56 protein-coding genes, 1 tRNA gene and 1 pseudogene (1 of these 58 running past the window's edge) are annotated in these 55250 nt (G+C 66.3%); 21 read left to right on the forward strand and 37 right to left on the reverse strand.

Features of this window, described 5'->3' with window-relative positions; genetic code table 11:
- Positions 1-508: 508 nt before the first annotated feature.
- From AC1RQF_RS22945 to AC1RQF_RS22960, 4 genes are all read left to right on the forward strand, one after another.
- Positions 509-1726, forward strand: a complete 1218-nt coding sequence (locus AC1RQF_RS22945) for a DUF2863 family protein (protein WP_274004095.1) — start codon at positions 509-511, stop codon at positions 1724-1726.
- Positions 1727-1911: 185 nt separating this feature from the next.
- Entirely contained in the window at positions 1912-2742 is an 831-nt protein-coding gene (locus AC1RQF_RS22950) for a response regulator transcription factor (RefSeq protein ID WP_274004098.1), read from the forward strand.
- A 77-nt stretch (positions 2743-2819) separates the two neighbouring features.
- Positions 2820-3494 carry an energy-coupling factor ABC transporter permease gene (locus AC1RQF_RS22955; protein ID WP_274004101.1) on the forward strand — a complete coding sequence of 225 codons (675 nt, stop codon included), beginning with the start codon at positions 2820-2822 and terminating at the stop codon, positions 3492-3494.
- Positions 3495-3634: 140 nt separating this feature from the next.
- Entirely contained in the window at positions 3635-4267 is a 633-nt protein-coding gene (locus AC1RQF_RS22960) for a BspC domain-containing protein (RefSeq protein WP_492873041.1), read from the forward strand.
- Between the two features lie 87 nt (positions 4268-4354).
- Here the strand turns inward: AC1RQF_RS22960 and AC1RQF_RS22965 are convergent, their stop codons facing one another.
- Both AC1RQF_RS22965 and yaaA read right to left on the reverse strand, forming a co-directional pair.
- Positions 4355-5509 (reverse strand): M14 family metallopeptidase, encoded by a 1155-nt coding sequence (locus tag AC1RQF_RS22965; RefSeq protein WP_274004105.1) that lies wholly within the window; start codon positions 5507-5509, stop codon positions 4355-4357.
- Positions 5510-5552: 43 nt separating this feature from the next.
- Positions 5553-6335, reverse strand: a complete 783-nt coding sequence (gene yaaA / locus AC1RQF_RS22970) for a peroxide stress protein YaaA (RefSeq protein WP_492873042.1) — start codon at positions 6333-6335, stop codon at positions 5553-5555.
- A gap of 57 nt (positions 6336-6392) precedes the next feature.
- Here yaaA and AC1RQF_RS22975 point away from each other — a divergent pair, with 57 nt between their 5' ends.
- Complete coding sequence (locus tag AC1RQF_RS22975) at positions 6393-6881, forward strand: putative toxin-antitoxin system toxin component, PIN family (RefSeq protein ID WP_492873043.1); 489 nt, start codon at positions 6393-6395, stop codon at positions 6879-6881.
- Positions 6882-6941: 60 nt separating this feature from the next.
- Positions 6942-8114: a pyridoxal phosphate-dependent aminotransferase gene (locus tag AC1RQF_RS22980; RefSeq protein WP_274004109.1), complete on the forward strand. Its 1173-nt coding sequence runs from the start codon at positions 6942-6944 to the stop codon at positions 8112-8114.
- Positions 8115-8157: 43 nt separating this feature from the next.
- Here the strand turns inward: AC1RQF_RS22980 and AC1RQF_RS22985 are convergent, their stop codons facing one another.
- Positions 8158-8802 carry a glutathione S-transferase family protein gene (locus tag AC1RQF_RS22985; protein ID WP_492873044.1) on the reverse strand — a complete coding sequence of 215 codons (645 nt, stop codon included), beginning with the start codon at positions 8800-8802 and terminating at the stop codon, positions 8158-8160.
- Positions 8803-8979: 177 nt separating this feature from the next.
- Here AC1RQF_RS22985 and AC1RQF_RS22990 point away from each other — a divergent pair, with 177 nt between their 5' ends.
- The 4 genes and pseudogenes from AC1RQF_RS22990 to AC1RQF_RS23005 all read left to right on the forward strand — a co-directional run bounded on the left by AC1RQF_RS22990 (position 8980) and on the right by AC1RQF_RS23005 (position 11955).
- The gene (locus AC1RQF_RS22990; RefSeq protein ID WP_492873045.1) at positions 8980-9771 is read left to right on the forward strand and encodes an oxepin-CoA hydrolase, alternative type; all 792 of its coding nucleotides are present in this window, start codon (positions 8980-8982) and stop codon (positions 9769-9771) included.
- A gap of 8 nt (positions 9772-9779) precedes the next feature.
- Complete coding sequence (locus AC1RQF_RS22995) at positions 9780-10496, forward strand: histidine phosphatase family protein (RefSeq protein WP_274004114.1); 717 nt, start codon at positions 9780-9782, stop codon at positions 10494-10496.
- A gap of 25 nt (positions 10497-10521) precedes the next feature.
- A pseudogene (locus AC1RQF_RS23000) lies at positions 10522-10984 on the forward strand (phosphotransferase); the annotation flags it as partial.
- A 278-nt stretch (positions 10985-11262) separates the two neighbouring features.
- Positions 11263-11955 (forward strand): glutathione binding-like protein, encoded by a 693-nt coding sequence (locus AC1RQF_RS23005; protein ID WP_492873046.1) that lies wholly within the window; start codon positions 11263-11265, stop codon positions 11953-11955.
- Between the two features lie 68 nt (positions 11956-12023).
- Here the strand turns inward: AC1RQF_RS23005 and AC1RQF_RS23010 are convergent, their stop codons facing one another.
- From AC1RQF_RS23010 to AC1RQF_RS23145, 28 genes are all read right to left on the reverse strand, one after another.
- Positions 12024-12509 carry a MaoC family dehydratase gene (locus tag AC1RQF_RS23010; protein WP_274004118.1) on the reverse strand — a complete coding sequence of 162 codons (486 nt, stop codon included), beginning with the start codon at positions 12507-12509 and terminating at the stop codon, positions 12024-12026.
- Positions 12506-12964: a MaoC family dehydratase gene (locus tag AC1RQF_RS23015; protein ID WP_274004120.1), complete on the reverse strand. Its 459-nt coding sequence runs from the start codon at positions 12962-12964 to the stop codon at positions 12506-12508. Before AC1RQF_RS23015 ends, AC1RQF_RS23010 begins: the two co-directional genes overlap by 4 nt.
- A 49-nt stretch (positions 12965-13013) precedes the next feature.
- On the reverse strand, positions 13014-14147 hold the full coding sequence (locus tag AC1RQF_RS23020; protein WP_492873047.1) for an acyl-CoA dehydrogenase family protein: 1134 nt from the start codon (positions 14145-14147) through the stop codon (positions 13014-13016).
- A 10-nt stretch (positions 14148-14157) separates the two neighbouring features.
- The gene (locus AC1RQF_RS23025; RefSeq protein WP_274004124.1) at positions 14158-15354 is read right to left on the reverse strand and encodes an acyl-CoA dehydrogenase family protein; all 1197 of its coding nucleotides are present in this window, start codon (positions 15352-15354) and stop codon (positions 14158-14160) included.
- A gap of 152 nt (positions 15355-15506) precedes the next feature.
- Complete coding sequence (locus tag AC1RQF_RS23030) at positions 15507-15929, reverse strand: DUF1178 family protein (RefSeq protein ID WP_274004126.1); 423 nt, start codon at positions 15927-15929, stop codon at positions 15507-15509.
- Positions 15930-16146: 217 nt separating this feature from the next.
- Positions 16147-16737 (reverse strand): NUDIX domain-containing protein, encoded by a 591-nt coding sequence (locus AC1RQF_RS23035; RefSeq protein WP_492873048.1) that lies wholly within the window; start codon positions 16735-16737, stop codon positions 16147-16149.
- A gap of 37 nt (positions 16738-16774) precedes the next feature.
- Positions 16775-17071: a DUF2818 family protein gene (locus tag AC1RQF_RS23040; RefSeq protein WP_252983711.1), complete on the reverse strand. Its 297-nt coding sequence runs from the start codon at positions 17069-17071 to the stop codon at positions 16775-16777.
- The gene (gene nuoN, locus AC1RQF_RS23045) at positions 17071-18528 is read right to left on the reverse strand and encodes an NADH-quinone oxidoreductase subunit NuoN (RefSeq protein ID WP_274004336.1); all 1458 of its coding nucleotides are present in this window, start codon (positions 18526-18528) and stop codon (positions 17071-17073) included. The genes AC1RQF_RS23040 and nuoN overlap by 1 nt, the downstream gene beginning before the upstream one ends.
- A gap of 39 nt (positions 18529-18567) precedes the next feature.
- Positions 18568-20058 (reverse strand): NADH-quinone oxidoreductase subunit M, encoded by a 1491-nt coding sequence (locus AC1RQF_RS23050; protein WP_274004129.1) that lies wholly within the window; start codon positions 20056-20058, stop codon positions 18568-18570.
- A 15-nt stretch (positions 20059-20073) separates the two neighbouring features.
- Positions 20074-22122 carry an NADH-quinone oxidoreductase subunit L gene (nuoL, locus tag AC1RQF_RS23055; protein ID WP_274004130.1) on the reverse strand — a complete coding sequence of 683 codons (2049 nt, stop codon included), beginning with the start codon at positions 22120-22122 and terminating at the stop codon, positions 20074-20076.
- A gap of 17 nt (positions 22123-22139) precedes the next feature.
- Entirely contained in the window at positions 22140-22445 is a 306-nt protein-coding gene (gene nuoK, locus AC1RQF_RS23060; RefSeq protein ID WP_252983714.1) for an NADH-quinone oxidoreductase subunit NuoK, read from the reverse strand.
- A 17-nt stretch (positions 22446-22462) separates the two neighbouring features.
- The gene (locus tag AC1RQF_RS23065; protein ID WP_274004131.1) at positions 22463-23119 is read right to left on the reverse strand and encodes an NADH-quinone oxidoreductase subunit J; all 657 of its coding nucleotides are present in this window, start codon (positions 23117-23119) and stop codon (positions 22463-22465) included.
- 117 nt (positions 23120-23236) lie between these two features.
- Positions 23237-23725: an NADH-quinone oxidoreductase subunit NuoI gene (gene nuoI / locus AC1RQF_RS23070; RefSeq protein WP_252983716.1), complete on the reverse strand. Its 489-nt coding sequence runs from the start codon at positions 23723-23725 to the stop codon at positions 23237-23239.
- Between the two features lie 15 nt (positions 23726-23740).
- The gene (nuoH, locus tag AC1RQF_RS23075) at positions 23741-24805 is read right to left on the reverse strand and encodes an NADH-quinone oxidoreductase subunit NuoH (protein ID WP_274004132.1); all 1065 of its coding nucleotides are present in this window, start codon (positions 24803-24805) and stop codon (positions 23741-23743) included.
- Positions 24806-27133, reverse strand: a complete 2328-nt coding sequence (gene nuoG, locus AC1RQF_RS23080) for an NADH-quinone oxidoreductase subunit NuoG (RefSeq protein WP_492873049.1) — start codon at positions 27131-27133, stop codon at positions 24806-24808.
- A gap of 83 nt (positions 27134-27216) precedes the next feature.
- Entirely contained in the window at positions 27217-28527 is a 1311-nt protein-coding gene (gene nuoF / locus AC1RQF_RS23085) for an NADH-quinone oxidoreductase subunit NuoF (protein WP_274004135.1), read from the reverse strand.
- Positions 28524-29009 (reverse strand): NADH-quinone oxidoreductase subunit NuoE, encoded by a 486-nt coding sequence (gene nuoE / locus AC1RQF_RS23090; protein ID WP_252983720.1) that lies wholly within the window; start codon positions 29007-29009, stop codon positions 28524-28526. The genes nuoF and nuoE overlap by 4 nt, the downstream gene beginning before the upstream one ends.
- A gap of 155 nt (positions 29010-29164) precedes the next feature.
- The gene (locus AC1RQF_RS23095) at positions 29165-30418 is read right to left on the reverse strand and encodes an NADH-quinone oxidoreductase subunit D (protein WP_274004138.1); all 1254 of its coding nucleotides are present in this window, start codon (positions 30416-30418) and stop codon (positions 29165-29167) included.
- Positions 30419-30427: 9 nt separating this feature from the next.
- Positions 30428-31030 (reverse strand): NADH-quinone oxidoreductase subunit C, encoded by a 603-nt coding sequence (locus AC1RQF_RS23100; RefSeq protein ID WP_274004140.1) that lies wholly within the window; start codon positions 31028-31030, stop codon positions 30428-30430.
- A 21-nt stretch (positions 31031-31051) separates the two neighbouring features.
- The gene (locus AC1RQF_RS23105) at positions 31052-31531 is read right to left on the reverse strand and encodes a NuoB/complex I 20 kDa subunit family protein (protein WP_274004143.1); all 480 of its coding nucleotides are present in this window, start codon (positions 31529-31531) and stop codon (positions 31052-31054) included.
- Positions 31532-31594: 63 nt separating this feature from the next.
- Positions 31595-31954 carry an NADH-quinone oxidoreductase subunit A gene (locus AC1RQF_RS23110; protein ID WP_274004145.1) on the reverse strand — a complete coding sequence of 120 codons (360 nt, stop codon included), beginning with the start codon at positions 31952-31954 and terminating at the stop codon, positions 31595-31597.
- 154 nt (positions 31955-32108) lie between these two features.
- Positions 32109-32193 (reverse strand) — tRNA-Leu (locus tag AC1RQF_RS23115).
- Between the two features lie 112 nt (positions 32194-32305).
- Entirely contained in the window at positions 32306-32686 is a 381-nt protein-coding gene (gene secG, locus AC1RQF_RS23120; RefSeq protein WP_274004147.1) for a preprotein translocase subunit SecG, read from the reverse strand.
- An 83-nt stretch (positions 32687-32769) separates the two neighbouring features.
- On the reverse strand, positions 32770-33573 hold the full coding sequence (gene tpiA / locus AC1RQF_RS23125) for a triose-phosphate isomerase (RefSeq protein ID WP_274004149.1): 804 nt from the start codon (positions 33571-33573) through the stop codon (positions 32770-32772).
- Between the two features lie 45 nt (positions 33574-33618).
- Complete coding sequence (locus AC1RQF_RS23130; RefSeq protein ID WP_492873050.1) at positions 33619-34653, reverse strand: NAD(P)H-quinone oxidoreductase; 1035 nt, start codon at positions 34651-34653, stop codon at positions 33619-33621.
- A gap of 110 nt (positions 34654-34763) precedes the next feature.
- Complete coding sequence (pnp, locus tag AC1RQF_RS23135) at positions 34764-36908, reverse strand: polyribonucleotide nucleotidyltransferase (protein ID WP_492873051.1); 2145 nt, start codon at positions 36906-36908, stop codon at positions 34764-34766.
- Between the two features lie 299 nt (positions 36909-37207).
- Positions 37208-37477 carry a 30S ribosomal protein S15 gene (rpsO, locus tag AC1RQF_RS23140; protein ID WP_274004153.1) on the reverse strand — a complete coding sequence of 90 codons (270 nt, stop codon included), beginning with the start codon at positions 37475-37477 and terminating at the stop codon, positions 37208-37210.
- Positions 37478-37584: 107 nt separating this feature from the next.
- Positions 37585-38844: a branched-chain amino acid ABC transporter substrate-binding protein gene (locus AC1RQF_RS23145; RefSeq protein WP_274004338.1), complete on the reverse strand. Its 1260-nt coding sequence runs from the start codon at positions 38842-38844 to the stop codon at positions 37585-37587.
- Between the two features lie 145 nt (positions 38845-38989).
- Between AC1RQF_RS23145 and AC1RQF_RS23150 the strand changes: the two genes are divergently transcribed.
- The 3 genes from AC1RQF_RS23150 (at position 38990) to AC1RQF_RS23160 (ending at position 42120) form a co-directional block, all read left to right on the forward strand.
- A complete protein-coding gene (locus AC1RQF_RS23150; protein ID WP_274004155.1) occupies positions 38990-39490 on the forward strand; it encodes a hypothetical protein in 501 nt (166 codons plus the stop codon).
- A gap of 423 nt (positions 39491-39913) precedes the next feature.
- Positions 39914-40558, forward strand: a complete 645-nt coding sequence (locus AC1RQF_RS23155; protein WP_274004156.1) for a carbonic anhydrase — start codon at positions 39914-39916, stop codon at positions 40556-40558.
- Between the two features lie 29 nt (positions 40559-40587).
- Complete coding sequence (locus AC1RQF_RS23160; protein WP_274004158.1) at positions 40588-42120, forward strand: SulP family inorganic anion transporter; 1533 nt, start codon at positions 40588-40590, stop codon at positions 42118-42120.
- Between the two features lie 93 nt (positions 42121-42213).
- Here the strand turns inward: AC1RQF_RS23160 and AC1RQF_RS23165 are convergent, their stop codons facing one another.
- From AC1RQF_RS23165 to AC1RQF_RS23190, 6 genes are all read right to left on the reverse strand, one after another.
- A complete protein-coding gene (locus tag AC1RQF_RS23165) occupies positions 42214-43758 on the reverse strand; it encodes a 2-isopropylmalate synthase (protein WP_274004159.1) in 1545 nt (514 codons plus the stop codon).
- Between the two features lie 307 nt (positions 43759-44065).
- The gene (pssA, locus tag AC1RQF_RS23170; RefSeq protein ID WP_274004162.1) at positions 44066-44935 is read right to left on the reverse strand and encodes a CDP-diacylglycerol--serine O-phosphatidyltransferase; all 870 of its coding nucleotides are present in this window, start codon (positions 44933-44935) and stop codon (positions 44066-44068) included.
- A gap of 16 nt (positions 44936-44951) precedes the next feature.
- A complete protein-coding gene (locus AC1RQF_RS23175; RefSeq protein ID WP_274004164.1) occupies positions 44952-45599 on the reverse strand; it encodes a phosphatidylserine decarboxylase in 648 nt (215 codons plus the stop codon).
- Positions 45600-45719: 120 nt separating this feature from the next.
- On the reverse strand, positions 45720-46736 hold the full coding sequence (gene ilvC / locus AC1RQF_RS23180) for a ketol-acid reductoisomerase (RefSeq protein WP_492873052.1): 1017 nt from the start codon (positions 46734-46736) through the stop codon (positions 45720-45722).
- Positions 46737-46832: 96 nt separating this feature from the next.
- Complete coding sequence (ilvN, locus tag AC1RQF_RS23185; RefSeq protein ID WP_160926171.1) at positions 46833-47324, reverse strand: acetolactate synthase small subunit; 492 nt, start codon at positions 47322-47324, stop codon at positions 46833-46835.
- Positions 47325-47420: 96 nt separating this feature from the next.
- Positions 47421-49184, reverse strand: coding sequence for an acetolactate synthase 3 catalytic subunit (locus AC1RQF_RS23190; RefSeq protein WP_274004169.1), 1764 nt, complete (start codon positions 49182-49184; stop codon positions 47421-47423).
- A 356-nt stretch (positions 49185-49540) separates the two neighbouring features.
- Between AC1RQF_RS23190 and AC1RQF_RS23195 the strand changes: the two genes are divergently transcribed.
- The 8 genes from AC1RQF_RS23195 to AC1RQF_RS23230 form a co-directional block, all read left to right on the forward strand.
- A complete protein-coding gene (locus AC1RQF_RS23195) occupies positions 49541-50104 on the forward strand; it encodes an RNA polymerase sigma factor (protein WP_274004339.1) in 564 nt (187 codons plus the stop codon).
- Positions 50101-50523: a DUF3619 family protein gene (locus AC1RQF_RS23200; protein ID WP_274004170.1), complete on the forward strand. Its 423-nt coding sequence runs from the start codon at positions 50101-50103 to the stop codon at positions 50521-50523. The genes AC1RQF_RS23195 and AC1RQF_RS23200 overlap by 4 nt, the downstream gene beginning before the upstream one ends.
- A gap of 22 nt (positions 50524-50545) precedes the next feature.
- The gene (locus AC1RQF_RS23205) at positions 50546-51289 is read left to right on the forward strand and encodes a DUF3106 domain-containing protein (RefSeq protein ID WP_274004172.1); all 744 of its coding nucleotides are present in this window, start codon (positions 50546-50548) and stop codon (positions 51287-51289) included.
- 6 nt (positions 51290-51295) lie between these two features.
- Positions 51296-51805: an RDD family protein gene (locus AC1RQF_RS23210; RefSeq protein WP_492873053.1), complete on the forward strand. Its 510-nt coding sequence runs from the start codon at positions 51296-51298 to the stop codon at positions 51803-51805.
- Positions 51806-51967: 162 nt separating this feature from the next.
- Positions 51968-52894, forward strand: coding sequence for a UDP-2,3-diacylglucosamine diphosphatase (locus AC1RQF_RS23215; RefSeq protein ID WP_274004175.1), 927 nt, complete (start codon positions 51968-51970; stop codon positions 52892-52894).
- Positions 52895-52914: 20 nt separating this feature from the next.
- Positions 52915-53949 carry a glycosyltransferase family 4 protein gene (locus AC1RQF_RS23220; protein WP_274004177.1) on the forward strand — a complete coding sequence of 345 codons (1035 nt, stop codon included), beginning with the start codon at positions 52915-52917 and terminating at the stop codon, positions 53947-53949.
- Between the two features lie 8 nt (positions 53950-53957).
- Complete coding sequence (locus tag AC1RQF_RS23225; RefSeq protein WP_492873060.1) at positions 53958-54470, forward strand: diacylglycerol kinase; 513 nt, start codon at positions 53958-53960, stop codon at positions 54468-54470.
- A gap of 172 nt (positions 54471-54642) precedes the next feature.
- A protein-coding gene (locus tag AC1RQF_RS23230; protein WP_274004180.1) for a TetR/AcrR family transcriptional regulator crosses the window boundary here: on the forward strand, positions 54643-55250 show its 5' portion. Its footprint extends 121 nt past the window's final position; the window shows 608 of its 729 coding nt (coding positions 1-608); its start codon is at positions 54643-54645; its stop codon lies off the right edge, out of view.

The following is a 55250-nucleotide window of genomic DNA, read 5'->3' on the forward strand; positions in this document are numbered from 1 at the left end:
TTTTGCTTGATCCGATCCGAAGATCAGACTCGCATCCCATCAAGCGCCCACACTTATCGGCTGTTAATTTTTAAAGAGCACATCTGCGAGGCGGGCCGGACTTCTTATCGACCTTCTCAGCAGCGCTGCGTTTTCAGCAGCAGAGAAGCGAGATTATGATCAATTCAGAGCAGCGCGTCAACAACTTTTTTCATCGCGCTGATCGTCCTGCTATCGATCAACCATCTTTGCCCAACACGCTTGAAACCCGCGCCAGGCTTTGCTTCTCTTCCTTCGCGCTGCGTTTCCGTTAGCGCGAAAGAGGCGTGATTGTAGGCACGCTTTTCCCGCCGCGCAAGCCCTTTCGTGAAAGATTTTTAAACGTCGCAAAACTGAAGCGCGCGACCCGCGCATCGCTCTATATAGCGGTCCTCCCGGCGACACGCTGACAAGCCCGCGCCGCCAAGCCGCTTAATATGCGCGGATCGGACTAGAATGACGGGTTCTCCGCATCCAACCACGTCCAACTATGCGCCAGCGAATCGCCAAACGCCTCCCTCCCGATGCCGACAAACTCGTCGGCCTGTCGCTCGCGCTGTTCGCCTCCGGCAGCCGCATCGAGGATCGCTTCTGGGAAACCAAGCTCGATGCCCTGCTCGCGAAGATCGTGCGCAATGGGAATCAGACCACGCTCGACGCCGCACTCGACCATCTCCAGCAGAATCATCCCGACGCCTACGGCGCGCTCGCCGACATGGCCGAGACCCACAGCGAATCGCTGCGGGTCGAACACGAAGGCCAGCCCTATGAGGCACTGCTCGTCGCGGTGCCCGTGCTCGCCTGGACCCGCTACATGATTCCGTCCGGCTCGCTCAAGGCCGACGCCTCCGATGCGCTGCGCACTCACCTGCAAGCCCACGTCCTCGCACGCGACACGCTGGTCGCCATGGCGCCGTTCCTGTACAGCATCGATCAATTGCCCCGCCATCACGTCGAGACCTACCGCCTGGCCCAGCAACTCACGCATGCCGCGCTCGGCGGACATCCGGTCAAGCTCAACCACGGCGACCTGCCGGAAACCTCGCCCATTCTTGCCGATCCGCGCTTTCTGCTCGCCGTCGTCGCGGCGCCCGCCGGCGCCCCGTTGTTCCGCTGGCAGGAAGAGGACGGCAATGCGCGCATCGAACGTGGCCAATGTCTTGAACAATGGGCGGCCCAGGGCGGCGCCAACCTGGCCAACGCCCTGCCCGGTTGCGAATTCGAATCCCTGCTGCCCGACGCCTACTACTCGGCCTGCCGCGACGCCGACGAGCGCATCCGCCCCCACACCGTGCGCACCGCCATTCGTTATCTTTTCGACACAATCGGCGCAGCGCCTCAAGAACTGCGCGCAGTGATCGCCGGCTTCGGCGAGCGGCGTGTCGACGAGTACCGGGTCGGCTTCACCCGACGCGGCGCCAACGACGTGATCTATGGCGTGGTCTGGCCGCTCTACGGCCGCGAGAACGGCGACGCCGCGATCGACGAAGCGACCGTAGACGCCGACGCCCCCGTCGAAGGTCCGCTCGAGGAGATCGCGACGCTGCTGCGGGACGCCGGCGTCACCGAGATCCGACGCCATGCCGGCCGCTTCGAGCCCGAGTACTGCGACGACTGCGGCGTGCCGCTTTACGCCGACCCGCTCGGCGAGATCGTGCACGCTGAAATGCCCGAAGACGCCTCGCCCGCCCAGCCGCACTTCCACTGAGCATCGGATCGCCGCCTCGGCCACCGCAAAAAGCCGCCCCGCGATACCGCGGCGCGGCTTTTTGCTTCTCTGTGAGTACGAATTGTCTTATGCCTTTTAGCCAGGCCGACATTTCGTAAGGAGTTTGTCATGATGAGATCCGTGACAGATCGACGCTCCTCCTACTCAGACAATAGAGGCAGAACATGCGATTCCTGGTGCTCAACGCCGACGCCGAGCGGCGCGACGGACTCAAGACCCTCCTCAAGCAGATCGCCCGGCAGGCCGGCTACAACGATGCAAAGGACTGGCACCAGGCTCGGCGGCTCCTCGCCCACCACAGTTTCGACCTCATCACGGTCGACTGGCACGACATCAAGCGCCTCGGCGACCTGAGCCAGTTGTGCGAAGCCTGCGCCCCCGCCCCGGTCGCGGTGCTGACCGACGATGCCTCGCCCGAGCAGGCGCAGGCGCTGTTCAAGGCCGGCGTGTTCGGCGTGATTCCGCGCACCACGCGCCCGCATCTCATCATCCGCGCGCTCGAGATGGTCCTGCTCGGCGGCCACTATGTCCCACCCGGCGCACTCGATCTGACCAACGCGCCCTCCGCCGGCCGCGACGCGCACGTGCAGGAATTGATCGACGAACTGCCGCGCAAGCGGCAGGCCACGCGCAGCCTGCTCTCTCCGCGGCAGGCGCAGATCATGCGCTTCGTCCACATGGGCAACACCAACAAGATGATCGCGCGCACGCTCGGCATCAGCGAAGGCACGGTCAAGATTCACCTCGCCAGCATCTTCCAGCAGCTCGGCGCCACCAATCGCGCCGCCGCGGTCGCGATCTACAACGGCTGGCTGCCCCCGCATCTCGAAGTATTGCTATCGGCCCGCCACGGCGCACCGAAACCCGCGCTGGGCGCGCCCTGTCCGGTTCCGCTGCGCCTCGCCACCCAGCGCAAGTACCCACGCGCCGCCGACGACGACACCACGCCCCAGCCGATGGCCGCCGAACCACGCGCGCCCTTCAAGCCCAGCTAGCAACGCTCGGCCGGCAAAATCAGGGCCGCTCGCTGAATCCATTCCCATTTTTGAGATTCAACGAGTAATATAAAAACATGGGTTTCCTGTACACGCCGCTTCCGTTCTGGGTCGCCGTCGGTGGCTGGATCGCCGCCGTGGCTTTGCTCGCGCTCGCGCTGTGGAGAGCCCCGTTCAAGCGCCTGCAGGACGCCACGCTGCAACACGTCTGGCTCGCGCTCGTCACCGCGATCGCCGTGCTGTGGGCGTCCAACGCCTGGCTCGACGACGGCCTCGTCATGCATCTGCTCGGCGCCACGCTGCTCGTCACCCTGTTCGACTGGACCCTCGCGCTGGTCGGCACCGCCGTCATCACCGGCGTCGCCGCCGTCATCTTCGATACGACCTGGCCCGGCGTCGGCCTGACCTATCTCGTGTACGGCGCCCTGCCCGTCGCCGTCTCCGCGCTGCTGCAGCGCGCCACCATCGCCTGGCTGCCGCACAACCTGCCGGCCTTCATCATCGGCCAGGGTTTCGTCACGCCACTCATCGCGGTCGGCGCGGTCGCGGGCGCCGCGGCGGGCGTGCAGATCGCGCTCGTCGGCGGCGACCCCGCCGTGCTGCCGGCCGGATACGCGCTCAACACCCTGCTGCTCGCGCTCGGCGAAGCGTGGTTCACCGGCATGGCGACCGCGCTCATCGCGGTCTACAAGCCGGCCTGGGTCACGACCTTCGACGTGCGCCGCTACCGCCTCGGCGGCCCCCGCGCCTGAGTGCCGGCGCCGCACCTCGCTCGGACAAAACGCGCATCCGTCCTAAGGGCGCACAACAATTTTGCGCTAAGATTGAACTCCTGCCCGACATCGGACCTCTTACGTGCCCGGTGTCTCTATCGCGCTTATCTCATACCTAGATGGACAGCTTCCCCGCCTCGTACCGCCTATTGGGCGTGCTCGGCAAGCTGGCGGCCTGCATCACGGGCCTGTCGCTTGCATGCGCCACCCCGGCGCTCGCCGACCTGCTCGACCAGCGCGCCGAAATGATCAACAAGTACGTGAACGAGATGCATGCCGATCCGCTCGTCGCGGATTGCGCGGCGCATGGCAATTTCATCGCCAGCACCTCCAATGCGTTCGATCACGTCGAATTCCCGTCCAGCGCCTTCGACCCGAGCAGCGCCACGATCACGCCCTGGAACGATTCGTTCGACCAGGGCAAGCAGCGCGTCAAGGTCGACAACATCGTCACCGTCGAAGGGCTCGGCATCAGCAACAACGGCAGCGACCCGGCGCACCTCAAGTTCCGCTGCGGCTACGTCGGCACGCAGATGCTCGCGTTCAGCTGGAACGATCCGGTGCCGCCCGCCCGGGCGCATGTCGAGCGCCCCGCGTCGTCGAATAAGAAATTGAAGGCCCATGCCGGCAAGGGCAAAGGCAAGTCGAAAGCGAAGGCCCCGGGCAAGGGCGGCAAGAAAGCCGCGACCACGAAGAAATCGGGCACCCAGAAGAAGGCCGTCAAGAAATCGACGGCAAAGAAGAGTTCGTAAGCGCCGCTTTCCCGCGGGCAGGAAAAAGCCGGAGCATGCTCCGGCTTTTTCCATGTCCAGGCCCGCCGTGCGGACCGCTGTCGCTCGTCAGCAGAACTTCTGCACCTGGTTCAGCACCGCCAGCAACATCGCGGCACCGAGCGACGCGCTGCGCTCGCCGTTCCAGCCCACCCGCTCGTCGGGCAGATTGGCGTTGTCCTTGAACGGCATCTCCAGCGTCAGCGACAAGCAGCCATATTGGTGGCCGACGTACTTCGACGCCAGCTTCAGCGCGTCTTCCTTATACTTCGACGCCGCATAGCCGTACTGATCCTGGAAATCCGGGCTCGCCTGCTTGAACGCCTCGATGAAAGCCGCCTGCTCGATCCGCTGCTGCTCGGTGAAGCCCGGCAGCATCTCGGAGCCCGCGACAAACACATAGGGCAGATCCTCGTCCCCGTGGATGTCGAAGAACATGTCGCAACCGGTCGCCGCGATCGCCTCGCGCACCACCAGCACCTCGGGGCTGCGCGCGGCATCCGGCTCCATCCACTCGCGATTCAGGTTCGCGCCGGCCGCGTTGGTGCGCAGGTTCCCGAGCACGCTGCCGTCGGGATTCATGTTCGCGACGATATGGAAGGTCGCGAGATCGTAGAGCCTGCGCGCAACCGGATCGCCCGCCCAGTCGCCCCAGCCCGCCAGCCGCTTGACCAGGCCCTCGACGAACCATTCCGCCATCGATTCGCCCGGATGCTGCCGCGCAATGATCCACACCTTTTTCTTCGGCACCTCGGTCTCTTCCGGCGTGCCCAGCACCAGCAGGGAGATCGGCCGGCCTTCGACCGTCCGCCCCAACTCGACCACATTCGCCTGCGGCATCTGCTGCACCGCGCCGAGGAACTCCGAATGCCGCTCCTCGCCGTACGGCTCGAAGTACGCGTAGTAGATGCTGTCGAATTCCGGCGTATGGTCGATGGTCAGCACGGTGCCGTCGTACGAGGTCGGCACGCGGAACCAGTTGACCCGGTCGTAGCTCGCGGCCGCCCGGTAGTCCCGCCAGCCGGATGGGTACGCGCAGGCATGCGCGTTCTCGAAGCGCATCACGCAGCGTTCGCCGCGCGCGCCCGACAGGCGGAAATAAAACCATTGCGCGAACTCGGCCCGGCTGTCGCCGCGCACGCGCAGACGGATCTCGTCCGCGCGCTCGCACGACACGACGTCGATGGCGCCCGCGTCGAAGTTGCTGGTGATCGAGAGGTTCATTGCATCTCCTTGTGCCGGACGGTCTCGTGAACCGTCCGGGCGATTAGGCGCCGATTCGCCGGCGAAACACATAAGTGGCATCGTTCGAGGCCGCCGCATCGAACGCATAGCCTTCCGCCGCGAACGCCTTCAGGCCGTCCGGCGTCGCGATGCGGTTCTCGACCACATGGCGCGCCATCAGGCCGCGCGCGCGCTTCGCATGGAAGCTGATGATCTTGTAGCGGCCACCCTTCCAATCCTCGAACACCGGCGTGACCACCGGCGCGTCGAGCAGCTTCGGCTTCACCGAGCGGAAATATTCGGTCGATGCGCAGTTGACCAGCACGCGCGACGCGCCTTCGCGCGCATTCAGCTGCGTATTCAACGCCTGCGTGATGCGCTCGCCCCAGAACGCGTACAGATCCTTGCCGCGCGCATTCTCGAAGCGCGTGCCCATTTCGAGCCGGTACGGCTGCAGCAGGTCGAGCGGCCGCAGCAGCCCGTAGAGCCCCGACAGCACGCGCACGTGACGTTGTGCGTAGTCGAGATCGGCGGCCGACAGCGAGCGCGCGTCGAACCCTTCGTAGACGTCGCCGTTGAACGCGAGCACCGCCTGTTTCGCATTCGCGGGGCTGAACGTGCGCGACCAGTCGGCGTAGCGTTGGAAATTCAGCTGCGCGAGCGGATCCGAGATATCCATCAGGCTCGCGATCTGCTGCGGCGACAGCGCGCGCAGTTCATCGACCAGTTCGGCCGCGTCTTCGATGAAATCCGGGAGCGTATGTGCCTGAATATGGGGCGGCGTGTCGTAGTCGAGCGATTTCGCGGGAGAGAGAACGATTATCATAGAGGCTCGCAGGCACGTCGTGCCGTGCGGTCAGACGAAAACTACCGATTGTAACGAATGCCCAGCTCCAACGTGCCGCGCACCGTGGTACTCGATTCGAATGTCTGGATCGACCTCCTCGTGTTCGACGACCCCGCCGCCCGCCCGATCCGCGCCGCCCTCGAGGCAGGCGCGCTCGTCGCGCTGATCGACGCGCGCTGCCTGAACGAACTCGAGCGCGTGCTCGACTACCCGCAGTTCCGCGCGCGCGCGGTCGACAAGGCCGCCGCGCTCGCCACGGTCGCGCGGCTCGCCCGCCTGGTCGCGCCCGCGCCGGACGCACCGGAAGCGCCGGTCGGCCGGCCCTTGCCCAAGTGCAAGGACCGCGACGACCAGAAGTTCCTCGAGCTCGCGCATGCCGCGCGCGCCGAGTGGCTGGTGTCGAAGGACCGTGCGCTGCTGAAGCTCGCGCGCCGCACCGAACGCGACTTCGGCTTCCGGATCGCGCAGCCCGCGCCGTTCACGGCGGCCTGCGCGCTCGCCGACGGAGAGCCCGCCCCCGCCTGATCGTCACGCCGCGCCTTGCCGTCCCGTTACCGTTTCGCACTTTCCATCCAGTACGCCACGATGAACGCACCTCACGACATGCCGACGACGCCGCACTTTCCCTCCCGCCTGCCCGAGGTGGGCACGACCATCTTCACGGTCATGAGCGCGCTTGCCACCGAAGCGGGCGCAGTCAACCTCGGACAGGGTTTCCCGGATTTCGGCTGCGACCCGCGCATCGTCGATGCGGTGTCGGACGCGATGCGCGACGGGCACAACCAATACCCGCCGATGGCAGGCGTCGCGCCCCTGCGCGAAGTGATCGCCGACAAGATCGCCCAGCTCTACGGCCGCCGCTACGACCCCGCGAGCGAGATCACCATCACGGCGGGCGCCACCCAGGCGCTGCTGACGGCGATCCTGTGCGCGGTCCATCCCGGCGACGAGGTGATCGTCGTCGAGCCGACCTACGACAGCTACCTGCCGTCGATCGCGCTCGCGGGCGGCACGCCCGTGTTCGTGACGCTCGAAGCGCCCGACTATGCGATCCCGTTCGACCGCCTCGCCGCCGCGATCACGCCGCGCACCCGCCTGATCCTGATCAACACGCCGCACAATCCGACCGGCACGGTCTGGCGCGACAGCGACATGCGCAAGCTGGAAGAGATCGTGCGCGGCACCAACCTGCTGATCCTGTCCGACGAGGTGTACGAGCACATGGTGTACGACGGCGAGCGGCACGAGAGCGTCGCGCGCTATCCGGAGCTGGCCGCGCGCAGCTTCATCGTGTCGAGCTTCGGCAAGACCTTCCACGTGACGGGCTGGAAGGTCGGCTACGTGGCCGCGCCCGCCGCGCTGACGGCGGAATTCCGCAAGGTCCACCAATTCAACGTATTCACCGTGAACACGCCGATGCAGGTCGGCCTCGCCGCCTACCTGCGCGATCCGCAGCCATATCTGACGCTGCCCGCGTTCTACCAGAAGAAGCGCGACTTCTTCCGCGCGGGGCTGGCCGGCTCGCGCTTCAAGCTGCTGCCGTGCACCGGCACCTACTTCCAGTGCGTCGACTACTCGGCGATCAGCGACCTGCCGGAAGCGGAGTTCTCGAAATGGCTGACGACCGAGATCGGCGTCGCCGCGATCCCGGTGTCCGCGTTCTACCACGCGCCGCACGAATCGGGCGTCGTGCGTTTCTGCTTCGCGAAACAGGAACAGACGCTCGCCGCCGCGCTCGAACGGCTCGCGCGCCTCTGAGCGCCTGACGCACGGGCGGCCCGCCGCCCGTGCGTCATCCCGCCTACTTGGCGGCGTCCTGGAACGCCTTGCGTTCCTCCGCCACGCGTCGCACGGCCGGCCGTTCGCCGAGCCGCTTCGCGTAGTCCTTCCAGTCGATCCCCGCCGCGAGCACGAAGTCGCGCCCGAAGACCTGCTTGGTCGCCAGTCCGACGAGCGGCAAGTGCACATAGGCGACGACGTCGGCGATCCCGAACGCGTCACCATACGCGTACGGCGTGAAGGTCGTCAGTTGCTTCAGCGCACCGAGCGCGTGCGTGAGGCGCGCCTCGACGCGCCGCTTGGTCCCGTCGCTCACCGTGCCGCCGAAGAACGCCTCCGGGTACACCTCGCGCGCGGGCAGCTCGATGTACAGCTCGAGACAGGTGATCAGCTCGCGCACCTTGGCGGCCGCGTACGGATCGGCCGGGAAAATGCCCAGCTCCGGATGGCGCGCCGCCAGGTATTCGATGATCGCCTGCGATTCGCTGATCGGACCGGACTCGGTGCGCAGGAACGGCACCTTGCCGAACGGCGACGCGGCCAGCGAGGCCGGATCGGCGAGCGGCAGCCCCAACCGCTCCTCCTCGAACGGGATGCCGAATTCGAGCAGGGCCAGCTTGGCCTTGTTGTAGTAATTGGACAGAGGGAAACCACACAGCTGCAACATGAGACGCCTCCTTTTTATGGGAACGTCGGCCGCATCCAGCCCCGTGCCGGCCCGCCGACGCCACGTCGAAAAGCACGTTCGTGCTAGTCTAAGACAAGTTCGGCACTTGTCATGCATCATCATCGATCCGGGCGCCGCATCCCGGCTGCCCGCCCCGCCCCTGCCCAGGAGACCCGCATGAGCGCAGCCCTGCTCGCATCGCGCCCGCCCGAAAGCGAATCGACTCTCGTCCTCACGCTGTCCAACCCCGGTGCGCGCAATGCGCTGCATCCCGACATGTACGCCGCCGGCCTGGAAGCGCTCAACACCGCCGAGCGCGATCCGGCGATCCGCGCGGTCGTGCTGACCGGCGCGGACCGTTTCTTCTGCGCGGGCGGCAACCTGAACCGCCTGCTCGACAATCGCGCGAAGGACCCGGCCCTGCAGGCGGAAAGCATCGACCTGCTCGGCGAATGGGTGACAGCGCTGCACACCGCGACCAAGCCCGTGATCGCCGCGGTCGACGGCGCGGCGGCGGGCGCCGGCTTCTCGCTCGCGCTCGCGTGCGACCTGATCGTCGCGGGCGACGACGCGAAATTCCTGATGTCCTACGCGCGCGTCGGGCTCACGCCGGACGGTGGCGGCTCGTGGTTCCTCGCGCGCGCGCTGCCGCGCACGCTGGCCGCCGAGATCCTGTTCGAAGGCAAGCCGGCCAGCGCCGCCCGGCTGCACGCGCTCGGCGTCGTCAACCGGCTTGCGAAGCCCGGCACCGCGCGCGAGGCCGCGATCGCGTGGGCCGACGAACTCGGCGCCATTTCGCCGCACGCCCTCACCGGCATCAAGACGCTGCTCGCCGATGCGCCCGACCGGCCGCTCGCGACCCAACTGATCGCCGAACGCGATCAATTCCTCGCCGCGCTCTATCATCCGGACGCGCTCGAGGGCATTACCGCCTTTCTCGAAAAACGCACGCCTATCTACAAACGTTGATGTCCGCCATGTCCCGCTACACCTTGCCGAAACGTCGCCGCCTCTATCTGATGCGCCACGGCGATGTCACCTACTTCGACGCCGACGTCGAGGTCATCGACCACGACGCCGTACCGCTCAACGAACGCGGCCGCGCGCAGGCCAGCGCGGCGGGCCGGCTGTTCGCGGAGCAGGCGGTGCGCTTCGACCGCGTGATCACGAGCGGCCTGCCCCGCACCATCGAAACCGCGCGGCGCGTGCTGGCCGAAACGGGCCAGCCTGCCGTGATCGAGATCGAACCCGCGTGGCGCGAAATCCGCGGCGGCAATCTCGACGCGCTGCCGCCCGAGCAGCACGAGGGCGCGTTCCTGCGCGCGCTCGACGGCCTCGTGTCCCACGATACCCGCTTTCTCTGCGGTGAGACGATCGGCGAACTGATCGATCGCGTCCTGCCGCCGTTCGCCGCGCTGCGCGCGGACCCGTCGTGGGATACCGCGCTGCTGGTGTTGCATGGCGGCGTGAACTGCGCGCTGCTGTCGCATGCCATGTTGCCTGAACAACGCTTGTTCAACGGCCGCCTGTCGCAGGCGACCGGCTGCATCAACGCGATCGACATCGGCGAACGCGACAACGACTATCTGATCCGCCTGCTCGATTATTGCCCGCACGAACCGCTGCATCGCGACGCCCGCAACACGGTGATGGAAATCTACTACCAGCAGTATCTGCAAAACACGCGCGGCTGATCCGGCCCGGCGTCCGGAGACGACGATGGCGCATCTGAATCATCCGGCGGGCTCAGCGACCGACTACCGCGCCTTCGCAGGCACGCGCCCGGTCGACGCCGCGCAGCATCCCGATACGGCGCGCTCGCCGACTGGCTTGCCCGCCACGTCGAGAATTTCGCCGGGCTGCTTGCGATCGAGCGATTCGATCGCGGCCAATCGAATCCGACCGACGCCCACGCGCTGCTATGTGATGCGAGCCAAGCCCGGGCCCGCCGCGAAGCTGCTGCCGTCCGCGCATGCAATCGCACGCGCACACCGGCGTACCGGTCACGCGGAGGCTCGCGCTGTGCGAGCACGAGTACGTGATCGGTCGCGCCTTCTACGTGATCGATTGCGTGGCGGGCCGCATGTTGTGGGATCCCGCACTGCCCGGCACGACGCCGGGCGAGCGCACCGCTCACGTCGACGAGATGGGCCGCACGATCGGCGTGCTGCCTGCGCTCGACGCAGGCCGGCACGCGACCGATGGCGGAACTCGCATGGCAATTGACGCGATGCCGCTCGCCCGCCTCGCCTGGTCCGCGATGCGCCGCGTGCGCGCCCCGACAGCCCGCACGTGATGCAGCCGCGACGGCGGACCTGTGCAGCGTCACCGCATGCGCTTCCCTCGGCAAACCTCGCCGCGCGACGTCTGCAGCCGCGAAAAATCTATGCTCTAATTTCCGCCTGCCGCGGCGCAACAAACACGCGCGCCGCATTGACGAACCGCAACCGAGGAACGCAGATGATCGACGTCTACAGCTGGGCGACCCCGAACGGTCACAAAGTGCACATCATGCTGGAGGAAACCGGCCTCGCCTATGAGGCCCATCCGATCGATATCGGCGCGGGCGACCAGTTCACGCCCGACTTCCTGGCGATCAGCCCGAACAACCGGATCCCGGCGATCGTCGACCACGACGGCCCCGGCGGGCAATCGCTGTCGCTGTTCGAATCGGGCGCGATCCTCGTCTACCTCGCCGAGAAGACCGGCCAGTTCCTGCCCACCGACCCCGCCGCGCGCTACACCACGCTGCAATGGCTGATGTTCCAGATGGGCGGCGTCGGCCCGATGTTCGGCCAGACCCATCATTTTCGGATCTACGCGCCCGAACAGATCGATTACGCGGTCAACCGCTACACGAACGAGACGCGCCGCCTGTACGGCGTGATGGACAAGCAACTCGGCAAGCATGCCTATCTCGCCGGCGATGCATACACGATCGCCGACATCGCGACGTTCCCGTGGACCCGTTCGTGGAAGAACCAGGGTGTCACGCTCGAGGAATTCCCGAACGTGAAGCGCTGGCACGACGCCATCGCCGCGCGTCCCGCCGTGCAGCGCGGCGTCGAGGTGCTCGCGTCGCTGCGCAAGCCGCTGCAGGACGACAAGGCGCGCGAGGTGCTGTTCGGCGCGACCCAGTACGCGAAGCGCTGAGCCGCGCTGCGCGTCGCGTGGTGGGCCCGCCATGACGCCCCCGCCTCGCGGCGCGCATACTGTCGCGTTCAGAAGTGATGCTGCGTGATGAATTCCGCGACGCAGGCGAGCGCCGGTTGCCCCTGCGCCTCGATCTCGACGGAGATCGACCAGGTGGCGCGCACCCCGTCGTTCGCGACATCCTCCGCCGCCTTCAGCATGCATGCCGCGCGCACCCGTGCGCCCACCGGCACCGGGCGCAGGAAGCGCACCCGGTTGAGCCCGTAGTTCACGCCCATGCGCTGTTCGAAGCGCAGCGCATCGCCGAGCAGCGCCGGGATCAGCGACAAGGTCAGGAAACCGTGCGCGATCGGCCCGCCGAACGGCGATTCGCGCACGGCGCGGACCGGGTCGACATGGATCCACTGGTGATCGTCGGTTGCGTCGGCGAAGCGCTCGACGCGCGCCTCATCGATCACGCGCCACCCGCTCACGGCCCGCTCCGCGCCGACGCGCGCGTGCAGCGCCGGCGCGGAATCGATCAGCGGCGCGGCGGCCGCCGCCTCCGACGTCATGCGCGCGGCTGCGGCGCGCGCAGCCCGAAGATCACTTTCGAACGGACCGTGATCACCGTCTCGCCCTGCGGATTCACCCCTTCCCATTCGGTCGTCACGATGCCGCGGTCCGGACGGCTCTCCGAGACGCGCTTGTCGAGCACCTTGTTGTACATCGTGATGGCGTCGCCCGCGCGCACCGGCTTCAGCCAGCGAATCTCCTCGATCCCCGGCGAGCCCATGCTGGTCGACCCTTGCAGCACGTTGCGCACGAGCATGCCCATGAACACCGAGCAGGTATGCCAGCCGCTCGCGACCAGCCCGCCGAACGGCGACGCGCGGCCGGCCGCCTCGTCGAGATGGAACGGTTGCGGATCGTACTGCCGCGCGAACGCGACGATCTCGTCCGGCGTGAACGTGTGCGTGCCGACCTCGGTGCGTGAATCGACTTCCAGATCTTCGTAGCTGATACCCATCGCCTTCTCCGTGATTGCGGCGCGCACGCGCGCGCCGTCCTGCCCTGCCTCATGCCTCCTGCGGCGCCGCGAACCCGGGCAGCGCGGCAAAGCGCGCGAGATGATGATCGACATCGCCGAGCGTCGTCTCGATGATCGACAGGCGCTTGAACAGATGCGCCGCCGCGACCTCGTCGGTCACGCCCATCCCGCCGTGCAGCTGCACGGCCTGCTGGCCGACGAAGCGCGCGGCCTGACCGACCCGCGCCTTCGCGGCCGACACCGCGCGGCGCCGCTCGTCGGCGTCGTCGCTCGCATAGCGCACCGCCGCCAGATAGGTCAGCGAACGCGCCTGCTCCGCGTGAATCAGCATGTCGACCATGCGGTGCTGCAACACCTGGAAACGCGCGATCGGGCCGCCGAACTGCGTGCGGTTCTTCGTGTATTCGAGCGTCGCGCGATTCAGTGCGTCGAGTGCGCCGAGCGCTTCCGCGCACAGCAGCACGATGCCGTAGTCGGCGATCCGGTCGAGCGCCGCCGCATCGCGCTCGCCGCCCGTCAGCGCGCGGCCGGGCGCGTCCGTCAGCGTGAGCGTCGCGGCGCGCTGGCCGTCGATGGTCCGGTAGTCGACCACCTGCGCGCCCGCCGCGCCGCGTTCGACCACATACAGGCCGAGCGCGCCGTCGGCGGTGCGCGCCGGGACGATCCACGCATCCGCCTGCGCGCCGTGCCGGACCACCGATTTGATGCCATTCAGCACGACGCCCTGGCCGCGCGCAGCGGCGATGGTGGCCAGCGCGAACAGGTCATGACGCGCATCCGGTTCGTGAAACGCGACGGCGAGCTTCGCGTCGCCGTGCGCGACGCGCGCCAGCAGCGCCGCATCCTCGCCCGCGCCGGAACCCGCGACGCGCAGCGCCTCGACGCCGACCGCGGTCGCCCAGTACGGCTCGACCACGAGAGCGCGCCCCAGCTCCTGCATCACGACCAGCATGTCGACCGTGCCGCCGCCGAAGCCGCCCTGCGCCTCCGGCACCGGCAACGCGGTCAGGCCGAGTTCGGCGAACGCGCCCCACTGCTCGGCCGACACCCCGGTCGCGCCGTGCACGATCGCGCGACGCGCGTCGAAGCCATAGCGCGCATCGAGATAGCGGCGCAGCGCGTCGGCGAATTGCCGCTGTTCTTCGGTAAAGGTGAAGTCCATGCGCCGCTCCTCAGAGTCCGAGCATCATCTGCGCGATGATGTTCTTCTGGATTTCGTTCGAGCCGCCGTAGATCGACGTCTTGCGGAAGTTGAAGTAATACGCGGCGAGCGGCGCGATCGCGTCGTCGCCCGTCACGCTATGCGCGCGCTCGCCTTCGAGGAAGGGGACGTCGAACGGCGCGGCGAGCGGGCCCGCGGCCTCGAACATCAGTTCGGTCAGCATCTGCTGGATCTCGCTGCCGCGGATCTTCAGCATCGATGCTTCCGGTCCCGGCCCGCGCCCCTGCGCCTCGCTGCTGACGACGCGCAGCACCGTCACTTCGAGCGCCATCAGCTCGATCTCGAGCGCGGCCACCTTCGCGCCGAACACGGGATCCTCGAGCAGCGGCCGTCCGTTCTTGCGCTGACGCATGGCGAGCTGCTTCAGGAATGCCAGCTCGCGTTTCGACGCGCCCACCCGCGCAATCCCGGTGCGCTCATGCCCGAGCAGGTATTTCGCATAGGTCCAGCCGCGGTTCTCGTCGCCGACGAGATTCTCGACCGGCACCCGCGCGTCCTCGAAGAAGACCTCGTTCACCTCATGGTCCTCGTCGAGCGTGATGATCGGGCGCACGGTGACGCCGGGCGTCTTCATGTCGATCAGCAGGAACGAGATGCCTTCCTGCTTCTTCGCCTCGGGATCGGTACGCACGAGGCAGAACATCAGGTCCGCATACTGCCCGAGCGTGGTCCAGGTCTTCTGGCCGTTGACCACGTAGTGATCGCCGTGCCGTTCGGCGCGCGTGCGCAACGAGGCGAGGTCGGAACCCGAGCCGGGTTCCGAATAACCCTGGCACCACCAGTCGGTACCGTCGAGGATGCGCGGCAGATAGTGGCGCTTCTGCGCCTCGCTGCCGTATTTCATCAGCACCGGCGCCACCATCGACACGCCGAACGGCAGTACCGTGGGCGCGCCGATCCGGGCGCACTCCTCGTCCCAGATGTGACGCTGCGTCGCGCTCCAGCCCGGCCCGCCGTATTCGACGGGCCACGCAGGCGCGGCCCAGCCGCGCGGGGCGAGCACCCGATGCCAGCTCGCGTAGTCGTCGCGATTCAGACGTTTGTGATTGAGAACCTTCGCGCGCAGGGCCTGAGGCAGGTTGGCCTCGAGCCAGGCGCGGATGTCGACGCGGAATGCGTCGTCGGCGGGGGAATAATCGAGATCCATGCGCGTGTCTCCTGTAGAGCAGCGTCAGTGCTTCGGCACTGATCCTGTTCCCACGCGGTCGACCAGCATCGTGCCTCGGCACTTGCGCCGGCCCCGCAGGGCTCTCCGCGGCCGACGAGGCCGCCAGGAGCAGCGCGGCGATCAGCGGGCGATCACTGCAACGGCTCTTTCAGCGCGGCCGGAACCGGCAGCGGCATCACGTCGATGCCTTCTTCGACCAAGGCTCGCGCGTCCTCCGGTGTCGTCACTCCCCGGATGCTGCGCACGGGCGCCTCGTTGTAATGAATGCGCCGCGCTTCCTCGGCGAAGCGCTCGCCCACGTTCTCGGTCTTGTCCAGCACCTCGCGCAACGCGCGCATCACCTGCGCCTGCAGCGCGCGCGGATCGGCCGGCGCCGGCTGCGTCGCGCCCGACAGATTCAGGCGCGGCGCGGACGGCATGCGGCTGACCTCGGTCGCCCCGCACACCGGGCATTCGACCAGCCTGCGGGACAACTGCGCTTCGAACTCATCGGCGGAAGCGAACCAGCCTTCGAACCGATGGCCGTGCGGGCACTGTAAATCGAGGACCTTCATGCTGAATCAGGGCGTGCTCGGAGTGTATCGCAAAACAAAAATTTATGAACGGTCGTGCTAAATCTCGACCTGCGGCCGAACCGCGACCGGCATCGATTGTAGCGTGCGGCTCGAATCGCCGCCGAGCGTGGGGTGGGACGGCCGGTTCCGGGCGCGCCCCGCTTGAGGACTATCGGCGACGGACGTCTGGCAGGGGCGCCCGGCCAGGGGCGCCCGGCTAGGGGCGAATCACCTCGCCGAGCGGCCAGGCGCCGGACAGCGCCTTGTCGAGCCACATCGTGCCGATGATCGTCTTCACGTCGGTGATCTGGCCGGTGCGGATCCATTCCAGCACTTGCGGCACGGTCGCGCTGAAGGTTTCGAGGAACTCGCCCTCGTCGAGCGCGCGCTCCCCTTCCGTCAGGCCGCGCGCAAGATACAGGTCGATGAACTCGGTCGAGTAGGAGATGATCGGGTGGATCCGCGTCAGGTGCACGTATTCGCGCGCGCTGTAGCCCGTTTCCTCGCGCAGTTCGCGGATCGCGCACGCGAGCGGCCCTTCCTGCGGATCGAGCTTGCCGGCCGGATATTCGGCCATCACCTTGCCGATCGGGTAACGGTACTGGCTCTCCAGCAGCACGCGACCGTCCTCGAACAGCGGGATCACCATCACCGCGCCCGGGTGCTTCACGTACTCGCGGGTCGCCTGCTTGCCGTCCGGCAGGCGCACCGTGTCGCGCCGCAGCTTCAGGAATGCGCCGTCGTAGATCGATTGGCTGTCGATGCAGGTTTCGGTCAGCGTAGCGTCGTGATTCGGCAGGTCAGCCATCGGCGGCTCCGGAAGTGAGCGCAACGGCCGGCGGCCGTCAGCGTCGTTTGACGAGATACTGGAACGTGAAGCCGGGGAACGCGAACACCACGAACAAGCTGAACGTGATCGCGTAGAACTGCCAGCCCTGTTCGAAGCGATTGCCGGCGCGCGATTCGAGCCAGAAGCCCAATGCGCCGACGATGAAGTACAACACGATCAATTCGCCGATCCGGATCCAGCCGCTCTTCTTCGCGGCGCCCAGCGGCACCGCGGCGAAGAGCCGCTGATTCAGGAACGGCAGGTTGGCGCCCGCGAGCGCCAACAGCACGATGAACCAGCCCGCTGCCGACATCAGAGCGGCAGCGTGTGGCTGATGGCCTGCAGGCAGATCGTCATCAGCGGGCCCGGCACCAGGCCGAGCACGACGACGGCAAGGCCGTTCAGCACCAGGATCGTGCGCTTGCAGACATCGCCCGTGATCGGCGTCGTGTCCTGCGGCGCATCGAAGTACATGAGCTTGACGATGCGCAGGTAGAAGAACGCGCCGAACAGCGAGGTGATGACCGCCAGCACCGCGAGCCACGTCAGGCCGGCATTGACCGTCGCCTCGAGCACCGCGAGCTTCGCGTAGAAGCCGACCGTCGGCGGAATCCCCGCGAGCGAGAACATCATCACCATCATCACGAACGCGAACACCGGGCTGCGCTTGTTCAAGCCCTTCAGGTCGTCGATGGTCTCGGCCTCGAAATCGCGGCGCGCGAGCAGCATCACCACGCCGAACGAGCCGAGCGTCGTCACCAGGTAGACGATCGTGTAGAACATCGCCGAGCTGTACGCGCTCGCCGCCGACGCCGGATTGCCGTTGACGACGCCCGACAGCAGGCCGAGCAGCACGAAGCCCATGTTCGAGATCGCCGAGTACGCGAGCATCCGCTTCACGTTGCGCTGGACGATACCGGTCAGGTTGCCGACGATCAGCGACAGCGCCGCGAGGATCACGATCATCTGCTGCCAGTCGGCCGCGAGCGGCAGCAGGCCCATCACCAGGAACCGCAGGCCCCACGCGAACGCCGCGACCTTCGGGCCGCCGCCGACGAACAGTGTCATCGCGGTCGGCGCGCCCTGGTAGACGTCCGGCACCCACATGTGGAACGGCACCGCGCCGAGCTTGAACGCCACGCCCGCGACCACGAAGATCACGCCGAACAGCAGCACCGCGTCGTTGATGCGACCCGACGCGACAGCCTTCAGCACTTCGTTCAGCTCGAGCGAGCCGGTCGCGCCGTACAGCATCGAGATCCCGTACAGCACGAAGCCCGACGCGAGCGCGCCCAGCACGTAGTACTTCATCGCCGCTTCGCTCGACTGCGCGGCATCCTGGCGCAGCGCGATGGTCGCGTACAGCGACAGCGACATCAGTTCGAGACCGAGGTAGAGCGTCAGGAAGTTGTTGCCCGAGATCATGATCAGCTGGCCGAGCAGCGAGAACATGCCGAGCAGGAACACGTCGCCGCGGAACAGGTTGCGATCTTCCAGGTACTTGCGCGAGTAGACGAGCGCCACCGCGAAGCCCAGCGACACCACCGCCTTCATCACGCTCGCGAACGAGTCGACGACGACCATCCGCGTGAAGAAGTAGTACTGCTGCGGATCGAACGCCTGCAGCGCGAACCACACGCCGGCCGCGACCGACGACAGGACCGCGATCAGATACGTGAGGCGACGGCCGGCCGCGCCGGCGAAGGTGTCGTTCAGCCACGCGACGATGATGGCGAGCATCACCAGCGCGTCAGGCAACAAGACAGTCATAGGTGCGTTTTGCATGATCTTTATGTCCTCCGCTCGCGCTTACTGGGCCAGCGGCAGCTTCGACTGCGCGACGTGGGAGAGGAGGTTTTCCACGGAAACGTGCATCACGTCGGTGAAGGGCTTCGGATACAGGCCCATCAGCATCGTGAATGCGGCCAGCACGGCGAGCATCGTGAATTCGCGGCGGCCGATGTCCTTCAGCTGCGCGACCTTGTCGTTCTTCACCGCGCCGAAGTACACGCGCTTGTACATCCACAACGTGTAGGCCGCGCCGAGAATCAGCGTGAACGCCGCGCCGAACGCGATCCAGAAATTGAACTGGACGGCCGCGAGGATCACCATGAACTCGCCGACGAACCCGGAGGTGCCCGGCAGGCCGCAGTTGGCCATCGAGAACAGCATCGCGAACGCCGCGAACTTCGGCATCACGTTGACGACGCCGCCGTAATCGGCGATCTGGCGCGAGTGCAGGCGGTCGTAGAGCACGCCGATGCACAGGAACATCGCGCCCGACACGAAGCCGTGCGAGATCATCTGGATGATCGCGCCTTCGACGCCGAGCTGGTTGAAGATGAAGAAGCCGAGCGTGACGAAGCCCATGTGCGCAATCGACGAATATGCGACCAGCTTCTTCATGTCGGACTGCACCATCGCGACGAGGCCGATGTAGATCACCGCGACGAGCGACAGCGCGATCACCGTGGGCGCGAAGAAGTGGCTCGCGTCCGGCGTGATCGGCAGCGAGAAGCGCAGGAAACCGTACGCGCCGAGCTTCAGCATGATCGCGGCCAGCACCACCGAGCCGCCCGTCGGCGCCTCGACGTGGGCGTCCGGCAGCCAGGTGTGGACCGGCCACATCGGCACCTTCACCGCGAACGCGAGGAAGAACGCAATGAACAGCAGCACCTGCGGCGTCATCGCGATCTTCGCGTTCTGCCAGGTGGCGAGGTCGAACGAATGCGTCTGCGTGTACAGGTAGATCAGCGCAACCAGCATCAGCAGCGAGCCGGCCAGCGTGTACAGGAAGAACTTAAACGCCGCGTACACGCGGTTCGGGCCGCCCCACACGCCGATGATGATGTACATCGGGATCAGAGTGGCTTCGAAGAACACGTAGAACAGCAGGCCGTCGGCCGACGAGAACACGCCGATCATGATGCCGGACAGGATCAGGAACGCGGCCAGGTACTGCGACACGTTCTCGGTGATCACTTCCCACGCCGCGATCACGACGATCACGGTGATCAGCGCGGTCAGCACGACGAACCACATCGAGATGCCGTCGACGCCGAGGTGATACGAGATGTTGAAGCGTTCGATCCAGGTCGTCTGCTCGACGAACTGCAGCGCGGCCGTGCTCGTATCAAAGCCCGTGACCAGCGGCAGCGTGACCGCGAGGCCCGCGAGCGAGCCGATCAGCGCGAGCCAGCGCGCCGTGCCCGGATTTTTGTCGGAACCCACCGCGAGCACGAGCAGGCCGAACACGATCGGCAGCCAAATCGCGGTACTGAGAATCGGAAAAGAGTGCATTAGTCGTCCCCCGCCTTATTTGCCGCCGAGCGTTACAAACAGGGTCAGGAGCCCCAGCATGCCGATGATCATGGCGAACGCGTAGTGATAGATGTAACCGGATTGGAGGAAGCGGATCACGCCGGCGAACCAGCCGATGAAACGCGCGCTGCCGTTGACGAGGCCGTCGATCACCACGACGTCGCCTTCCTTCCACAGACCGCGCCCGATCGCGACCGAGCCCTTCGCGAACACGACCTCGTTGATCTTGTCCATGTAGTACTTGTTGTCCAGCAGCGTGTAGATCGGGCCGAACGCGCGGCGGACCACCGCCGGCAGATCCGGACGCTTCAGGTACAGGAACCACGCGACGATCACGCCGGCGGCCGCGAGCCACAGCGGCAGCGTCGAGATCGAATGCAGGCCGAGCGCGGCCCAGCCGTGGAATTCCTCGGCCATCTCGGCCAGCGCCGGGTGGTTCGCGCCGATGAAGATCACCTTGTCGAACGCGACGCCGTGCTGGAAGAAGTCGCCGAACAGCATCGGACCGATCGCGATCGCGCCGATCACGATCGACGGAATCGCCAGCAGCACGAGCGGCACCCACACGACCCACGGAGTCTCGTGCGGTTCGTGCGCGTGGTCGTCATGGCCGTGGCCGTGATCGTCGTGACCGTGCGCGGCCGCCTGCCCCATCGGCGAATCCGGATGCTTCGGCTTGCGGAAGCGCTCTTCGCCGTGAAACACCAGGAAGTACATGCGGAACGAGTACAGCGCGGTCACGAACACGCTCGCGACCACCGCGAAGTAGGCGAAGCCCGAACCCGGCAGGTGCGACAGCTTCACTGCATCGATGATCGAGTCCTTCGAGTAGAAGCCGGAGAAGAACGGCGTGCCGATCAGCGCCAGCGAGCCGATCAGCGACGTGATCCAGGTGATCGGCATGTACTTGCGCAGGCCGCCCATGTTGCGCATGTCCTGGTCGTGGTGCATGCCGATGATCACCGAGCCCGCGCCGAGGAACAGCAGCGCCTTGAAGAACGCGTGCGTCATCAGGTGGAACACGGCGACCGGGTAGGCGGACACGCCGAGCGCGACCGTCATGTAGCCGAGCTGCGACAGCGTCGAATACGCGACCACCCGCTTGATGTCGTTCTGGACGATGCCGAGGAAGCCCATGAACAGCGCCGTGATCGCGCCGATCACCGTGATGAACGACAGCGCCGCGTCGGACAGTTCGAACAGCGGCGACATGCGCGTCACCATGAAGATGCCGGCCGTCACCATGGTCGCCGCGTGAATCAGCGCGGAGATCGGCGTCGGGCCTTCCATCGAGTCAGGCAGCCACACGTGCAGCGGGAACTGCGCGGACTTGCCCATCGCGCCGATGAACAGACAGATACAGGCGACCGACAGCAGGCCCCAGTCGGTGCCCGGGAAGTGCAGCACCGCGAGCGCCTCGCGCTTCGCGAACACTTCGCCGTAGTTCATCGAGCCCGCGTAGGCGAGCAGCAGGCCAATGCCGAGCAGGAAGCCGAAGTCGCCGACGCGGTTCACGAGGAACGCCTTCATGTTGGCGTAGATCGCGCTTTCCCGCGTGAAGTAGAAGCCGATCAGCAGGTACGACACCAGGCCCACCGCTTCCCAGCCGAAGAACAGCTGCAGGAAGTTGTTGCTCATCACGAGCATCAGCATCGAGAACGTGAACAGCGAGATGTAGGAGAAGAAGCGCTGGTAGCCCTCTTCCTCCGACATGTAGCCGATCGTGTAGATGTGCACCATCAGCGAGACGAAGGTGACCACCACCATCATCATCGCGGTCAGCGAATCGACGAGGAAGCCGACCTCGAGCTTCAGCGAGCCCACGTTCATCCATTCGTAGACCGTCGCGTTGTAGCTCGCGCCGTTCATCACCTGGAGGAACACCATCGCGGAAAGGATGAGCGAGATCGCGACGCCGAGAATCGTGACCCGGTGCGCGCCCTTGCGCCCCACCGCGTTCCCGAACAGCCCCGCGATCAGCGAGCCGGCCAGCGGAGCGAGCGGAATCGCCAGCAGCAGGTTTTCATTGAGTGTCGTTGACATAACAGCGGTGCCTGAAATTAACCTTTGAGCTGATCGAGATCCTCGACATTGATCGTGTCGAGCTTGCGGAACAACGTCACCAGAATCGCGAGGCCGATGGCGGCTTCAGCCGCCGCGACCGTCAGCACGAAGAACACGAAGATCTGGCCGTGCACGTCGCCGAGGTAATGCGAGAACGCGACGAAATTGGTGTTCACCGCGAGCAGCATCAATTCGATCGACATCAGGATCACGATGATGTTGCGACGGTTCAGGAAGATCCCGACGATGGCGATCGCGAACAGGATCGCGCCGAGCACGAGGTAATGGGCCAAGGTCAACATTTGTCTTTCTCCTCCGCTTAGCCGTTGTTGCCGGTGGAACCGGCATCGCCGTCGACGGTTTCCGGCTGCGGCTTCTCCGCCTGCATCTTCACGAGGCGCACGCGGTCCTGGCGACGCACCTTCACCTGGTCGGACACGCGCTGCCGCTTGCTGTCCTTGCCCTTGCGCTCGGTCAACGCCACCGCGGCGATGATCGCGACGAGCAGCACCAGGCCGGCGACTTCGAAGGCGAAGATGTAATCGGTATAGATCACCTTGCCGATCAGGCGCGTGTTCGGCATGCCGGCGAGCGCGCCCGCGGCGATGTCGCGCACCGGCGCGGAGGTCGCGCCGTAGCCGCGCCACAGGATCAGCGCGGTCTCGACCACGATGATCGCGCCCACCACGGTCGCCATCGGCACGAAGCGCTTGAAGTCGCGCCGCAGCTCGTCCATGTTGATGTCCAGCATCATCACGACGAACAGGAACAGCACCATCACGGCGCCGACGTAGACCAGCACCAGCAGGATCGCGAGGAACTCGGCCTCGAGCAGCATCCAGATCGCGGCCGCGTTGAAGAACGCGAGCACGAGGAACAGCGCAGACCCGACCGGGTTGCGCGAAGTGATCACCTTCAGCCCCGAGACCACGAGGAGCAGCGAGAAGATGTAGAAGAGTACGGTCGTGAAGTCCATGATTACCGGTTCATCGTTAGGCCTGTATCAGGCGCGGTTCGTTGGCACAAGACAAGCGTGCCGCAACCGTCGCCGCGGCTCGGCCGGCCCGCTCGGGCCGGCACTGCATACCACCTGTTACCGATACGGCGCATCGGCGGCCTTCGCGGCCGCGATGTCCTTCTCGTAGCGGTCGCCCACCGCGAGCAGCATGTCCTTCGTGAAGTACAGGTCGCCGCGCTTCTCGCCGTGATACTCGAGGATCTGCGTCTCGACGATCGAGTCGACCGGGCAGCTTTCCTCGCAGAACCCACAGAAGATGCACTTGGTGAGATCGATGTCGTAGCGCGTCGTGCGGCGCGTGTTGTCCGCGCGCGTTTCCGACTCGATCGTGATCGCCAGCGCCGGGCACACCGCCTCGCACAGCTTGCATGCGATGCAGCGCTCTTCGCCGTTCTCGTAGCGGCGCAGCGCGTGCAGCCCGCGAAAGCGCGGCGAAATCGGCGTCTTCTCTTCCGGGAACTGCACCGTGAACTTGCGCTTGAACGCATAACGTCCGGTCAGCGCGAGCCCTTTCAGCAGCTCGACCAGGAAGAACGTCTTAAAGAAGTGTTGGATTGCCGTCATGATTTCAACCGCCCCTTAATTCCAGATATTCAGCGGCGACATGATCCAGAAGCCGACCACGATCACCCAGACCACGCACACCGGCAGAAACACCTTCCAGCCCAGGCGCATGATCTGGTCGTACCGGTAGCGCGGGAACGTCGCGCGGACCCAGATGAACACCGACAGCAGCGCGAAGACCTTCAGCACCAGCCAGAAGATGCCCGGGATGAACGACAGGAATTCGAACGGCGCGGACCAGCCGCCGAGGAACAGCGTCGCGGTCAGGGCCGAGATCACGATCATGTTGATGTACTCGGCGAGGAAGAACAGCGCGAACGCCATCCCCGAGTAATCGATCATGTGGCCCGCGACGATCTCGGACTCGCCTTCCACCACGTCGAACGGGTGGCGGTTCGTTTCCGCGATGCCCGACACGAAGTAGACGACGAACACCGGCAGAAGCGGCAGCCAGTTCCACGACAGGAAGTTGAGGCCGTAGCTCGCGAAGATGCCGTGCTGCTGCGAATTGACGATCGCCGACAGGTTCAGGCTGCCCGCCGTCATCAGCACGACGACCAGCGCGAAACCCATCGAGATTTCGTAGGACACCATCTGCGCGGCCGCGCGCATCGCGCCGAGAAACGCGTACTTCGAATTCGACGCCCAGCCCGCCAGGATCACCGCGTACACGCCGATCGACGAGATCGCGATCGCGTACAACAGGCCCGCGTTGATGTCGGCGAGCACCGCTTCCGCCTGGAACGGGATCACCGCCCACACCGCGAACGCGGGCAGCACGGTCATCACCGGCGCGATCAGGTAGAACCAGCGGCTCGCGGCCGTCGGCTGGATCACTTCCTTGAGCAGCAGCTTCAGCACGTCGGCGATCGGCTGCAGCAGGCCCGCCGGGCCCACGCGGTTCGGTCCGAGACGCACGTGGATCCAGCCGATCAGCTTGCGTTCCCACAGAATCAGGTACGCCACGCACAGCAGGATCACCACGCTGACGACGAGGATGCGCACGAGCGCCCATACCGTCGGCCACGCGACACCGAGAAGCTGGGCTCCGCCCGAGTTGATCGTATCGAACAAGCTCATTTACGCCTTCTCCACCACCAGTTCACCGGACAGGCTGCCAAGCTCAGCGCCGGCAGGCGTCGCCGCCGATACACGCACGACCGTCTCCGCAAGATTCTCGTCACGCACGGCCGGCAACTGCACCGCGCGATCGCCCTGGCGCACGCGCACCGCGTCGCCATCCTTCAGACCGAGCCGGTCGAACAGCGCGGCAGGCAGCGCCGCCTTGTTCGCCGCCTTCGCGGCCGCCGTCAGATGCAGCGAACCCGCGCGGCGCACCAGCGCGTCGGCGTGATAGATCGGCACGTCGGCGAGGCGCTCGAGGCCGCTGTTCGCCGCCGCCGCGACCCGCGCCGGCGCGACCGCCGTGTGGTTCGACAGGCGCTCGGCCGCCACGCGCTCGCCCAGCGCCGCGAGACGCACCTCTTCCGAGGTTTCGTATTCGAAGTTCGGCAGGTTCAGCAGGCTGCCCAGCACGCGCAGCACCTTCCAGGCCGGACGCGTGTCGCCCAGCGGACGCACGACGCCGTTGAACGACTGCGCGACGCCTTCCGCGTTGACGAACGTACCGGCCGTTTCCGTGAACGGCGCGATCGGCAGCAGGACGTCCGCGTAGTCGAGACCGTGCTTGAACGGCGACATCACGACCACCATCTCCGCCTGCTTCAGCGCGGCCAGGGCCTGCGCCGGGTCGGCCGTATCGAATTCCGGCTCGACGTTCAGCAGCACGTAGCCCTTGCGCGGCTGCGCGAACGCGTCGCGCGCATTGAGGCCGCCCTGGTCAGGCAGTGCGTTGACGAGGTGCGCGCCGACGGTATTGGCCGCTTCCGTCAGGAAGCCGAGCGTCGCGCCCGTCTGTTCCGCGATCCACTGCGCGGCCGCATGCAGCTGCGCGAATTGCGGATGTTGCACCACGCCGTTGCCGAGCAGCACGACGCGACGCTCGCCGCTCGTCAGCGCCTGCGCGACCTGCTGCGCGGCTTCCGATGCGGCGACGCCCGACAGCGCGTCCGGCAGCGCGACGCCGCGCGCCTGCGCGACCGCCGCGGCCACGCCGGCCAGCTCGTCGAACCATGTCGACGGCGCCGCCGCGATCCGCTTCGCGGTCGGGATCAGCGCATCGTCGCGGGTGGCGTTCAGGAAATGCAGCTTCGCGCCGTTCTTCGCGGCCTGACGCAGGCGCGCGGCGAAGAGGGGGTGGTCGCGGCGCAGGAACGAGCCGACGACGAACGCGGCGTTGACCGTCGACAGGTCGGCGATCGGCATGCCGAGCCACGGCGCACCGTTGACCGGCGCCGAGAAATCAGCCTGACGCAGGCGGAAATCGACGTTCGGGGTCTTCAGTTCACGCGCCAGCTGCTTGAGCAGGAACAGCTCCTCGACCGTGCTGTGCGCGCTCGACAGCGCGGCCAGCGCATTCGCGCCGTGATCGGCCGCGATGCCCTTGAGGCCCTTCGCCACGTATTCGAGCGCGGTCTGCCAGTCGGTTTCGAGCCACTGGCCGCCCTGCTTGAGCATCGGCTTGGTCAGGCGTTCTTCGCTGTTGAGGCCTTCGTACGAGAAACGGTCCTTGTCCGAGATCCAGCACTCGTTGACGGTCTCGTTCTCGAACGGCAGCACGCGCATCACGCGGTTGTTCTTGACCTGCACCACGAGGTTCGCGCCGACGGAATCGTGCGGGCTCACCGACTTGCGGCGCGACAGTTCCCAGGTACGGGCGCTGTAGCGGAACGGCTTGCTCGTGAGCGCGCCGACCGGGCACAGGTCGATCATGTTGCCGGACAGCTCGGAATCGACCGTCTTGCCGACGAAGGTCGTGATTTCCGAGTGCTCGCCGCGGCCCAGCATGCCGAGTTCCATCACGCCGGCGACTTCCTGGCCGAAGCGGACGCAACGCGTGCAGTGGATGCAGCGCGACATTTCTTCCATCGAGATCAGCGGGCCCACGTTCTTGTGGAACACCACGCGCTTCTCTTCGCTGTAGCGCGACGACGACTTGCCGTAGCCGACCGCCAGATCCTGCAGCTGACACTCGCCGCCCTGATCGCAGATCGGGCAGTCGAGCGGGTGATTGATGAGGAGGAATTCCATCACCGATTGCTGCGCCTTCACGGCCTTGTCGGACGTGGTGTGCACGATCATGCCGGCCGACACGGGCGTCGCGCAGGCCGGTACGGCCTTCGGCATCTTCTCGACTTCAACGAGACACATCCGGCAATTGGCCGCAACCGACAGCTTCTTGTGATAGCAGAAGTGAGGGATGTACTTGTCCGCCTTGTGCGCAGCCTGGATCACCATGCTGCCTTCGGGCACCTCGACCTTCTGGCCGTCTATTTCAAGTTCAACCATGATGGTGAATGGTCCTTAACCTATTTCCGCTCGTTCGCGCATACGCTCGACCGCGCGCTCGATATCCGCAACCGGGTTCCGCTTCAGGCCGCCGCCGCGTGCGCGTGGCCGCCGACCATGCAGTGCTTGTGCTCGACGTGATACGCGAACTCGTCCCAGTAGTGCTTGAGCATCCCGCGCACCGGCATCGCCGCCGCATCTCCGAGCGCGCAGATCGTGCGGCCCATGATGTTCTCGGCGACCGAGTTCAGCAGGTCCAGATCTTCCTTGCGACCCTCGCCGTGCTCGATCCGGTTCACGACGCGCCACAGCCAGCCCGTGCCTTCGCGGCACGGCGTGCACTGGCCGCACGATTCCTCGTGATAGAAGTACGACAGGCGCAGCAGCGAACGGACCATGCAACGCGTCTCGTCCATCACGATCACCGCGCCCGAGCCGAGCATCGAGCCGGCCTTCGCGATCGCGTCGTAATCCATGTCGGTCTGCATCATCAGATCGCCCGGCACCACCGGTGCGGACGACCCGCCCGGGATCACCGCCTTGATCTTCTTGCCGCCGCGCATCCCGCCCGCCAGCTCCATCAGCGTCGCGAACGGCGTGCCGAGCGGCACTTCGTAGTTGCCCGGACGCTCGACGTCGCCCGACACCGAGAAGATCTTCGTGCCGCCGTTGTTCGGCTTGCCGAGTTCGAGGTAGTTCTGCGGGCCGATGCTCAGCAGGAACGGCACCGCGGCGAACGTCTCGGTGTTGTTGATCGTGGTCGGCTTGCCGTACACGCCGAAGCTCGCCGGGAACGGCGGCTTGAAGCGCGGCTGGCCCTTCTTGCCTTCGAGCGATTCGAGCAGCGCGGTTTCCTCGCCGCAGATGTACGCGCCATAGCCATGGTGCGCATGCAGCTCGAACGAGAACTCGGAGCCCATGATGCGCTCGCCGAGGAAGCCGGCGCGGCGCGCTTCGTCGAGCGCCGCCTCGAAACGGCGATAGACCTCGAAGATCTCGCCGTGGATGTAGTTGTAGCCGACCGTGATGCCCATCGCGTACGCGCCGATCGCCATGCCCTCGATCAGGGCGTGCGGATTCCAGCGCAGGATGTCGCGGTCCTTGAACGTGCCCGGCTCGCCTTCGTCCGAGTTGCAGACGAGGTACTTCTGCCCCGGGAACTGGCGCGGCATGAAGCTCCACTTCAGGCCGGTCGGGAAGCCTGCGCCGCCGCGGCCGCGCAGCCCCGACGCCTTGACGTCGGCGATCACCTGCTCGGGCGGAATCTTTTCCTCGAGGATGCGGCGCAGCTGCTGGTAGCCGCCGCGCGCGACGTAGTCTTCGAGATGCCAGTTGTCGCCGTTCAGGCCGGCGAGAATCAGCGGTTTGATGTGACGATCGTGGAGGGACGTCATTTCGAGAGCTCCTCAAGCAGCTGGTCGATCTTCTCGCGGCTCATGAAGCTGCACATTTTGTGGTTGTTCAGCAGCAGCACCGGCGCGTCGCCGCACGAACCGAAGCACTCGCCTTCCTTCAGCGAGAACTTGCCGTCGGGCGTGGTTTCGCCGAAACCGATACCGAGCTTCTGCTTCAGATAAGCCGCGGTCGCTTCCGCACCGCCGTCCGGGCCGAGCTGGCACGGCAGGTTCGTGCAGAGCGTGATCTTGTGCTTGCCGACCGGTTGCAGCTCGTACATCGTGTAGAACGTCGCGACTTCCTGCACGGCGACGGCCGGCATGTCGAGATAGTCCGCGACGAACTGCATCAGTTCGGGCGACAGCCAGCCGTGCTCTTCCTGGGCGACGGCCAGTGCCGACATCACGGCGGACTGTTTCTGATCGGCGGGATACTTCGTCAACGCGCGATCGATTTCTTTCAGGCCTTCAGCTGAGATCATTTTCAGACACGACTCTTTCAATTCCTACCGAACGAACAACCTGCCGACTTGGGGGTACGGACGGCAGACCTGGCGCTCACTATTGACAGCTGGCGAGGGCGCAGCGCGCATCGCCGGTGATTCGCGGCGCCGCCCGACCGGGGCGGCGCCGCTCCTTAACGGTCGATCTCGCCGAACACGATGTCCTGCGTGCCGATGATCGTGACCGCATCGGCGATCATGTGGCCGCGGGCCATCTCGTCGAGCGCGGCCAGATGCGCATAGCCCGGCGCGCGGATCTTGAGCCGGTACGGCTTGTTCGCGCCGTCCGACACGAGATAGATGCCGAACTCGCCCTTCGGATGTTCGACGGCGGCGTACGCCTCGCCTTCCGGCACGTGGAAACCTTCGGTGAAGAGCTTGAAGTGGTGAATCAAGTCTTCCATGTTGGTCTTCATGCCGACGCGCGACGGCGGTGCAACCTTGTGATTGTCGATCATCACCGGGCCCGGATTCTTGCGCAGCCAATCAATACATTGTTTCGCGATGCGGGTCGATTGGCGCATTTCCTCGACGCGAACCAGGTAGCGGTCGTAGCAGTCGCCGTTCACGCCCACCGGGATATCGAAATCGAGGCGGTCGTACACTTCGTACGGCTGCTTCTTGCGCAGGTCCCATGCGATCCCCGAACCGCGGATCATCGGGCCCGTCAGGCCGAGCTGCAGCGCACGCTCCGGCGTCACCACGCCGATCCCGACGAGACGCTGCTTCCAGATCCGGTTGTCGGTCAGCAGCGTTTCGTATTCGTCGACGCAGGTCGGGAAACGATTGAAGAAATCTTCGATGAAGTCGAGCACCGAGCCCTGGCGCGCCTCGTTCATGCGTGCGAGCGCCTTCTCGTTGCGGATCTTCGACGCCTTGTACTGCGGCATCGCGTCCGGCAGGTCGCGATAGACGCCGCCCGGACGGTAATAGGCCGCGTGCATGCGCGCGCCCGACACCGCCTCGTAGACGTCCATCAGGTCCTCGCGCTCGCGGAACGCGTACAGGAACACCGCCATCGCGCCGACGTCGAGCGCGTGCGCGCCGATCCACATCAGGTGGTTCAGCACGCGCGTGATTTCATCGAACAGCACGCGGATGTACTGCGCGCGCTCCGGCACCTCGATGCCGAGCAGCCGCTCGATCGCCATCACGTAGCCGTGTTCGTTGACCATCATCGACACGTAGTCGAGACGATCCATGTAGGGTACGGACTGGATGAAGGTCTTGCCCTCGGCAAGCTTTTCCGTCCCGCGATGCAGGAGGCCGATGTGCGGGTCGGCGCGCTGGATCACTTCGCCATCGAGTTCGAGCACGAGGCGCAGCACACCGTGCGCGGCCGGGTGCTGCGGACCGAAGTTGAGCGTGTAGTTCTTGATTTCTGCCATGGCGCCCTCTTAATGTTTCAGACCGCCATAGCGATCCTCGCGGATCACGCGCGGCGTGATTTCGCGCGGCTCGATCGTCACCGGCTGGTACACGACGCGCTTCTCTTCCGGGTCGTAACGCATCTCGACGTAGCCGGAAACCGGGAAATCCTTGCGGAACGGGTGACCGATGAAGCCGTAGTCGGTCAGGATCCGGCGCAGGTCCGGATGGCCTTCGAACACGATGCCGTACAGGTCGAACGCCTCGCGCTCGTACCAGTTGGCCGAGGCCCACACGTTCACCATGGAGGCGACGATCGGCAGATCGTCGTCGGACGCGAACACGCGCAGGCGCAGCCGCCAGTTGTTCGACACCGACAGCAGTTGGAGCACCGCCGCGAAGCGCGGGCCGTCGTAGGCGCCGTCACCGTAGGTTTGATAGTCGACGCCGCACAGGTCGATCAACTGCTCGAAGCCGAGCGTGGGGTCGTCGCGCAATTGCGTCGCGACCTCGAGGTAGTCGCCCGCCTTCACGACGAGCGTCAGCTCGCCGACAGACTCGGTCAGGCTCACCACGCGCGCGCCGAGCGCGGCGTCGAGGTTCGCTTTGAGGGTCTCGATTTTGCTTGCCATATTGTGGGGTGCTCGGGGCGTTTATTGACGGGCGATGGTGGCGGTGCGGCGGATCTTCGCTTGCAGCTGGATCACGCCGTAGACCAACGCTTCCGCCGTCGGCGGACATCCGGGCACGTAGACATCGACCGGCACGATGCGATCGCAGCCGCGCACCACCGAATACGAATAGTGGTAGTAGCCGCCGCCGTTCGCGCACGACCCCATCGAGATCACCCAGCGCGGCTCGGCCATCTGGTCGTACACCTTGCGCAGCGCGGGCGCCATCTTGTTGCACAGCGTGCCCGCGACGATCATCACGTCCGACTGGCGCGGGCTCGGGCGAAACACGACGCCGAACCGATCCAGGTCGTAGCGGGCCGCGCCCGCATGCATCATCTCGACCGCACAACACGCGAGACCGAACGTCATCGGCCACAGCGAGCCGGTGCGCGTCCAGTTGATCAGCTTGTCAGCCGTGGTGGTGACAAAACCTTCCTTCAAGACCCCTTCGATACTCATTTGCTTTCCACTCCAGACAGGCGGCAGGCAGGGCCCGCCCATGCAAACCGGCGATTGAACCCGTCACTCCCAGTCGAGGCCACCCTTCTTCCAGATATACGCAAAGCCCAGCAGGAATTCGAGCAGGAAAATCATCATTGCCATGAACCCGGGCCAGCCGATGTCGCGCAGGGCGACGCCCCACGGAAACAGGAACGCGGTCTCGAGATCAAAGATGATGAACAGGATGGCGACGAGGTAGTAACGCACATCGAACTTCATGCGCGCGTCTTCGAACGCTTCGAAGCCGCACTCGTATGGGGAATTCTTTTGAGAGTCGGGCCTGTTGGGGCCGAGAAGCTTACCGATGCTGACCAGCGCTATGCCTAATCCGGCGCCCACGAGAATGAACAACAAGACGGGGTAATAGGCTGCGAGGTTCAAGGCTTTCCTCTATCGGTTGGTCTGAGCGCTCCGGAGAATAACACCTTCCGGAGAAAGGATCATTTCGGAGTGCCTGCGATCCCAAGACATCCGCAAGCATACGCCACAAATGAAAAATGCCAGCCCACACGAAGCGGCTGGCATTGAGTAACTTTGGTGCCGACGGCGAGACTCGAACTCGCACAGCTTTCGCCACTACCCCCTCAAGATAGCGTGTCTACCAATTTCACCACGTCGGCACTGCATGCAACCCGGGAGAGAACTTCTTGCGTCCCGCGAATCGCTTCAAGAATTAAATTCTAACCCGGCTTTCCAAATTGTTCAACGCACAAATCCGATTTTTTTAAACTTTTATTTCGGAACGTCCTGACCCGGCGCGGAGGCGCTCGACGTCGCGACGGCAGCCGATGCGGCAGCCGGCTGCGACGCGGCAGCAGCCGATGCAGGCGCCGTCGTGGCCGCACCGCCCAGCACGCCGACCGACGGCGCGGACTTGTAGGAGCCGAGGTAGGTCAGCGTGAGCGTCGCGATGAAGAAGATGGTCGCGAGAACCGCGGTGGTGCGCGACAGGAAGTTCGCGGAACCGGTCGCGCCGAACAAGCTGCCCGACGCCCCGCTGCCGAACGCCGCGCCCATGTCGGCGCCCTTGCCATGCTGCAGCAGCACAAGGCCGATCACGCCCAGCGCGGACAGCAGCTGCACCACAATAATCAGTACTTTCAGATACGGCATCACTCTCACCTGAGTTGGGGTTTGAGCGGCCGGCACGCGCCGACCGCCTGGATTCATTCACTATGCTGCGGACACGGCCCGCATCAGCCCGCGGCCCGGCAGATCGCCAGGAAATCGTCGCTCTTCAGCGACGCGCCGCCGATCAGGCCACCGTCGATGTCCGCCTGGCCGAACAGCTCGACCGCGTTGTCGGCCTTCACGCTGCCGCCATACAACAGCGACACGTGCGCCACGCCCTTCGCCTCGAGACGCGCGCGCAGGAACGCATGCACCTGCTGCGCCTGGTCGGACGTCGCGCTCTTGCCGGTGCCGATCGCCCAGACGGGTTCGTAGGCCACCACGATGCGCGCCGCCTCGTCCGTCGACAACACCGCCAGCACCGCGTCCAACTGCGTGCCGACCACCTGCTCGGTCACGCCGGCCTCGCGCTCTTCGAGCGTCTCGCCGACGCACACGACCGGCGTCAGGCCCGCCGCGAGCGCACGCTGCGTCTTCGCCGCGACCGCCGCATCGGTTTCGCCATGATACGCGCGCCGCTCGGAGTGACCGACGAGCGCATAGGCCGCACCGAATTCGGCCACCATGCCCGCGGCGACTTCGCCGGTGTACGCGCCCTGTTCGTGCGCGGACACGTCCTGCGCGCCCACCGCGACGCGGCCGCCCTGCAGCCGCCCGCACGCCTGCGCGAGATACGGGAACGGCACGCATACGCCGACGGCCACACTGTCCGGCACCGCGAGCGCGCCTTGCGCGACACTGTCCAGCAATGCCTGGTTGCCGTCGAGGCGGCCATGCATCTTCCAGTTGCCGATCACCCGCTTGGTTCTTTGTTTCGACATCGTTCGTCTCGTCATGGACATGCCGGCAGGGCCGGCCGTCGGGTTCATCCGGCGAAGCAAACCTGCGATTTTACTGCGCGGCCCAGGAACCGGTCAAACCGGCCCTGTCAAGCGTTCGCCCCCCCATTCCAGCACGATCTTGCCGACATGCTCGCTGCTCTCCATCAGCGCGTGCGCATCGGCCGCCTGCTCGGCCGGGAAGGTCCGGTAGATCACGGGCTTGATGTGCCCGTCGGCCAGCAGCGGCCACACGCGCTCATGCAGCTGCGCGGCGATCCGCGCCTTGAATTCGACCGGACGCGGCCGCAGCGTCGACCCGGTCACCGTCAGGCGCCGGCGCAGAATCTCGCCGAGATTCACCTCGGACTTCGCGCCGCCGAGCAGCGCGATCAGCACCAGCCGGCCGCCGTCGGCGAGCGCGCTCAGTTCGCGCGGCACGTAGCTGCCCGCGACCATGTCGAGGATCACGTCGACGCCGCGATCCTGGGTCAGCGCCTTCACGACCTCGACGAAATCCTCGGTGCGGTAATTGATCGCACGCTCCGCGCCGAGGCGCTCGCACGCCCGGCACTTGTCGTCGCTGCCCGCGGTGGCGAACACCCGGAAGCCCAGCGCATGCGCGATCTGGATCGCCGTCACGCCGATCCCGCTCGAGCCGCCCTGCACGAGCAGCGTCTCGTGCGGGCCGCCCTCGCCCGCGCCCAGCGCCGCGCGATCGAACACGTTGCTCCACACCGTGAAGAACGTCTCCGGCAGCGACGCCGCCTCGAGGTCCGTGAGCCCCGCGGGCACCGGCAGGCACTGCGCGAGCGGCGCCGCGACGTATTCCGCGTAGCCGCCGCCCGCGACGAGCGCGCATACGCGGTCGCCGCGCTTCAGGCCGAACGGGTTCGCGGCCGGATCGGACAGGTCGCCGTCGACGATCTCGCCCGCCACCTCGAGCCCCGGCAGATCGGAGACGCCCGGCTGCGGGGGATACGCGCCCTTGCGCTGAAACACATCAGGGCGATTCACGCCCGACGCCGCCGCCTTGATCAGGACTTCGCCGCGCTTGAGATCGGGGCGCGGGCGCTCGGCGAGCTTCAACACCTCGGGCGCGCCGAATTCGGTGATTTCGATCGCTTTCATGCTGTGGCTCCAGAAGCGGGATGGGTGTGCGTCGCAGCCGGCGCACACCCATCCATCCTGCAAGAAAAACGGCCGGTGCGCGCGTGCGTCACCGGCCGTCGATGCGCCGCTTACTGCTGCGGCGGCGTGCCGTCGTGCGAGCCGGCCGCTTCGTTCAGCAGCGCCTTCGCCGACAGGCGGACCCGACCCTTCTCGTCCGTCTGGATGACCTTGACCTTCACCTGCTGGCCTTCCTTCAGGTAGTCATTGATGTCCTTCACACGCTCGTTGACGATTTCCGAGATGTGCAGCAGGCCATCCTTGCCCGGCAGCAGGTTCACGATCGCGCCGAAATCGAGCAGCTTGAGGACCGTGCCCTCGTACACCTGACCGACTTCGATCTCGGCCGTGATGTTCTCGATGCGCTTCTTCGCCTCGGCCATGCCTTCGCTGCTCGTGCTCGCGATGGTCACGACGCCGTCGTCGGAGATGTCGATCGTCGTGCCGGTTTCCTCGGTCAGCGCGCGGATCACCGAACCGCCCTTGCCGATCACGTCGCGGATCTTTTCCGGGTTGATCTTGATGGTGATCATGCGCGGCGCAAACTCCGACAGCTGCGTGTTCGCACCCGACACGGCGGCCGTCATCTTGCCGAGGATGTGCATGCGGCCTTCCTGCGCTTGCGCGAGGGCGACCTGCATGATTTCCTTGGTGATGCCCTGAATCTTGATGTCCATCTGCAGCGCGGTCACGCCTTCGGCCGTGCCGGCCACCTTGAAGTCCATGTCGCCGAGATGATCTTCGTCGCCGAGGATATCGGTCAGCACCGCGAACTTGTTGCCCTCAAGGATCAGGCCCATCGCGATGCCCGCGACGTGCGCCTTCATCGGCACACCGGCGTCCATCAGCGCGAGGCAGCCGCCGCACACCGACGCCATCGACGACGAACCGTTCGATTCGGTGATTTCCGACACCACGCGGATCGAGTAGCCGAACTCGTCGGCGCTCGGCAGGCACGCGACCAGCGCGCGCTTCGCGAGGCGGCCGTGGCCGATTTCGCGACGCTTCGGCGAGCCGACGCGGCCCGTTTCGCCGGTCGCGAACGGGGGCATGTTGTAGTGGAGCATGAAGCGCTCGCGGTATTCGCCTTCGAGCGCGTCGATGATCTGCTCGTCGCCCTTGGTGCCGAGCGTCGCGACGACGAGTGCCTGCGTCTCGCCGCGCGTGAACAGCGCGGAACCGTGGGTGCGCGGCAGCACGCCCGTGCGGATCTCGATCGGACGCACGGTGCGCGTGTCGCGGCCGTCGATGCGCGGCTCGCCGTTCAGGATCTGCGAACGGACGATCTTCGCCTCGATGTCGAACAGCACGTTGCCGACGGTGGCCTTGTCGGCCGCTGCCGTGCCGGCTGCCAGCGCTTCTTCCTCGAGCTTCGCCGAGGTCGCCGCGTAGGCTTCCTTCAGCTTGGCCGAGCGCGCCTGCTTGTCGCGGATCTGGTAAGCGACGAGCAGCGCCGGCTGCGCCAGCTCAGTCACGCGGGCGATCAGCGCCTCGTTCTTCGGCGCCGGCTGCCAATCCCACTCGGGCTTGCCGCCGTCGCGCACCAGCGCGTGGATCGCGTCGATCGCGACCTGCATCTGCTCGTGGCCGAACACCACGGCCCCCAGCATCACGTCTTCCGGCAGCTGGTCGGCTTCCGACTCGACCATCAGCACGGCGCGCTCGGTGCCCGCGACCACGAGGTCGAGGCGCGACGCCTTGATCTGCGCGCGGGTCGGGTTCAGCACGTACTGGCTATCGATGTAGGCGACGCGCGCGGCGCCGACCGGGCCGTTGAACGGCAGGCCGGACACGGCCAGCGCAGCCGACGCGCCGATCAGCGCGGGGATGTCGGCCGGCACTTCCGGGTTCACCGACAGCACGTGGATGACCACCTGCACTTCGTTGTAGAAGCCTTCCGGGAACAGCGGGCGCAGCGGACGGTCGATGAGGCGCGAGGTCAGGGTCTCGTGCTCCGACGGACGGCCTTCGCGACGGAAGAAGCCGCCCGGGATCTTGCCGGCCGAGTAGGTCTTCTCGATGTAGTCGACGGTCAGCGGGAAGAAATCCTGGCCCGGCTTCGCCGACTTCGCGCCGACGACGGTCGCGAGCACCACGGTGTCCTCGATGTCGACGATCACGGCGCCGCCTGCCTGACGGGCGATCTCACCGGTTTCGAGGCGCACCTTGTGCTGGCCCCACTGGAATTCCTTCACGACTTTATTGAACAGAGACATGGTCGCTCCTTGTTGTTCGTTCATCTCGATTCGCCGCGCGCGGCGCCTGGCCGGCGCGGCGGCGTCGCGCCCAGGCCGTATGGGAAGAGGTGTGTTTTTTATGCCATTCCAGCGCGGCGCCCGACACGTGCGGCGCGCTGGAATGACACAAAGCTCAACCCTGGAACCTGGCCGCTTGGACCCGCGGCCGGTTGCCCGGCGCGGACCCCGCGGTACGGATCACGCTGCGTACCGCGCAAAAACAAAATGCCTGCATCAGCGGACTGACACAGGCATCTTGCTGGAGGCGTTCGCCCCGCTTACTTACGCAGACCCAGCTTCTCGATCAGCGCGCGGTAACGGTCGGCGTCCTTGCCCTTGAGGTAGTCGAGCAGCTTGCGGCGACGGCTCACCATGCGCAGCAGGCCACGACGGCTGTGGTGGTCCTTCGCGTGGGTCTTGAAGTGACCCGTGAGTTCCACGATGCGCGCGGTCAGCAGCGCGACCTGGACTTCGGGCGACCCCGTGTCGTTGGTGGCGCGGGCAAACTGAGAAACGACTTCCGACTTCTTGATATCAGCAACAGACATGTGATTTCCTTTCAGACTAAACAGGCGGACACGGAAGAAAGGCCGTGCCGTGACTTACAACCGGCGGGCATTGTAGCATAAGTCCCCCGCCCGGCCACGCCCGCCTTTCAGGGCCGCTGCATCACGCACGCGGCCGGCGCGGCCGCCTCCGTCGGCGGCACCGCCAGCACGGTTCGGAAACCATAACCCGACCCTTCGTTGTCGAAGCGCACGCCGCGCGTGCCCGCCTTGTCCATCTGCATGACATAAAGGGGTTGAATCAGTTGATGGTCAGCCGCGCGCATCCGCACCGGGTGGAAGCCGTCGTCGAAACGCATCCCCTCGAGCGCACGCGCCACGGCGACGGGATCGGCGCTGCCCGCCTTCGACATCGCGGCGGCCAGCATCTCCACCATCTCGCTCATGCGCCGCACCGGGTAGTCGTCCTGGGCTGCCGGGAAACGCGCGCGGAACGCCTGGTAGAACGCGTCCGACTGCGCGCCACCCGCGTTCGGGTGCCAGTCGGCCACCGCCAGCACGCGCCGCACGCCGGCGTCGCCCAGCGCGGCCGGCGCGCCGAGGCTGTTGCCGTAGAACGTATAGAAGCGGGTGTCGAGCCCCTGCTCGCGGGCCGCCTTGACGAGCAGCGTCAGGTCGTTGCCCCAGTTGCCGGTGATCACCGCGTCGGCGCCGCCCGCGCGGATCTTCTCGACATACGGCGCGAAATCCTTGACCCGCCCGATTGGATGGAACTCGTCGCCGACCACCGCGATGTCCGGCCGCCGCGCCTTCAGCGCGGCGCGGGCCAGCGCGCTGACGTCGCGCCCGAAGCTGTAGTCCTGGTTCAGCAGGTAGACCTTGCGCACCGCGCGGTCGCCCGCCAGCACGTCGACGAGCGCATCCATCCGCAGCCCCGCGTGCGCATCGAAGCGGAAATGCCAGAAGCTGCACGCGCTGCCCGTCAGCGCCGGATCGTCGGCCGAGTAGTTGAGGAACAGCGCGCGATGCGCGGGGTCGCGCGCATTCTGGCGCGCGAGCGCGGTCACGAGCGCCGCCGCCACCGCCGAACCGTTGCCCTGCATCACGAAGCCGATCTGCCGGTCGCGCGCCGCGCGCAACTGGACCAGCGCCTCCTCGACGCCACCCTTGCTGTCGAACACCACGAGTTCGAGCGGATGCATGCCGTCGCGCAGCTTCACGCCGCCCCGCGCGTTCACGCGCTCGACGCCGAAACGCAGATTGCGCTCCACCGCGGCGCCCGCGTTGGCGAACGGCCCCGACATGCCCTCGATGAGCGCGAGCCTGACCGGCTCGCCCGCCGCCTGCGCGCTCGCTGCCCACGGCGCCAACAGCGCGCAGGCCGTCCACGCGGCCGCCACCGCCCGCATCCATCGTTGCATCGCGCCACTCCCTCTCGATTCACGAAGCGCGGATCATACCCCGCCGCGCTTTTGCGGCTTTTCCGCGCGCGGCGTGCGCCGGCGCGCGCCGGGCGTGATAAAACGTCGGATATCCCGTGTCATGGAGATTCCTATGCTCATCCGCCTCCCGGTCCTGCTCGCCTGCGCCGCCGCGCTTCTCGCCGGCTGCGCGCAGCCGTGGCAGCAGTTCCAGGCCGGCCAGGACCAGTCGGCGATCGTCGCGCGCATGGGTCCGCCGCGCGAGATCTACGATCTGCCGAACGGCGGCAAGCGGCTGATGTGGCCGACCCAGCCGATGGGCGAGGTCACGACGGCGGCCGATGTCGACGCGAGCGGCAAGATCGTCAACGTGCGTCAAGTGCTGCAGCCGAACGAGTTCTATCGCGCGGAAATCGGCAAGTGGACGAAAACCGACGTGCTCGTGAACTTCGGGCGCCCGGTCGAGACCGCCTACTTCCCGCTGATGAAGCGCGAGACCTGGACCTACCGCTACCTGGAAGACAACGTCTGGTACATGCTTTACAGCTTCTATTTCGACGACCAGGGCATCCTGCGCCTGACGCAGAAAACGCCGGATCCGCTGCACGATCCCGACCGCCGTACGCTTTTCTGAAATATTTTCCGCCCATCGGTGACATTTGGATAGAAATAGCCATTTAATCAGGCAAGATTTACCCTTGCCGCGATTAAATGGCTTTTTTGTTATTTTATTTTCATACCGCCGTCATGCCGCGCGCCTGTGCAGCCGCGCGCCTGTGCGCGAACCAGCGTGAGACGCCCGTCCCACCGGCATGCGCGCCACCGCCCTCCGATCGCCAGTATGGTGCGTCCCGCGCTCGCTTTCGCCACCGCCGCGCCAATTCCGGTGCAAATGCAAACAATCACCGCGATAAATTGAAACAGAATGTTTCAATTCGAACTCTTGAATAAGACAAACCCCTAATATCACCCATCGACCACCTTTCAATTTAGAAAGGTATTGGGTTTTAACGACGCCGGCTGTCGGATATTTCCGATTCATTATGAAGGAATCCTCATGAACCGTCCCAAGAGCATGCTCGCTGCCAACATCGCCTGGGCCCGCGAAACGGCCGAACGCGCGCCCGACTTCTTCGACACGCTCGCGCGCGGCCAGAATCCGCGCGTCCTCTGGATCGGCTGCGCCGACAGCCGCGTGCCGGCGGAAACCATCACCCACAGTGCGCCCGGCGAGCTGTTCGTCCACCGCAACATCGCGAACCTGTTCCAGCCCGACGACGACAACTGCGCCAGCGTGCTCGAGTACGCGGTGCGCGTGCTGAAGGTCGACCACGTGATCGTCTGCGGCCACTACGGCTGCGGTGGCGTGCGCGCCTCGCTGCTGCCGCCCTCGCCCGCGCTGCCGCACGTGAACCGCCGGATCGCGCCGCTGTGCGCGCTGGCCGCGCGCCATCGCGGCGAACTCGACCCGCTGCCGTCCGACCAGGCCGCCGACCGGCTCGCCGAACTCAACGTGCTGGAGCAGGTGCGCGCGCTGCGCGACGCCGCGATCATCCGCGACAGCGACCCCGCGCCGCTCGTGCACGGCTGGATCTTTTCGCTGGCGGACGGCCGCCTGAAGGAGCTGACATCCGGCTACCCCGCCCGCGCCGTCGCACCGCACGCCGCCGCCCAGGCGGAAGCCGCGCCCGCGCTGTCCTGACCCGCCTCCCCCTTTCTTCCTCGGCCACCATGAATCCACGCACCGCTTTCGCCACCTTTCCGCGCGACTTCGTCGCCGGCGTCGTCGTGTTCCTCGTCGCGCTCCCGCTCTGCCTCGGCATCGCCAACGCGTCGGGCGTCGCGCCCTTCGCGGGCCTCGTCTCCGGCATTGTCGGCGGCCTCGTCGTCGCGTTCCTGAGCGGCTCGCCGCTGTCCGTGAGCGGCCCCGCCGCCGGCCTCGTCGTGATCGTCGTCGAGGGCATCGCGCAGCTCGGCAGCTTTTCCGCGTTCCTCGTCGCCGTGCTGCTCTCGGGGGTGATCCAGTACGGCTTCGGGATGCTCAAGGCAGGCCAGCTCGCCGCCTACGTGCCGTCCCCCGTGATCAAGGGCATGCTCGCCGCGATCGGCATCCTGCTGATCGTCAAGCAGGCGCCGTTCGCGCTCGGCCTCACCGGCGGCGCGAGCGCGATGTCGATCACGCACGCCACCCTCACCGCGGCGACGCTCGCGATCGTCTCGCTCGCGCTGCTCGTCGCCTGGGAAACCCGCGCGCTGCGACGCTTCGCGCTGATCCGCGCGGTGCCCGCGCCGCTCGCCGTCGTGCTGGTCGGCATCGGCGCGACGCTCGCGCTCGGCTTCGTCGCGCCGTCCCTCGCGCCGCTCGCCGAACATCGGGTCGCGCTGCCCGAACTCGCCTCGTTCGCCGCGCTCGGCGACGCGCTGCGCGGCGCCGACCTCGGCCCGCACTACAAGCAGCTGTGGAATCCCGATGTCTGGCGCGTCGCGATCACGCTGGCCGTGGTCGCCAGTCTCGAAACCCTGCTGAGCCTGGAAGCGGTCGAACAAATCGACCCGAAGCGCCGCCCGTCGGAACCCGATCGCGAACTCAAGGCGCAGGGCATCGGCAACCTCGTCGCAGGCGTGATGGGCGGCCTGCCGATCACCTCGGTGATCGTGCGCAGCTCGGTCAACGTCAACGCCGGCGCGCAAAGCCGCATGTCCGCGATCATCCACGGCATCCTCTTGCTCGTCAGCGTGTTCGCGCTGACGGGCCTCATCAACCTGATTCCCCTCGCCAGCCTCGCGGCGATCCTGATCCACACCGGCATCAAGCTCGCGAAGCCGTCGCTGTTCGCGGCGGTCGCGAAGCAAGGGCCCGGCGCGTTCCTGCCGTTCGTCGCGACGATCGGCGGCGTGCTCGCGGTCGACCTGCTGTTCGGCATCGCGCTCGGGCTCGTGTGCAGCGTGCTCGTCGTCGCCTTGGCGAACCTGCGCAGCCCCGCCACGCTCGCCCAGCACGACGATCACTACCTGCTGACGTTCCGCAAGGACGTGTCGTTCCTCGGCAAGGTCCAGGTCAAGCACGACCTGCGGCAGATCCCCGACCACGCGGTACTGACCATCGACGCCACCCGCGCCGACTACATCGACCACGACGTGCGCGAGTTGCTCGACGCCTTCGTCGCGGCCGCGCCCGCGCGCGGCATCGTCGTCGAGTTCCGCCATGCGCCGAGTGCGCAGCGGCGCGGCGGACGCTGGCACCGCCGTCCGAGCGCGCAATAGCGGCGCGTCCAAGCAAAACGCCCCCGCGCGGCTTGCGTCGCGCGGGGGCGTTGTCATGGCGTCACGCCGGCTCGTGAGCCGGCGCGGCCGACGTCAGGAACGCTGCGGGTTCAGCTTGTCGACGTTCGCGTGCAGCTTGTTGAGCGCCGCGATATACGCCTTGGCCGACGCCGCGACGATGTCAGGATCGGTGCCGACGCCGTTGACGATCCGGCCGCTCTTCGACAGCCGCACGGTCACCTCGCCCTGCGCCTGGGTGCCGGTGGTGATCGCGTTGACCGAGTACAACAGCAGCTCGGAGCCGCTGCCGACCTCGCTCTCGATCGCGTTCAGCGTGGCGTCGACCGGCCCGTTGCCGCGTGCCTCGCCGCTCACTTCCGCGCCGTCGACCGAGAACACGACCTTCGCCTGAGGCTGCTCGCCCGTCTCGGAATGCTGCGCGAGCGACACGAACTTGTAGCGCTCCTGGGCCTGCGCGAGCGACGCCTCTTCGTTGACGATCGCGATGATGTCCTCGTCGAAGATCTCCGACTTGCGGTCCGCCAGATCCTTGAAGCGCATGAACGCCGCGTTGAGGTCCGCTTCGCTGTCGAGCGCGATGCCGAGCTCCTGCAGCCGCTGCTTGAACGCGTTGCGGCCCGACAGCTTGCCGAGCACGATCTTGTTCGCGGTCCAGCCCACGTCTTCCGCGCGCATGATCTCGTAGGTGTCGCGCGCCTTCAGCACGCCGTCCTGGTGGATGCCCGACGCATGCGCGAACGCGTTCGCGCCGACCACCGCCTTGTTCGGCTGCACGACGAAGCCCGTGATCTGCGATACGAGCTTCGAGGCCGGCACGATCTGCGTGGTGTCGATGCCGAGATCGAGGCCGAAGTAATCCTTGCGGGTCTTCACGGCCATCACGATTTCCTCGAGCGAGGTATTGCCCGCGCGCTCGCCGAGACCGTTGATCGTGCACTCGACCTGACGCGCGCCGCCGATCTTCACGCCCGCGAGCGAATTCGCCACCGCCATCCCGAGGTCGTTGTGGCAGTGCACCGAGAAGATCGCCTTGTCCGAATTCGGGATGCGCTCGCGCAGCGTCTTGACGAGGTTGCCGTACAGCTCCGGCACGCCGTAGCCGACCGTGTCGGCGATGTTGATGGTGGTGGCGCCTTCCGCGATCACGGCCTCGAGCACGCGGCACAGGAAATCCAGGTCCGAGCGGCTGCCGTCTTCCGGCGAGAATTCGATGTCGTCGGTGAACTTGCGCGCGAAGCGCACCGCGAGGCGCGCCTGCTCGAACACCTGGTCGGGCGTCATCCGCAGCTTCTTCTCCATGTGCAGCGGCGAAGTCGCGATGAAGGTGTGGATCCGGAAGCGGTTCGCGGGCTTCAGCGCATCGGCCGCGCGCTGGATGTCCTTGTCGTTGGCGCGCGCGAGCGAGCAGATCGTGCTGTCCTTGACCTGCGACGCGATCGTCTGGATCGCGTCGAAATCGCCGTTCGAGCTGGCCGCGAAGCCCGCCTCGATCACGTCGACCTTCATCCGTTCCAGGTGCTTCGCGATGCGGATCTTCTCTTCCTTCGTCATCGACGCCCCGGGCGATTGCTCGCCGTCGCGCAACGTCGTATCGAAAATGATCAGTTTGTCTGTCATGGGGACTCCAGGAGGCTTGTTGGGGATAGCACAAACGTAATGAAGTTCGCGCCACCGCTGGCGACGCTCAACAACAGACGAGGCAGACGGAGGGCGAAAACGGTCAGCGCGGCACGCGCGCTAGCGCTAGCGCGCCTAGCAGCGCACCAGCAGGAAGAAGGGACAGGCGGGAAAAGGCAGTCATGCCGAAGAATATAGCGGCATTCCGCGAAGCGCGCAATCGGCTCCACCCCGAAATCGCGCGGCCGGCGGCGCCATGAAAAACGGCGGCCGCGCGGGCCGCCGTTCAGGCAGGAAACAATCGGGGTCAGTGCTCGCGCTGCGATGAGCGCGCCGGATTGGCGCGGCCCCGCACCGCCATGTAGGCCCAGAACACGTAACCCGACAGGCCGTACAGCACGAACAGGCCGAACAGCATCAGCGGCGGGTCCGACGACACCAGCACGAACGCGACCACCACCAGCAGGATCGCCGCGAACGGCACGCGGTGCCGGACATCGAGCGCCTTGCCGCTGTAGAACGGCGCGTTCGACACCATCGTCACGCCCGCGTAGACGGTCAGCGCGAAGGCGACCCAGGGCAGCCAGCCGAGTTGGACCGGCACCCGGTTGTCGGTGGCGAGCCACACGAAGCCCGCGATCAGCGCCGCCGCGGCCGGGCTCGGCAGCCCCTGGAAGAAGCGCTTGTCGACCACGCCGAGATTCGTATTGAAGCGTGCGAGCCGCAGCGCCGCGCCCGAACAGTAGACGAACGCGGCGAGCCAGCCCCAGCGGCCGAGGTCCTTGAGCACCCACTCGTACATCACGAGCGCGGGCGCGACGCCGAACGACACCATGTCGGACAGGCTGTCGAACTGCTCGCCGAACGCGCTTTGCGTGTGCGTCATCCGCGCGACCCGCCCGTCCATCCCGTCGAGCACCATCGCGACGAAGATCGCGATCGCGGCGGTCTCGAAGCGCACGTTCATCGCCTGCACGACCGCGAAGAAACCGCAGAACAGCGCGGCGGTGGTGAACGCGTTCGGCAGCAGGTAGATCCCGCGCGTCCTCAGGAAGCGCTGGCGCGCGGCGCGCCGGCTCTCGGGCACCGCCTCCTGCGCGACCGTCTTGTTATGGCGGAACGAGCGCGGCAACGGACCGTTGCTGTTGCGCGGGCGACGCGGTTTGAATGCTGCCATCGACTCTCCTCGCCGCTTACTGTTCGAGTTCGGCGAGAATCGTCGACGACGCGTACACCTTTTCGCCGATCGACACCCGCGCCCGGCTGCCGAGCGGCAGATACACGTCGACGCGCGAACCGAATCGGATGAACCCGTAGCGCTGGCCGCGCGCGAGCGGCTCGCCGGCGCGCACGTAGCAGAGGATCCGGCGCGCGATGAGGCCCGCGATCTGCACCGACGTCACGGTATGGCCGCTGCCCGTCTGGATCACGACCGCGTTGCGCTCGTTGTCGGTCGACGCCTTGTCGAGATCGGCGTTCAGGAACGCGCCCGGGAAATACTGGACCTTGCTGATCGCGCCGTCGACCGGCGAACGCTGCGAGTGCACGTTGAACACGTTCATGAACACGCTGATCTTCAGCGCGTCACGATCGGCGTACGGATCGCGCGTCGTTTCCACCGCGACGATCCGGCCGTCGGCCGGGCACAGCACCGCGTTGGCCTGCGACGGAATCGGCCGCGCGGGATCGCGGAAGAACTGCACCACGAAGGCGAGCAGCAGCCAGAACAGCAAGGCGACGAGGCCGAACCCGAAGACAGCCTGGACCAACAGCGCAACGGCGGCGGCGATCGCGATGAACGGCCAGCCTTCGCGCGCGATGATCGGATGAGGGTAGTTCATGGAGTGGTTCTTTGAATTGCAAAGCCCGTAGGATAGCAAAAGCCGCCCGCGGCACTGCGGCCTTTGGGCGGCTTTTTGATGCCGACCCTCCGTTTCCGGGGGTCGGATGTGTTCGATCGCTTAGTTCTTCGACTGGTCGACGAGCTTGTTCTTCGCGATCCACGGCATCATCGCGCGCAGCTTCGCGCCGACCTGCTCGATCTGGTGCTCGGCGGTCAGGCGGCGGCGCGACTGCAGCGTCGGCGCGCCGGCCTTGTTCTCGAGAATGAAGCTCTTCGCGTACTCGCCCGTCTGGATGTCGTGCAGGCACTGCTTCATCGCCTTCTTCGTCTCTTCCGTGACGACGCGCGGGCCGGTCACGTACTCGCCGTACTCGGCGTTGTTCGAGATCGAGTAGTTCATGTTCGCGATGCCGCCTTCGTAGATCAGATCGACGATCAGCTTCAGTTCGTGCAGGCACTCGAAGTACGCCATTTCCGGCGCGTAGCCCGCTTCCACCAGCGTCTCGAAGCCGGCCTTGATCAGCTCGACAGCGCCGCCGCACAGCACGGCCTGTTCGCCGAACAGGTCGGTTTCGGTCTCTTCGCGGAAGTTGGTCTCGATGATGCCGGCACGGCCGCCGCCGTTCGCCGCCGCGTACGACAGCGCGATGTCGCGCGCCGCGCCCGACTTGTCCTGCGCGACCGCGATCAGGTGCGGCACGCCGCCGCCCTGCGCGTAGGTGCCGCGCACGGTGTGGCCCGGCGCCTTCGGCGCGATCATGATCACGTCCAGATCCGCGCGCGGGATCACCTGGCCGTAGTGGACGTTGAAGCCGTGCGCGAACGCGAGCGCTGCGCCCTGCTTGATGTTCGCGTGCACTTCCTTCGCGTAGACCTCGGCGATCTGCTCGTCGGGCAACAGCATCATCACGACGTCGGCGCCCTTCACCGCTTCCGCCACTTCCTTCACCGTGAGGCCCGCGTTCTCGGCCTTGCTCCACGACGCGCCACCCTTGCGCAGGCCGACCGTCACGTTCACGCCGCTGTCCTTCAGGTTCAGCGCGTGCGCATGGCCTTGCGAGCCGTAGCCGATGATCGTGATCTGCTTGCCCTTGATGAGGGAGAGGTCAGCGTCTTTGTCGTAGAAAACTTTCATGATGGTTCCTTCGCTTATTCAGTAATGGTTCAAATCAAATGGGGTGCTGCGACCGGGACACGACGGTTTGCCCGGCTTCGTACGATCCGGCGGGCGTCACACCTTCAGGATGCGCTCGCCGCGGCCGATGCCGGAGCTGCCGGTACGCACGGTCTCGAGGATCGCGCTGGCGTCCAGCCCCTGGATGAATGCGTCGAGCTTGTCGCTCGCGCCCGTCAATTCGATCGTGTAGGTCTTCTCGGTCACGTCGATGATGCGGCCGCGGAAAATGTCCGCCATCCGCTTCATCTCCTCGCGCTCCTTGCCTACTGCCCTGACCTTGATCAGCATCAGCTCCCGTTCGATGTGGGCACCGTCGGTCAGGTCCACCACTTTCACCACCTCGATCAGGCGGTTCAGATGCTTCGTGATCTGTTCGATCACGTCGTCGGAGCCAATGGAAACGATCGTGAGCCGCGACAGCGACTGGTCTTCGGTCGGCGCCACCGTCAAGGTTTCGATGTTGTAGCCTCGCGCGGAAAACAGGCCGACGACGCGCGACAGCGCGCCCGGTTCGTTTTCCAGCAGCACGGAAATGATGTGTCTCATGTTCGCTTGTTCCCGGTTCATTCTCGACTCGCCAGATTCGCCCGCGCCCCGGCGGCCCGCCCTTCGTGAAGGCGGGCGCGGCGGCGCGGCGCGCCGTTACAGGTCTTCCGACCCGAGCAGCATCTCGGTGATGCCCTTGCCGGCCTGAACCATCGGCCAGACGTTCTCGGTCGGATCGGTCTGGAAATCGAGGAACACGGTGCGATCCTTCAGACGCAACGCTTCCCGCAGCGCCGGCTCGACGTCCGCGCTTTTCTCGATCCGCATCCCGACGTGGCCGAAGGCCTCGGCGAGCTTCACGAAATCCGGCAGCGCATCCATGTACGAATGCGAATAGCGCTTGCTGTATTCGATCTGCTGCCACTGGCGCACCATGCCCAGGTAGCGGTTGTTCAGCGAAATGATCTTCACGGGCGTGTCGTACTGCTTGCAGGTCGACAGCTCCTGGATGCACATCTGGATCGAGCCTTCGCCGGTGATGCACAGCACGTCGTCGTCCGGGTGCGCCATCTTGACGCCCATCGCCGCCGGCAGGCCGAAGCCCATCGTGCCGAGGCCGCCCGAGTTGATCCAGCGGCGCGGCTGGTTGAAGCGGTAGAACTGCGCCGCCCACATCTGGTGCTGGCCGACGTCGGAGCACACGAAGGCGTTGCCGCCCGTCAGCTCCCACGCCTTCTCGACCACGTACTGCGGCTTGATGATCTCGCTCTCGCGGTCGAACTTCAGGCAGTCCTTCGCGCGCCAGCCCTCGATGTCCTTCCACCATTGCGCGAGCGCCTCGGTGTCCGGGCCGTGGTCGGCCGTCTGCAGCTGCTCGATCAGTTCCTTCAGCACTTCCTTCACGTCGCCGACGATCGGGATGTCGACCTTCACGCGCTTGCTGATCGACGACGGATCGATGTCGATGTGGACGATCTTGCGCGGCCGCGACGCGAAGTGCGCCGGATCGCCGATCACGCGGTCGTCGAAGCGCGCGCCGATCGCGATCAGCACGTCGCAGTGCTGCATCGCCATGTTGGCTTCGTAGGTGCCGTGCATGCCGAGCATGCCGAGGAACTTGCGGTCCGACGCGCGATAGCCGCCCAGGCCCATCAGCGTGTTGGTGACCGGGTAGCCGAGCAGGTCGACGAACTGGTTCAGCTCGCGCGACGCATCGGCGAGGATGATCCCGCCGCCCGTGTAGATGTACGGCCGCTTGGCCGACAGCAGCAGCGACACGGCCTTGCGGATCTGACCCGAATGGCCCTTCGTGACCGGGTTGTACGAACGCAGCGCGACGCTCTTGACCGGCGTGTATTCGCACGGGGTCTTCGAGATGTCCTTCGGGATGTCGATCAGCACCGGGCCGGGACGGCCGGTACGGGCGATATAGAACGCTTTCTTGACGGTTTCGGCCAGGTCGCGCACGTCCTTCACGAGGAAGTTGTGCTTCACGCACGGGCGCGTGATGCCGACCGTGTCGCATTCCTGGAATGCATCCTGACCGATCGCGGCGGTCGGCACCTGGCCACTGATCACGACGAGCGGGATCGAGTCCATGTAGGCGGTGGCGATGCCGGTGACCGCGTTGGTGACGCCGGGGCCGGAAGTGACGAGACAGACGCCGACCTGGCCGGTGGAGCGCGCATAGGCATCCGCCGCGTGCACGGCCGCCTGTTCGTGGCGCACCAGCACGTGCTGGATCTTGTCCTGCTTGTACAGCTCGTCGTAGATATAGAGAACCGAGCCGCCGGGATATCCCCAGACGAATTCGACCTGTTCGTCGGCCAGTGCCTTCATCAGCACGGTGGCGCCAATCGAGCCGGTTTGCGTAGGGGAAAGGGGTTCCGACGTGGAGAATTCCGCGCTGGGCATGTTCATCTTGAACCTTTCAAATTTTCGGCAAAAAATTGATCGGGTGCTCTCTGCTGGGCTTGTGGCTCAGGTTCAAGCGGCGCGTCCAGTTGAATGGCGGGCTTCTTGGGCCTGCCTCAAATGTGACCATCACTTATGTTGCGAACTGGCAACGATAGCGGCTCGCACGCGGCTGGTCAAGCACAAAATCCCGCACTGCATCAAGGGCCCGGAACCCTTGCCGGACGGGCCGTGGGGCCGGACCCGGGCCCGCCGCGCGCTGATCGGGATGCCCTCCGGCCCAAAATTTGTTAGCATCCGCCAGTTTTACTGAATTTTTCGACCTATTCGCCGCGGACGCGAGAGCGCAGACCTTTCACGGAATGGCATCAGACAAGGAACTCGCCGACTTCCTCGCGGGCGTCGAAAGGCGCGCGTTCAAGCAGGCTGCTTACGCCGTGCGCGACGACGACGCATCGCTCGATATCGTGCAGGACGCGATGATCAAGCTCGCGGAAAAATACGGCGACCGGCCGGCCGGTGAATTGCCGCTCCTTTTTCAGCGGATCCTCCAGAACGCGATCCACGACTATTTCCGCCGCCAGAAGGTGCGCAATACGTGGGTCAGCCTGTTCTCGTCGCTGAACAACACCGACGACGACGAATTCGACCCGCTCGAAACCCTCGAGGCGCAGGACGGCGGCGCCGGCGTCGAAAGCAGCGAAACCCGCCTCGAACGGGAGCAGGTGCTCGCGCTGATCGACGGCGAGATCCAGAAGCTTCCGGCGCGTCAACGGGAAGCGTTCCTGATGCGTTATTGGGAAGATATGGATGTCGCCGAGACAGCCGCCGCCATGGGGTGCTCCGAGGGCAGCGTCAAGACGCATTGCTCCCGAGCCACTCATGCGCTGGCGCAAGCGCTCAAGGCCAAAGGAATCACGCTATGAGCTCCGCTCCCGCTACGAAAGAACTCGAATTCGCCCTGAAGGTGCGCCGCGCGCTCGACGAGCAGGCTGCCGCGCTGCCCGCGTCGACCGCCGAGCGCCTCGCGCGAGCGCGCCGCGCCGCGCTCGCGCGCAGGAAGCCCGAGGCGGCGCTGGTGCTGGTGCCCGCGTTCGCGGGCGGCGCCAGCACGCTCGGCCTGCCGTTCGGCGAAGCGCCGCGCCCGGCCTCGCTCGGGCGCCGGCTGCTGCGCGCCTGGCCGCTCGCGCTCCTGCTCGCCGGCCTGGTCGGGATCGCCTACTGGGAAGATCAGCAGCGCACGGCGGAGCTTGCGGACATCGACGCGGCCATGTTGAGCGACAACCTGCCCCTCGACGCGTATCTCGACCACGGGTTCAACGCGTACCTGTCTCACAGCCACTAACCGCTACACGAGGACCGCACGGGTGAGTCAGAAACGGGGACTGGCCGTCTTTTTCGGATCGGTGATCGCGCTCGTCATCGCGTACGCCGCCACCTACCCGCGCTTCCACCCGCAACCGGCAGCCGTCGCCGTGGCGAGCGCGCCGGCGCTGGCCTCGGCCGCGATCGCGCTGACCACCGAGTTTCCCGCGCTGCCGTCGCAAAGCCCGCTGTCGTGGGCGCGGCTTTCGCCCGCGCAGCGCGTCGCGCTCGCGCCCTTCGAGAACCAATGGGACGCGTTCAGCGACGCCCGCAAGCGCAAGTGGCTCAAGATCGCCGCGCGTTTCTCGAAGCTCTCGCCCGACGCGCAAAAGCGCCTGCACGAACGCATGAGCGAATGGGTGACGATGACCCCCGAGGAGCGCCGCGTCGCGCGCGAGAACTACCAGGCCTCGAAGGACCTGCCCGCGCAAGCGCGCGAGAAGGCCTGGAAGGCCTATCAGCAGTTGCCCGAGGAACAGAAGGAAAAGCTCGCGCTGGTCGAGCGCCGCCGCCGCCCCACGGTCGTCAGCGCGCCGCCGACCGGCAAGAGCGATCGCGACATCAACCGCCTCGTCAACGCGCACGATCGCCCGGCGAGCGCCCCGGGCGCCGCGGCGCCGACCGTCGCGAGCGCGCCGGCGAGCGCGCCCGTGCCCGCCTCGGCCACGCCCGGCGCCGTCGTGGTGCCCGCGACGCCGATCCCGGTGTCGCCGTCCGAGGCGCCCTCGATCTTCAACGGCTCGTAAGCGGACGTGACGCCCGCCGTCGTCGCCGCCCCCACGCCCTGCGCGCCGCCCAGCGTGCGGCGCCGGCTTGCCGCGCTGCTCTACGAATGCGTGCTGCTGTTCGGCGTGGTGTTCTTCGCGGGCCTCGCGTTCTCGCTCGCGTTGCAGCAGCGCAACGGCCTCGTCCATCACAACCTGCTCGCCGCCTGGATCGCGCTCGTGGTCGGCGCGTATTTCGTGTGGTTCTGGACCCACGGCGGCCAGACCCTGCCCATGAAAACCTGGCGCCTGCGGCTCGTCGCCGCCGACGGCGCGCCGCTCTCGGTCGCCCGAGCGCTGGCCCGCTACGCGCTCGGCTGGCTGTGGTTCCTGCCGCCCCTCGCGCTGCATCCGCTCGCCGGCTTCAGCGTGCCCGCCACGCTGGGCTTCACGGCCGCCTGGATCGCGCTGTGGGTGCTCGCCGCCCGCCTGCACCCGACCCGCCAGTTCCTCCACGACCGGCTGGCCGGCACCCGCGTCGTCCCCGCGCCGCGCTAGCCTCCGTCCAATCCCTTCGCACCGCTAAGCGCCCTCCCCGCGCACGCCCGCCGCACGGGCCCGAGCGCCGTATTCCGTCGTAATAAGAACGTCTTGTGACTGTCATGGCACAGTCATCGCCGCATGGCGCAATGCCATCATGTCAACCGGCGCGAGTCATGCATGGGCCAGAAAACGTCCACGACCTCTTTCTTCCGTCACCCTGTCGGCCCCAGCGCCTTTCTGTCCGGTTCGGCCGTGCATGACGCCCTGGCGTCCGGCTCGCCGCCCGACGCCGCCGCCACACCGCACGACGAGCACGACCAGGCGACCCACCGCTATCGCACGATCTGGCTGTCGGACATCCATCTCGGCTCGAGCGGCTGCCAGGCCGGCTACCTGCTCGACTTCCTGCGCCACAACGAGTCGGAATACCTGTACCTGGTCGGCGACATCATCGACGGCTGGCAGCTGAAGAAAGGCTGGTACTGGCCGCAGGCGCACAACGACGTGGTGCAGAAGATCCTGCGCAAGGCGCGCAAGGGCACCCAGGTCGTCTACATCCCCGGCAACCACGACGAGGCCGCGCGCCAGTTCTGCGACCTCGCCTTCGGCGACATCCAGGTGCGCGGCGAGTCGTTCCACACGACGCTCGGCGGCAAACGTTTGTGGATCGTGCACGGCGACCTGTTCGACGGCGTGATCCAGCACGCGAAATGGCTCGCCTACCTCGGCGACACGCTGTACACGCTGATTCTCGTGCTGAACCGCTGGTTCAACCGGATCCGCAGCCGCCTCGGCTTCCAGTACTGGTCGCTGTCGCAGTACCTGAAGCACCAGGTGAAGAACGCGGTGAACTTCATCTCCTCGTTCGAGCGGGTGATGACCGACGAGGCGCGCCGGCGCGGCTGCGACGGCGTCGTCTGCGGCCACATCCACAAGGCGGAGATCCGCGACATCGACGGCGTGCTGTACTGCAACGACGGCGACTGGGTCGAAAGCCTCTCGGCGCTGGTCGAGACCATGGAAGGCGAACTGAAGATCGTCTACTGGACCGTCGTGCACGCCCCGCCCGTCGCGCTGCCGCGCAAGACGAAAGCCACTGCCTGACCCTTTGGAGGAGCGCCGCGATGAAAATCATGATCGTCACCGATGCGTGGGAACCGCAAGTCAACGGCGTTGTGCGCACGCTCAAGAGCACCGCGCGCGAGCTGACCGAACTCGGCCATCGCGTCGAACTGTTGACGCCGCTCGAGTTCCGCACGATTCCCTGCCCGACCTATCCGGAGATCCGCCTGTCGCTGCTGCCGTACCGGCGGCTGCGCGCGCGGATCGACGAATTCGCGCCCGACGCGCTGCACATCGCGACGGAAGGGCCGCTCGGCCTCGCCGCGCGGCGCTACGCGCGCGGCCGCAAGCTGCCGTTCACGACCGCCTATCACACACGCTTCCCCGAATACGTGCAGGCGCGCTTCGGCGTCCCGCTCTCCGCCACCTACCGCTTCCTGCGCTGGTTCCACGGCGGCTCGCGCGCGGTGATGGCACCCACCCCGGTGGTGCGCGACGACCTCGAGCACTACGGTTTCCGCAACGTCGTGCTATGGACCCGCGGCGTCGACCTCGAGATCTTCCGGCCGATGGAGTCGAAGGTCCTGAACACCGCGCGGCCGATCTTCCTGTATGTCGGGCGGGTCGCGATCGAGAAGAACGTCGAGGCCTTCCTGAAGCTCGACCTGCCCGGCTCGAAGTGGGTCGCGGGCGAGGGGCCCGCGCTCGCCGAGCTGAAATCGCGCTATCCTGAAGCCAATTACCTCGGCGTGCTGACCCAGGCGGAGCTTGCCAAGGTATACGCCGCCGCCGACGTGTTCGTGTTCCCGAGCCGCACCGATACCTTCGGGCTCGTGCTGCTCGAGGCGCTCGCCTGCGGAACGCCCGCCGCCGCCTATCCGGTGACGGGCCCCGTCGACGTGCTGGCCGACGGGGGCGCGGGCGCGATGCACGAGGACCTGCGCGAGGCCTGCCTCGAAGCGCTCAAGATCGACCGCGGCGCGGCGCGCGCGTGGGCCGAGCGCTACTCGTGGCGCGCCGCGTCCGAGCAGTTCGCCTCGCACCTGAAACCGTTGCCGCGATCCGCCCAGCCGCAACCTGAAGGCGCTGCCGTTTGAAACCTGCGATGCGCGCGAAAGCGCCCTCCTCCCCGAGACTGCGCGAGCCGGCCGGCGCCGCGCAGGCCGCGCGCGACGCGGACGACGCCCACGAACCGCTCGGTCCCGACGATCCGCTCGCGCCGCTGCCGCCCAATCCGTACAAGGGCAACCGCGGCCTGACGCGCGCCTGGTACGCGCTCAAGCATTCGGTCAACGGCTTTCGCGTCGCGATCCGCGAGGAAAGCGCGTTCCGCCAGGAGCTGACGCTCGCGGCGATCCTGCTGCCGATCGGCGCCTTCGCGCCCGTCACGCCGGTCGAGCACGCGCTCCTGATCGGCTCGGTGCTGCTCGTGCTGATCGTCGAGCTGCTCAATTCGAGCGTCGAGGCCGCGATCGACCGCATCTCGCTCGAACGCCACGAGCTGTCCAAGCGCGCGAAGGACTTCGGCAGCGCGGCGGTGACGGTCGCGCTGTGCGCCTGCCTGACCACCTGGGGCTTCATCCTCGGCCCGCCCGTCTGGCACTGGTTCGCGCGCTGAGCCCGCCGCGCGGGGCACCGCCCGGGTATGCCCCCATCACGAAATACCCCGGTGCTGCAAAAGCCCGGTTTATAATCGTCTGATAGTCTCAAAAAACAGCAACCCGAGCCGGACGAATCACGCAGCATCGATTGCAGCGCCCGCCAGTCCGGCAAACCCAGGGCCGGACGACATGGAAGCGAAACCTCCCCGCCGCACGCGCGAACGGATTCTTGAGTTGTCGTTGAAACTCTTCAATGAGATCGGCGAGCCGAACGTCACGACCACGACGATCGCCGAGGAAATGGAAATCAGTCCAGGCAACCTGTACTACCATTTCCGCAACAAAGACGACATCATCAACAGCATCTTCGCGCAATTCGAACAACAGATCGAACGGCGCCTGCGTTTTCCCGAGGATCATCGGCCGACGATCGACGAGACCTGGTCGTACCTGCAGTACATGGCCGATTTCATGTGGACCTACCGGTTCCTGTATCGCGACCTGAACGACCTGCTCGCGCGCAACCGCACCCTCGAAACGCACTTCAAGCAGATCATCAGCCACAAGGTGCGCTTCGCGCGCGAGATGTGCGAACTGCTCGTGTCCGACGACGAACTCGTCGCGACGCCGGCCGAGATCGAGGTGATCGCCACCAACATGGCGGTGATCTCGACCTACTGGCTGTCCTATCAGTACGTGATGCATCCGCGCAAATACAACGACCAGGACGCGATCCGCGAGGAACTGCACCAGGTCAGCATGCACGTGATCTCGGTGATGGCGCCGTACCTGCGCGG

This window comes from Burkholderia sp. GW821-FHT14F03 (assembly GCF_058803765.1).

Bases quoted from the DNA above. Each gene is read 5' to 3' on its own strand.
- AC1RQF_RS22945 (WP_274004095.1), top strand. From the start codon at position 509: ATGCGCCAGCGAATCGCCAAACGCCTCCCTCCCGATGCCGACAAACTC.
- AC1RQF_RS22950 (WP_274004098.1), top strand. From the start codon at position 1,912: ATGCGATTCCTGGTGCTCAACGCCGACGCCGAGCGGCGCGACGGACTC.
- AC1RQF_RS22955 (WP_274004101.1), top strand. From the start codon at position 2,820: ATGGGTTTCCTGTACACGCCGCTTCCGTTCTGGGTCGCCGTCGGTGGC.
- AC1RQF_RS22960 (WP_492873041.1), top strand. From the start codon at position 3,635: ATGGACAGCTTCCCCGCCTCGTACCGCCTATTGGGCGTGCTCGGCAAG.
- AC1RQF_RS22965 (WP_274004105.1), bottom strand. From the start codon at position 5,509: ATGAACCTCTCGATCACCAGCAACTTCGACGCGGGCGCCATCGACGTC.
- yaaA (WP_492873042.1), bottom strand. From the start codon at position 6,335: ATGATAATCGTTCTCTCTCCCGCGAAATCGCTCGACTACGACACGCCG.
- AC1RQF_RS22975 (WP_492873043.1), top strand. From the start codon at position 6,393: ATGCCCAGCTCCAACGTGCCGCGCACCGTGGTACTCGATTCGAATGTC.
- AC1RQF_RS22980 (WP_274004109.1), top strand. From the start codon at position 6,942: ATGAACGCACCTCACGACATGCCGACGACGCCGCACTTTCCCTCCCGC.
- AC1RQF_RS22985 (WP_492873044.1), bottom strand. From the start codon at position 8,802: ATGTTGCAGCTGTGTGGTTTCCCTCTGTCCAATTACTACAACAAGGCC.
- AC1RQF_RS22990 (WP_492873045.1), top strand. From the start codon at position 8,980: ATGAGCGCAGCCCTGCTCGCATCGCGCCCGCCCGAAAGCGAATCGACT.
- AC1RQF_RS22995 (WP_274004114.1), top strand. From the start codon at position 9,780: ATGTCCCGCTACACCTTGCCGAAACGTCGCCGCCTCTATCTGATGCGC.
- AC1RQF_RS23005 (WP_492873046.1), top strand. From the start codon at position 11,263: ATGATCGACGTCTACAGCTGGGCGACCCCGAACGGTCACAAAGTGCAC.
- AC1RQF_RS23010 (WP_274004118.1), bottom strand. From the start codon at position 12,509: ATGACGTCGGAGGCGGCGGCCGCCGCGCCGCTGATCGATTCCGCGCCG.
- AC1RQF_RS23015 (WP_274004120.1), bottom strand. From the start codon at position 12,964: ATGGGTATCAGCTACGAAGATCTGGAAGTCGATTCACGCACCGAGGTC.
- AC1RQF_RS23020 (WP_492873047.1), bottom strand. From the start codon at position 14,147: ATGGACTTCACCTTTACCGAAGAACAGCGGCAATTCGCCGACGCGCTG.
- AC1RQF_RS23025 (WP_274004124.1), bottom strand. From the start codon at position 15,354: ATGGATCTCGATTATTCCCCCGCCGACGACGCATTCCGCGTCGACATC.
- AC1RQF_RS23030 (WP_274004126.1), bottom strand. From the start codon at position 15,929: ATGAAGGTCCTCGATTTACAGTGCCCGCACGGCCATCGGTTCGAAGGC.
- AC1RQF_RS23035 (WP_492873048.1), bottom strand. From the start codon at position 16,737: ATGGCTGACCTGCCGAATCACGACGCTACGCTGACCGAAACCTGCATC.
- AC1RQF_RS23040 (WP_252983711.1), bottom strand. From the start codon at position 17,071: ATGTCGGCAGCGGGCTGGTTCATCGTGCTGTTGGCGCTCGCGGGCGCC.
- nuoN (WP_274004336.1), bottom strand. From the start codon at position 18,528: ATGACTGTCTTGTTGCCTGACGCGCTGGTGATGCTCGCCATCATCGTC.
- AC1RQF_RS23050 (WP_274004129.1), bottom strand. From the start codon at position 20,058: ATGCACTCTTTTCCGATTCTCAGTACCGCGATTTGGCTGCCGATCGTG.
- nuoL (WP_274004130.1), bottom strand. From the start codon at position 22,122: ATGTCAACGACACTCAATGAAAACCTGCTGCTGGCGATTCCGCTCGCT.
- nuoK (WP_252983714.1), bottom strand. From the start codon at position 22,445: ATGTTGACCTTGGCCCATTACCTCGTGCTCGGCGCGATCCTGTTCGCG.
- AC1RQF_RS23065 (WP_274004131.1), bottom strand. From the start codon at position 23,119: ATGGACTTCACGACCGTACTCTTCTACATCTTCTCGCTGCTCCTCGTG.
- nuoI (WP_252983716.1), bottom strand. From the start codon at position 23,725: ATGACGGCAATCCAACACTTCTTTAAGACGTTCTTCCTGGTCGAGCTG.
- nuoH (WP_274004132.1), bottom strand. From the start codon at position 24,805: ATGAGCTTGTTCGATACGATCAACTCGGGCGGAGCCCAGCTTCTCGGT.
- nuoG (WP_492873049.1), bottom strand. From the start codon at position 27,133: ATGGTTGAACTTGAAATAGACGGCCAGAAGGTCGAGGTGCCCGAAGGC.
- nuoF (WP_274004135.1), bottom strand. From the start codon at position 28,527: ATGACGTCCCTCCACGATCGTCACATCAAACCGCTGATTCTCGCCGGC.
- nuoE (WP_252983720.1), bottom strand. From the start codon at position 29,009: ATGATCTCAGCTGAAGGCCTGAAAGAAATCGATCGCGCGTTGACGAAG.
- AC1RQF_RS23095 (WP_274004138.1), bottom strand. From the start codon at position 30,418: ATGGCAGAAATCAAGAACTACACGCTCAACTTCGGTCCGCAGCACCCG.
- AC1RQF_RS23100 (WP_274004140.1), bottom strand. From the start codon at position 31,030: ATGGCAAGCAAAATCGAGACCCTCAAAGCGAACCTCGACGCCGCGCTC.
- AC1RQF_RS23105 (WP_274004143.1), bottom strand. From the start codon at position 31,531: ATGAGTATCGAAGGGGTCTTGAAGGAAGGTTTTGTCACCACCACGGCT.
- secG (WP_274004147.1), bottom strand. From the start codon at position 32,686: ATGCCGTATCTGAAAGTACTGATTATTGTGGTGCAGCTGCTGTCCGCG.
- tpiA (WP_274004149.1), bottom strand. From the start codon at position 33,573: ATGAACCCGACGGCCGGCCCTGCCGGCATGTCCATGACGAGACGAACG.
- AC1RQF_RS23130 (WP_492873050.1), bottom strand. From the start codon at position 34,653: ATGAAAGCGATCGAAATCACCGAATTCGGCGCGCCCGAGGTGTTGAAG.
- pnp (WP_492873051.1), bottom strand. From the start codon at position 36,908: ATGTCTCTGTTCAATAAAGTCGTGAAGGAATTCCAGTGGGGCCAGCAC.
- rpsO (WP_274004153.1), bottom strand. From the start codon at position 37,477: ATGTCTGTTGCTGATATCAAGAAGTCGGAAGTCGTTTCTCAGTTTGCC.
- AC1RQF_RS23145 (WP_274004338.1), bottom strand. From the start codon at position 38,844: ATGCGGGCGGTGGCGGCCGCGTGGACGGCCTGCGCGCTGTTGGCGCCG.
- AC1RQF_RS23150 (WP_274004155.1), top strand. From the start codon at position 38,990: ATGCTCATCCGCCTCCCGGTCCTGCTCGCCTGCGCCGCCGCGCTTCTC.
- AC1RQF_RS23155 (WP_274004156.1), top strand. From the start codon at position 39,914: ATGAACCGTCCCAAGAGCATGCTCGCTGCCAACATCGCCTGGGCCCGC.
- AC1RQF_RS23160 (WP_274004158.1), top strand. From the start codon at position 40,588: ATGAATCCACGCACCGCTTTCGCCACCTTTCCGCGCGACTTCGTCGCC.
- AC1RQF_RS23165 (WP_274004159.1), bottom strand. From the start codon at position 43,758: ATGACAGACAAACTGATCATTTTCGATACGACGTTGCGCGACGGCGAG.
- pssA (WP_274004162.1), bottom strand. From the start codon at position 44,935: ATGGCAGCATTCAAACCGCGTCGCCCGCGCAACAGCAACGGTCCGTTG.
- AC1RQF_RS23175 (WP_274004164.1), bottom strand. From the start codon at position 45,599: ATGAACTACCCTCATCCGATCATCGCGCGCGAAGGCTGGCCGTTCATC.
- ilvC (WP_492873052.1), bottom strand. From the start codon at position 46,736: ATGAAAGTTTTCTACGACAAAGACGCTGACCTCTCCCTCATCAAGGGC.
- ilvN (WP_160926171.1), bottom strand. From the start codon at position 47,324: ATGAGACACATCATTTCCGTGCTGCTGGAAAACGAACCGGGCGCGCTG.
- AC1RQF_RS23190 (WP_274004169.1), bottom strand. From the start codon at position 49,184: ATGAACATGCCCAGCGCGGAATTCTCCACGTCGGAACCCCTTTCCCCT.
- AC1RQF_RS23195 (WP_274004339.1), top strand. From the start codon at position 49,541: ATGGCATCAGACAAGGAACTCGCCGACTTCCTCGCGGGCGTCGAAAGG.
- AC1RQF_RS23200 (WP_274004170.1), top strand. From the start codon at position 50,101: ATGAGCTCCGCTCCCGCTACGAAAGAACTCGAATTCGCCCTGAAGGTG.
- AC1RQF_RS23215 (WP_274004175.1), top strand. From the start codon at position 51,968: ATGGGCCAGAAAACGTCCACGACCTCTTTCTTCCGTCACCCTGTCGGC.
- AC1RQF_RS23220 (WP_274004177.1), top strand. From the start codon at position 52,915: ATGAAAATCATGATCGTCACCGATGCGTGGGAACCGCAAGTCAACGGC.
- AC1RQF_RS23225 (WP_492873060.1), top strand. From the start codon at position 53,958: ATGCGCGCGAAAGCGCCCTCCTCCCCGAGACTGCGCGAGCCGGCCGGC.